Source organism: Arthrobacter sp. Y3221159 (genome assembly GCF_059089885.1).
Genome location: NZ_JBNHFC010000024.1, coordinates 1 through 47,206, shown reverse-complemented (window position 1 = coordinate 47,206; position 47,206 = coordinate 1). Strand labels below are relative to the sequence as shown.

Below are 47,206 nucleotides of genomic sequence, written 5' to 3'. Positions count from 1 at the left end.
GCTGATCCTCAGACAACGAACTAGACGCACGCATAAAACTGCTCCCCGGGAGTCGGAACTGAATTTCTCAGTCCAACTCCCGGGGAGCAGTTCACATCGGTCCGGACCCTCCTCACAGCAGTCCCCGTATCCCCGCAGTAAGTGCCGCTGGGACTATGCGAAGTTCTTGCGGTGCGCCTTGATGGCGGCTACGTAAGCCTTTGTGTCGTCGTACATGCCGTACTTGCTGACGGAGTACTGACCCTGGTAATACCCCGCGATGGCGGTGTCTTCGTCCTTGCTGGTTGCCAGGAGCTGCCGGATGATCGCCACGCCTGCAGTCGCATTATCGTACGGGTCCAGGAGGTTCAGCTTCCTCCCCACGAGGTCCGAGGCCCACTGGCCGGAGCTGGGGATCACCTGCATGGTGCCGATTGCGTTGGCGGGAGAGACGGCGCGCTGGTCGAAGCCCGACTCCTGGTGAGCGAAGGCGAGGGCCAGCGCAGGATCAACGCCCATGCGCCGTGCCGTGTCCGCCACGATGTTGCGCATTTCAGCGCGGGACGGCACCGGAGCCGCGTTCAGGAGCGCCTTGTTCTCGTTGGCCGAACTGACCACGGCGGCGGGATAGCTGAATCCGAGGAAGGAACTCGGTACCAGCGGTGCGGCTGCCGCCGCGGGCTGCGGGGCCGGAGCCTGGCCGGGGGCGCCGGGAATGACCAGCTTGTTGCCCGGGTAGATGACGGTGCTCATGCTCATCTTGTTTGCGGACAGGAGTTCGGAGAGCTTGACGTTGTGCCGTGACGCGATGGCATAGAGGCTGTCCCCGGCCTTGACGGTGTAGGAGCCAGTGGCCGGGGCGGGGGTGGCGGCTGAATTCGCCAATACCGCGGGTGCCGGCGCTGCGGCGGGGGCAGCCGGCGCGGGCTGTCCGCCGCCCACCTTGATCTTCTGTCCCGGATGGATGATCGAGCGCATGTTGAGGTTGTTCCAGCTGAATACTTCGGACAAGGGCACATTGTGCCGGGCGGCGATCGCTCCCAGCGTGTCACCGGGCTTTACGGTGTAGGTGGCACCCTCACCCGTTGCGGGTGCTGCCGGTGCGGGCGCAGCGGCGGGCGCGGCCGGTGCCGCCGGCTCTCCGGAAAGTTTGATCTTCTGCCCCGGGTAGATCAGGGTGTTCGCCTGGAGGTTGTTGAGCCGGAGGACATCCCCGGTGTTCAAGCCGTACCGCCCGGCAATGCTGCTGATGGTGTCGCCCCGCACAATGGTGTACTCCGCAGGGGCTGAAGGCTGTGCCGGCTTGAAAGCGGTGGGGATGGTCGTGGACACCGAAGCTGCAGGAATGTGGGCCGCCTTTGCCTGTGCCGCCTGCGCTTCCATGGCCGCAGCCAGGGTCGCAGGAAGGGCGCGCGCAGGCTTTTCCGCAGCAGCAGGCTCGGCCACAGCCAGGGATGACAATACGACCGCGGGAAGTGCCGCTGTGGTGGCGGCAATCATTGGCAGGCTCGGCTTGGGTGGCCGCTTGGGCGAGCGGGACATTGTCATGGAAAAAATCCTCTTCTCAACTGCGGGCGCGGACGGGGATGCCGCTGACATTCCTGATACTACTGTTACTCAAGTTATTACTGTTACTGGGGTTAACACTGTGAATGTCTCATGAATCCGGAGATAGCACAAGAATTCCGGGAATCCCGGCAAGAAAAGATTTTCGGAGTGTCCGCAGGTCAGGAGCCAGGTTGCGCTTTATCGACTAGGCGCCCGGGGGCCCACCGTGGCAACCTTGATCCGTGAGTAATGTAGAAGACCTCGTGGGCGAATGGTTGCCCCTCCCCGACGTAGCCCGTCTTTTGGATGTTTCCATCACCAAGGTGCACAGCCTTATTGACGAGCGGGCACTGGCCGCTTTAAGGGTGGGGGACCGCAATATCAGGTCTGTGCCCGCGGAATTCATCCAGGACGGGCAGGTTGTTGACAGCCTTAAAGGGACAATCGTGGTCCTCGCCGATGCCGGATATTCGGACGAGGACCTGATCATCTGGCTGTTCACTCACGACGAATCGCTGCGCGGCCGGCCTATCGACGCGCTGCGGGAGGGCCGCAAGACCGAGATCAGGCGCCGGGCCCAGACCCTCGCCTGGTGACAAACAGCCCTAGGAGGCGCGGCTGACGGTGGCCTCAGCTAGCCTCCGCAGGGCTGTTTTGGGCAGCTCCTCGAGCGGAAGAGCCTCCAGGGCCTCAAACGCCGCCGAGCCGAACTCGCTGATGAGAACCTCCGTGGCCTGCAGTGCACCGGATTCCTCAATGATCCTGCGGATTTCCTCCACGTCGTCATCCGACAGGTCCGGACTGCCCAGCCTGCCGTCGATGAATGCGGACTCCGCAGCTGTTGCCTGGTCGAGTGCGAGGGCCACCAGGACGGTTCTCTTGCCTTCGCGCAGGTCGTCCCCGGCAGGCTTTCCGGTAGTGAGCGGGTCACCAAAGACACCCAGGACGTCGTCCCGCAACTGGAAAGCTTCGCCCAGGGGCAACGCAAAAGCTGAATAGCCCCGCAGCAGCTCATTCGAAGCACCCGCCAAGGCACCGCCCAGGGCAAGGGGGTGCTCGGTGGAGTATTTGGCGCTCTTGAAGCGGATGATCGACTGGGCCCGGCTGACGGCGCCGGCGCGGTCCCGGACCGGGCCTGCCACTTCCTCAAGGATGTCCAGGTACTGGCCGGCCATGACCTCTGCCCGCATGAGGTTGAAGATCAGTCTCGCCCTGCTCCCCGAGGCCGCCCGCTCGCCGATGTCCGTGAAGGCTTCCTCGCTGAAGGACAGGCACAGGTCGCCGGCGAGGATGGCCGCCGCCTGGCCGAACCTTTCGCTGTCCAGCGCCCAGCCCTGGGCACCGTGAAGCTGGCTGAAGCGGCGGTGTACGCTCGGTCCTCCCCGCCGGGTGTCCGAGCGGTCGATGATGTCGTCATGGATAAGGGCGGCTGCCTGGAAGAGCTCCAGGGCGGCACCTGCAGTCACCACTTCCGCGGCCGCGGCTTCGCCGCCTGCTCCGCGCCAGCCCCAGTAGCACATCAGGGCCCTAAGGCGCTTGCCGCCCGTGACCAGGTTGGAAATGGAGCCCATGATCGGATCGATATCAGGGGAAATGGCAGACATGACAGACTGCCGCGACGTCAGGAACCCGGTGAGTTCACCGGCCACCGCCGCCACATAGTCTGCCTGTTCGTGCCGCAGTTGCTCCGCGGCGGTCACTTGGCTGACTCGGCTGCCACATTGGCGCCGATGGTGAAGGTGGACACGCCCGAGGCTTCCACTACCGCGACGTTCACCGTTTCGTTGTCGCCCCGGACAAAGTCCTTGGATGCCACTGCCCCCACAGCATCACCGGGGACCGCCTTGAATCCCTGCCCCTCCAGGGCCTTGGTGTAGAAGTCGAGCACGGCGGCGGGAGGCGCGCCCGCTGTTGCGACCAAGGCAGCGGTTGCGGGTGCCGACGCCTTGTCGAAGCTGCTGGACACCACCGTGGCACCCGGCATGAGGGGCAGCAGTTCCTGCGGGAAACCTGCCACCACGCCGCCGACGGTGGCGGAGGTGTTGGGCGAAGCGGACGGGCTGGGCGAAGCCGTCACCGTAGCCTGCGTGGCGGCCGGCCCGGACGTGGCGGAAGTGGATCCCGGTGCGGCTGACGGAGTGGGGCTGCAGGCTGCCAGCGCCAGGGCTGCACCGGCAGCGAGAGCAGCCAAGCCCACAGGCTTGAGGTTTCCAAAGACCGTCACAGGGATTTTCCTCCTGGAGTTGATGCCGGATGCAGCCTCCAGTTTAGTCAGTACCGGCGGATAGGATTGCAGTCGTGGGGCCAGACCATACCAATCAGCCAGCCGCTGCGCGCATTCCGGGCCGCAGGCGCAAGTGCATCATGCACGTGGATATGGACGCCTTTTTCGTCTCGGTGGAGCTCCGGACGCGTCCCGAACTGCGTGGAAGACCCGTAATCGTCGGCTTTCCGGCGGAGCGCTCGGTAGTCCTGTCCGCCTCCTACGAGGCCCGGGCCTTCGGCGTCAAGTCCGCCATGCCCATGGCTGTTGCAGCAAGAATCTGCCCGCAGGCGGTAATCATCGAACCGCGTCACAAGCTGTACTACGAGGTTTCCGCACAGCTGATGGCCATCTTCGGGTCCATTACCGAACTCGTTGAGCCGCTGAGCGTCGACGAAGCCTTCCTCGATGTCAGCGGAGCCCTCCGCCGGCTCGGTCCGCCGAGAGGGATCGGCGAACTGGTCCGCCGGCAGGTTGCCTCGGAGCTGGGCATCACGGCGTCGGTGGGCATAGCCGAGACCAAGTTTGTGGCCAAGATCGCCTCCACCCGGTGCAAGCCTGATGGCCTGCTCCTCATCGGGCCCGATGAAACGGTGCCCTACCTGCACAGCCTGCCGGTCGGTGCGCTGTGGGGAGTCGGCGCCAAAACGGCTGAGGTCCTTGCCAAGATGGGCATCCGGACGGTTGCGGACGTGGCGGCGACACCGGTATCCGCACTCCGAAAGACGCTGGGTGCCACAGGTGAACACGTCCACCAGCTCTCCTGGGGCATCGACCCCCGCCCGGTGACCCCGGTACGGCTGGAGAAGAGCATCGGGGCAGAAGAGACATTCGCCACGGATACCGCGGACCAGGCAGTCCTGCACCGGGAACTGCTTCGACTGTCGCACCGTACCGCCGCGCGGTTGCGCAGTTCGGGAATGGTGGCGCGGACCGTTGCCTTGAAACTGCGCTTTGCCGACTTTTCCACCATTACCCGCAGCCGGACAGTGTCCACGCCGGTGGACAGTGCCCAGCTCATCTACGCGGTGGTCCTTCAGCTGCTGGAGTCGGCGGGCAACCGGGGCATGGCGGTCCGCCTCGTGGGAGTAAGGGCTGAGCAGCTGGAAGATGCCTCCCGGACCTCGCTCCAGCTCAGCATTGACCGCCGGGATGACAACTGGCGCGCGGCGGAACAGGCGCTGGATGAAGTGGCCCGCAAATTCGGCAACAAGTCGGTGTTGCCGGCCCGGTTGATGGAACCCGGAACGGGCACTTAATCAGCGGTCAGCTCCCGTCTGCGGGCGGTCCGCAAAGCCGATTGCCGTCTTTCAGAACAGCCCTCAACAAACTATCCTTAGAGATACATAGTTTTTGAGTGACTGGACTTACTGCCGGACCCTCTTGGACATGCTCCCGCTCCCGCGGCTGTGTGCCTGGTTTTCGTTCTTGCCAATGCCGGCAAAGCGGGAACCACAAAGGAACAACAGTCGTTAACGGTGCAGAAGTAGTGGCTGGGAACCAGCCCGGACGTTGGCCTACAAAAGGAGGTCGTGATGCCGCTGTCGGAGCACGAACAGAAGCTGCTTGAGCAGCTGGAGAAGCAGCTTCACGAGGATGACCCGAAGTTCGCGAATTCCATGGGGTCCGACCCCGGACGCTCCTGGTCCACGCGGCATGTGGTGATTGGCGTCCTCTGCGCATTGGCTGGAGTCTTCCTGCTATTGGTGGGTGTCACGCTGCAGAGCATCCTCGTCGGCGTCCTGGGTTTTATCGTGATGGGCGGCGGCGTTTACTTTGCCACGATGCGAAGCTCGGCCGGGGCAAAAACAGGTACCAAGTCCGGCGGCGGAAAGTCCGGCAAGCAGAGGAGTTCTTTCATGAGCAGCCTCGAAGAGCGCTGGGATGAAAGGCGCAGGGGCGAGCAGTAACCGCCGGGGCCCTGGCCCCTCCACCTTCCACCCCTGCGAGGTGCGCAATTCCAAAAAGATCCCCGAAAGGGGATCTTTTTTGCTTTAAGCCCCCTCTTTTCAGGGCCGGGATGCAGCTGCCCCTCATGCCTGCTGGCCGTAAGGCAGCGGGCGAGGCAGGCGGTGATTCCAACAGCGCTTGCTGGATAAAGGCCCTCCACTTTCCACCACCAGCCCAAATCCGCGCCATTTCAGGGTTGAATTCCCATAACTCGCAGTGCCCGTGATGTGCTTTGCGTTGACTGTGGGGGAAAGTGGAGTAATGTGGAGGACATAAGAGGGTGGTTGCAACATTGGGGATGTGCAGTTCCTGACAGCGGACGGGCGGTGGGCCAGTGTTTCTGGGCACGCACTCGCCACGTCTGGATGAAAAGGGACGGATCATTCTCCCCGCGAAGTTCCGCGAGGAACTTGCCAGCGGGCTGGTGCTCACAAGGGGCCAGGAACGATGCATCTACGTCTTCAGTGAGAAGGAATTTGCACGGGTCCATGAGCAAATGCGGGAGGCGCCAATCTCCTCGAAGCAGGCCCGTGACTACATCCGCGTTTTTCTCTCTGGAGCCTCTGACGAGGTACCTGACAAGCAGGGGCGCGTAACTATTCCACCGGCGCTCCGGGAGTACGCAGGACTGGGCAGGGAGCTTGCCGTTATTGGGGCGGGTTCGCGGGCCGAGATCTGGGACGCCCAGGCTTGGAATGAATACCTCGCCGAGAAGGAAACTGCCTTCTCGGAAACTGATGATCCCATTCCGGGCATTCTCTGAATTTCCGGAATAAGCATCAGGAGTTTCTTGGACGAGATCTCCAGCCGCCCATCGGCTGGCCAACCTGACTCACTTCCCCGGAGCCAGGCGGGCGGGACGATAGGCGCGGATGGGGATCTGGCCCAAGAAGCAGGTACGGCGACCACGACGGCGAGAAAGGACGAGGCATGAACGAACAACCGAAGCCCACGTCCGAACGCCATGTGCCGGTCCTGCGGGACCGGTGCATCAATTTGTTGGCCCCGGGATTCGAGGCGGCAAGGCTCCGCGGCGAAACCCCCGTGGCAATAGATGCCACCCTCGGCATGGGCGGCCACTCCGAAGCCATGCTCCAGCGCTTCCCGGACCTTCACCTCATCGGCATCGACCGCGATGAGGAGGCCCTTGCCCTCGCGGGGGAGCGCCTGGCGCCCTTCGAAGCCCGCACGGACCTGGTCCACGCTGTCTATGACGAGATCCAGGATGTCCTTGAGGACCTGGGCGTGCCGGAGGTGCACGGGATCCTGATGGACCTTGGTGTTTCCTCGCTGCAGCTCGACGAGCGGGAGCGGGGCTTCGCATACTCCTTCGATGCTCCCCTCGACATGCGCATGGACACGAGCCGGGGCCAGACCGCCGCGGATGTGGTCAACAACTACAGCGAAGAAGAGCTGGTCAGGATCATCCGCAAATGGGGCGAGGAAAAGTTCGCCGGCCGGATAGCCAACCGGATTGTCGCTGCCCGAGCAGAGGCACCCTTTACCACCACAGGACAGCTGGTGGACCAGATCCGGGCAGTGGTACCTGCGGGCGCCGCCAAGTCGGGGGGACACCCGGCCAAGAGGACTTTCCAGGCACTGCGGATTGAGGTTAACGAAGAACTCGATGTGCTGGAGCGGGCCGTCCCGGCGGCGGTCGACTCTACCGCTTTGGGCGGGCGCCTCGTCGTGATGTCCTACCACTCCCTGGAGGACAAGATCGTGAAAAGCGTCTTCCAGTCCCGCTCCAAGTCGTCGGCGCCCCTCGGTTTCCCCGTGGAGCTGGAGGAGCATAAACCGGAACTCAAGACCCTTACCAAAGGCACCGAGGTACCTACCGCCGTCGAAATCGCCGAAAACCCGCGGGCAGCCTCAGCAAGGCTGCGTGCGGCTGAACGAATCAGAGCCAGGAGAGCTGCATGAGCACCGCTGCCGTCAAGAACTTTCCCGTCGTCTCCGGCAGTTCGGCAGCCAGCAGCAGCCTGCCTGCAGGATCACCGGGTGCCGGCCGGAAGAGCCGCACGCCGCTGTCCGTGGTCCGCAACATTCCCCGGAAGCGCCGCGCTCCCTTCGTGGTGCTGTGCTTTGCCCTGCTGGCTGTGGCGCTGATCGCTGTCCTGGTCCTGAACATCTCGGTCTCCACCGCGCAGTACCAGCTCGTGGAGCTGCGCGCCCGGCAGAGCACGCTGACCAAGCAGAACCAGGACCTTACCCAGCAGGTGCAGAACTTTGAGGCTCCGCAGAACCTGGCCGCCAAGGCCAAGGACTTGGGCATGGTGGCTTCCACCGTCAAGGGTCAGATCGATTTGTCCACCCTGTCGGTGACAGGCAAGGCGACACCGGCAGTTAAGGGAGGTTCCGAGGGAGCCGTCATCCCGGCCCCGGCCGTCGCCGGCCAGCTTTTGGTGGTACCGCCGGCAACCAAGGGGGAGCCGCTGGAAAGCCGCAAGCCTGTGGAAGCGGCACCGCCTGCAACCCAGACGCCCGCCGCTGACGCTCCCGCCAGCCAGGCGCAGGCACAGGCACAGGCACAGGCCCAGCCGCCTGCAGCACCGCCCGCCGCGGCGGTACCCCCTGTTGAGCTTCACGGCGGCACTGTACCTGTGCCGCAGCAGAAGGTCCCGGGGCAATAGCCAGGACATCCGGCAGGTAACAGGGACGAACAGCAAGGAATTCCACGGTGGCGCAGAGGACCGGCAAACCGGCAGACAAGGTACCCAACGCCACCCGGCGGCTGCGCCTGGGGCTCGGCGTCATGCTCACCCTCCTGCTGGTGGTGGGCGGCAAGCTGTTCCTGGTCCAGGGGCTGGACGTTGGCGGCATGGCAGCGGCCGCCCTCAACAAGCGGATGACCGAGACGGTCCTGCCGGCCGAACGGGGAAGCATCCTGGACTCGAACGGCACCGTCCTGGCCAACAGCGTCATCCGGTACAACGTGGTGGTGGACCAGCGGGTCAACACCAAGACCGAAACCTTTAAGCGGCTCGACGAAGCCAACGAAAAGCTGGTGGACGTTTCCCGGGACCAGGGGCTCACCGAGCTCGCTGCCGCACTGGGGATGGACAAGCACGCCATCCGTGAAGCCGTGACCGGGGAGCGGCCCTACTACATCGTGGCCAAGGACGTGAAGCCGGATGTAGAAGACCGCATCTCGAAACTCCAGATCCCGGGCATCGTCACGGAAGGCGTCAGTAAGCGGGTCTATCCCAACGGTTCCGTGGCCGGCGGCATTATCGGCTTCCTCAAGGACGGCAGCACCGGCCAGGCAGGCATCGAGCAGACCCAGGACGAACTGCTTCGGGGCAAGGACGGCAGACGGCTCTTCGAGATCGGTGCGGACGGACTGAGGATCCCGGTGGGCATGGACGAGCTGACGCCGCCGGAGGATGGCAAGGACGTCAAGCTCACCCTCAACTCAGATCTTCAGTACTTCGCCCAGCAGGCCATCCAAAGCCAGACGGACAAGCTCGGCGCCGAGTGGGGCACCATCATCGTGATGGATGCCAAGACGGGCGACCTGGTGGCCATGGCGGACACCAATGCCCCGGACCCCAATGATCCCGGCCGGGTGGCCGCCAAGGACCGCGGAGTCCGCGCTGTCACGGCCGCCTATGAACCCGGCTCCGTGCAGAAGATGATGACGGTTGCCGCCCTGATCGAGGAGGGAAAAGCCAGTCCGCTGGACACGTTCACCCTGGGTCCCTCCTATACCGTGGACGGCCAGACGTTCAGCGACTCCTTCGCCCACGGCACCGAGGAACGGACCCTCGCCGGCATCCTGGGCTATTCGATGAACACCGGCACGGTGATGGCCGGGCAACGGCTCAGCAAGCAACAGCGGTACGAATGGCTGCAGAAGTTCGGCATCGGCGAGGCCCCGGACATCGGGCTGCCCGCCGAAGCCTCCGGCATCCTGACTCCCTGGGAGCAATGGGACGGCCGGCAGGAATACACGGTCCTGTTCGGCCAGGGCGTCTCCCAGTCCACCCTGCAGACGGTGCGGGCCTTCCAGTCCATTGCCAACAACGGGGTCATGCTCCAGCCGCGCCTGATCGATTCCTATATTTCGCCCGACGGCGCGGAGGAGAAGGTGCCTGCAGCCCCTTCCCGGCGGATCGTCTCGGAGAACACGGCCCAGCAGGTCCAGGACATCCTGGAGAGCGCTGTCACCGAAGGCCAGATCAAGGATGCCGGCATCGACGGCTACCGCGTGGGGGCGAAGACGGGCACCTCGGAGTCACCGTGCGACGACGGCGCCGGCTACTGCGGTTACACCGCCTCCTTGGTGGGCATGGCACCCATGGATGATCCGCGGTTTATTGTTGAGGTGGTACTCCAGCGGCCCAAGGGCAGCATCTACGGGATTACCAACGGGCCGGTCTTCCGGTCGGTGATGAGCCAGGCGCTGCGGACCTACAACGTCCAGCCGTCCACCGGCGAGCCGGCCAGGCTGCCCCAGTTCGCCAAGTAGCATCCCGGCCTGAAGTCCGGACCAGCAGCCCGCTGATCCGGTCCCCTCTGCGCCGGCCACGGTCCACTAGCACCATCGGAGATTCCTTGTCTGAGTTCAACCTGCCCCAGGACAGCGCCGCTCCCGCCGCTCCTGCCACCAATGCCCGGTTCCGGCCCTCGGACGTGGAGGCGCTGCCGCTGGGCAGCATTGGTGACGCTGTGGGCGTCAGCGTTCCCGGACCTGCCGCCGACACATCAGTGACCGGCATCTCTATGGACTCCCGGGCAGTGGAACCCGGAGACCTTTATGTTGCACTTCCGGGCGCCGCCCGCCATGGCGCCGACTTCGCCGCCCAGGCGATTGAGGCCGGGGCGGTCGCAGTGCTGACGGACGGCGCCGGTGCACGGCTGTTGGCTTTGTCCTCCGATACGCCCGTACCCGTACTGGTCGTTGAGTCGCCGCGCAATGTAGTGGGGCCGCTGTCTGCCATGATCTACCGCAGCCAGTCAGGCGCGGACCGTTCCCTGCAACTGTTCGGTGTCACAGGCACCAACGGCAAGACCACCACCACGTACTTCATCACCTCCCTGCTGGCCGCGCTCAGCAAGCGTGCCGGGTTGATCGGCACCATCGAGATCCTTGCCGGCGGCGACCCCATCCCAAGCCTGCTCACCACACCGGAGTCAACTGACGTGCACGGGCTGCTGGCACTGATGCGCGAACGGGGACTGGCAGCCGCCGCCATGGAGGTTTCCTCCCATGCCATCTCCTACCAGCGGGTGGACGGGCTGATGTTCGACGTTGCCGGCTTTACCAACCTGACGCAGGACCACCTCGACCTGCACCGCACCATGGACGACTACTTCGCCACCAAGGCTGAGCTGTTCACGCCCGGCCGCGCACGCAAGGCAGTAGTGACGGTCGACGACGAGTGGGGCCGGCGCCTTGCCGGCGCCGCGGAGGTGCCGGTCACCACCCTGGGCACCGTGCCGGGGACTGCCGCGGACTGGATCGTCGCCTCGACGTCCCCGCGCGGCCTGGGCACGGAGTTCACGCTTCGTGGACCGGAAGGCATGGAACTTTGCCTCCACACCGGCCTTCCCGGAAGCTTCAACGTGGCCAACGCGGCCCTGGCGGCACTGATGGTGCTCCAGTCCGGCGTGGAACCGGCGGACCTGCAGGCGGCCCTGGATGCCGCGGATCCCTTCACGGTGGCGGTGCCCGGCCGCATGCAGCTCATCTCCGAGGAACCTGCTGCCGTCGTGGATTTCGCGCACAACACGGATGCGCTGGCGCGGGCCCTGGAGGCAGTCCGTTCACCCAAGCCGGATTCCAGGCTGATCGTGGTCTTCGGTGCCACCGGGCAGCGGGACCAGGGCAAACGCCCGGCAATGGGTGCCATCGCGGCCCGGCTGGCCGACACCGTCATCGTCACTGACGACGACCCCCACGATGAGGACGCCGCGGCCATCCGCCGGGACGTCCTGGCCGGGGCGGAGGAGGCCCAGGCCGGCGAGGGCCTGCCGTGCGAACTTCTGGAGGTTTTCCCCCGTGACAAGGCGATCCGCCGGGCAGTGGAGCTGGCGCGGCCACAGGACACCATCCTTGTCGCAGGACGCGGCCATGAGGTCTGGCAGGAAGTGAAGGGCGTCAACCTTGCCCTCGACGACCGGGTGGAACTGCGGAGCGCCTTGACAGCCAGGGGATTCAACGTTCTCCAAGCCGACCGGATAGAGTCCTAGACCGAGATGATTGCATTTACTGCGGCGGAGATCGCCGAAATCACCAGCGGGCGCCTGGACGCCGATCCCGGAATCACGCCCCTCACGGTGGTGACGGATTCACGCGAAGCCACGACAGGTTCGCTTTACGTCGCAAAGCCGGGCGAGTTCGCGGACGGCCACGACTTCCTCCCGGCCGCCTTTGAAGCCGGGGCCGTCCTGGCCCTTGCCGAGCGGCCCGTAGCCGGGCCGGACGGGTTGCCATACCCCTCCATCCTGGTGCCCGACGCCGTCCTGGCCATGGGTGCGCTGGCAGCCGAGGCTGTCCGCAGGATACGTGCGGCGCGGGCTGAAGCAGGCGGGAAACTCACAGTGGTGGGCATCACCGGCTCCGCCGGCAAGACCACCACCAAGGACCTGCTTGCCGGAATCTTCTCGGCCCACGGCGAGACCGTGGCACCGCAGGGGTCCTACAACGGCGAAGTCGGAGTACCGCTCACGGTGTTCCGTGCGGATACCGACACCCGCTACCTCGTCATCGAGATGGGTGCTACCGGCATCGGACACATCCGCTACCTCGCGGAAATGGTCAAGCCGGACATCGGGGTTGTCCTTGGCGTCGGGACAGCGCACGCCGGCGAATTCGGGGGAGTGGACAACATCGCCCTCGCGAAGGGTGAACTCGTGGAGGGACTCACCGCCGCCGGAACTGCCATCATCAACCTCGACGACGACAGGGTGGCTGCGATGCGCAGCCGCACCACGGCAGCGGTGCTGGGCTTCTCCGCGGAAGGACGCGAAGACGCCGCCGTCCAGGCGCTGAATGCCGACACCAACGCCGGCGGCAGTCCGGAGTTCGACCTCCTGCTGCCAGGCGGTGAAGGGCCGCACCACGTCTCCAGCCGCCTCATCGGCGCCCACCATACCGCGAACCTCCTCGCAGCGGCAGCAGCGGCCTTCGCCGCCGGCATCTCCGGCGCGGATATCGCATCCGGGCTGAGCAGTCAAACAGCTGCCAGCCGCTGGCGGATGGAACGGACCGAACGCGCCGACGGCGTAACCGTCATCAACGACGCCTACAACGCAAACCCCGAATCCATGAGGGCCGCCCTTCGTACCCTCGCCGACCTGGGGCGCGGACGGCGCACCTGGGCCGTCCTCGGCGCCATGCTGGAACTCGGCGATGACTCCATCCGGGAACACACCGCCGTGGGCACCCAGGTGGTGCGGCTTAACATCTCCCGGCTGGTAGTGGTGGGCCGCGAAGCGCGTGCGCTCTATGTCTCCGCCGTACAGGAAGGGTCCTGGGGGGACGAATGCATCTTCACGGAGACCGCCGACGAGGCCTACGAGCTCCTGAATGCGGAACTCCAACCCGGGGACCTGGTGCTGTTCAAGTCCTCCAACAGCGTGGGACTGCGCCATTTGGGCGATCGGATAGCATTACCCCCAACCCGCCAACCCGCCGATGAAAGGAGCACTCTGCTGTGATTGCACTTTTGATCGGCGCCGGGCTCGCCCTGCTGTGCGCCCTTGTGGGAACACCGCTCTTCATCCGGCTCCTGGTCCGCCGCGGCTATGGCCAGTTCATCCGCGACGACGGGCCCACCTCGCACCACACCAAGCGCGGGACACCCACCATGGGCGGGACGGTGGTCGTGGCAGCGGTCCTGCTGGCCTACGGACTCACCCACCTCATCATGTTCATGATGAACCCGGATTCCCCCGGGCCGTCCGCATCCGCCCTGATCCTGCTCTTCCTGATGGTGGGGATGGGGCTCGTCGGCTTCCTTGACGACTTCATCAAGATTTCACGGCAACGCAGCCTGGGCCTCAACGCCAAGGCAAAACTGATCCTGCAGGCAGCGGTGGGCATCGTCTTTGCCGTGCTGGCGCTCAATTTCCCGAACGAGGACGGGCTGGCGCCGGCTTCCACCAAGATCTCGTTGGTCCGGGACCTGCCCTGGCTGGATCTGGCTTTCGGCGGCACGGTCCTGGGCGCCATCCTCTTTGTCATCTGGTCCAACCTGATCGTGACGGCCGCCACTAACGGCGTAAACCTCACGGATGGCCTCGACGGACTGGCAGCCGGTGCTTCGGTCATGGTCTTCGGCGCCTATACCCTGATGGGCATCTGGCAAAGCAACCAGGCCTGCGGGTCCCCGAGGGAAGCCGGCGGCGGCTGCTACTCCGTGCGGGACCCCCTGGATCTTGCGCTGCTGGCGGCCATCATGAGTGCTGCCCTGGTGGGCTTCCTCTGGTGGAACACGTCACCGGCCAAGATCTTCATGGGCGACACCGGATCGCTTGCCATCGGCGGCGCCATCGCCGGCTTTGCCATCCTGTCCCGGACTGAACTGCTGCTCGGGATCATCGGCGGCCTCTTCGTCCTGATCACCCTGTCCGTGATCATCCAGGTGGGCTACTTCAAGGCCACCGGAGGAAAGCGCGTCTTCAAAATGGCGCCGCTGCAGCACCATTTCGAACTCAAGGGCTGGGCGGAAGTGACGGTGGTGGTCCGTTTCTGGATCCTGGGCGGACTCTTCGTGGCCGCCGGCCTTGGCATCTTCTACGCTGAATGGGTTGTACTGCTGTGACCGTTTCCCCCCGCCTGCAAAACCTCGTTACCTGGGACTCGGACTGGAGTGGCCTGCGCGTGGCCGTCACCGGTATCGGCGTTTCCGGCTTTGCCGCTGCCGACACCCTGATCGAACTGGGAGCCCGCGTGGTAGTGGTGGATGCCGCCACCACCGAGAAAGCGAAAGCACACGCCGAGACTCTCAAGATCGTCGGCGCAGCCGATGTGCTGCTGGGGGAGGACGCCGTCACCCGCATTCCCCGGATTGACGGGGAACTTCCGGAACTGATCGTCACCTCGCCGGGCTGGCGCCCGGACCAGGCACTCCTCGCTGCCGCAGCCCGCGCCCACATCCCCGTCTGGGGCGACGTGGAGCTCGCCTGGCGGGTACGGACCAGGGAAGGCCGGAAGACCGCCGACTGGCTCGCTATCACCGGCACCAACGGAAAGACCACCACGGTGGGCCTCACCGAATCGATGCTCCGCGCAGCAGGCCTAAAAGCCATCGCCGTGGGAAACGTGGGAACGCCCATCCTCGATGCCATCCGGGACCCCGTAGAGTACGACGTCTTCGCCGTTGAGCTGTCCAGCTTCCAGCTGCATTGGGCCGAATCGCTCTCCCCGGTGGCCAGCGTCTGCCTGAACGTTGCCGAAGACCATGTCGACTGGCACGGCTCGTACGACTCGTACCTCGCGGACAAAGCCAAGGTCTACGAGCAGACCCAAAAAGCTTGCCTTTACAACGCCGAGCAGTTCGAGACCGAGCGCATGGTGGAGAACGCCGACGTCGTGGAAGGATGCCGGGCCATCGGGTTCACAACTGTTACGCCCGCCATCAGCATGCTCGGCGTGGTTGAAGGGCTCCTGGTGGACCGGGCCTTCATCGAGGAGCGCAAGGACAGTGCGGCCGAACTTGCTTCGATGAAAGACCTCGGCGCCTTCGCGCCCCGCCACATGGTGGCCAACGCCCTCGCTGCCGCCGGGCTGGTCCGGGCCTACGGGGTGGATGCAGCCGCCGTGCGGCAGGGCATCCGGGACTACATCCCCGGCGACCACCGGATCCAGCCGGTGGCCCGCCACAACGGCGTGCTCTGGGTCAACGATTCCAAGGCCACGAACCCGCACGCGGCCTCCGCCTCCCTTGCCGCGTTTACCAACGTGGTCTGGATTGCGGGGGGCCTGTCGAAGGGCGTCTCCTATGACGACCTGGTGCGGGAGCACGCCTCCCGGCTGAAAGCCGTGGTGCTGATCGGCAAGGACACTTCGGTCCTTACTGCCGCCCTCCAGCGACACGCGCCGGATGTCCCGGTGATCAAGGCGGTAGCGGGTGACACTGAAGAAGTGCAGACTGCTGCAGCGGGTGCCGACGAAGCGGGTTCCCCCCTGTCCGGGGAACAGGTGATGTCGCTGGCCGTTGCGTCGGCCGCCCGGCAGGCCGCCTCCGGCGATACTGTGCTGATGGCTCCGGCAGCTGCTTCCATGGATCAGTTCTCTTCCTATGCTCACCGTGGTGACACTTTCATCGCAGCTGTCCGCGGGCTGGTGGAAGGGCAGGGACAGACCGGCGAGGAGTAAGAATGGCCAGCACGCCCACCCGGCCGCCAGCCAGACAGCAGGCCCGCACGCCCGGCCCCGGCTCCTCCGCAACGTCCCCCGGCCGGCAGTCAACCCTCCCCGCAAAGCTGCGGAACGCGTACCGCAGGTTCTGGTCCGCCCTTGAAGGCAACGGAACCTCGCGCAACGGCTCCACGTACTACCTCATCCTGGGCTCCACCCTGGCCTTGACGGCCATCGGGATCATGATGGTCCTTTCGGCCTCAAGCGTCGAATCCATCGCAGCGGGCAAGTCGCCTTACGGGGACGCCCTGAAGCAGGGCATGTTTGCCGCCATCGGTATCTTCACCATGTTCGTGCTGTCACGCATCAACGTGGTCTGGCTGAAGCGGCTCGCCTGGCCGGCGATCGGCATCGCGCTGGCACTGCTGGTCCTGGTCCAGGTGGTGGGTGCCGAAGTCAACGGCAACAAGAACTGGATCGACCTGGGTGGCATCACCTTCCAGCCATCCGAGGCGTCAAAGCTTGCCCTCGCCCTCTGGATGGCCACGGTGCTGGCCATCAAGGGCCGGCTGCTGAGCCGCTGGCAGCATGTTGCCATCCCCGCCGTCCCCATGGCCGCTGCGGTGATCGTTCTTGTCCTGGTGGGCAACGACCTCGGTACCGCCATGATCATCATGATGATTACCGCTGCGGCACTGTTCTTCGCCGGGGCGCCCGTCTACCTCTTCGGCATCGCCGGCCTCGTGGCAGCCGCCGGAACAGCCGTTATGGCTGTGACCAGCTCCAACCGGGTTTGCCGGATCACCTCCTGGTGGACCGGTGAATCCTGTGCCGACGGCGTCGACGCCAACTACCAGGCGACCAACGGCCTTTACGGACTGGCCTCCGGCGGCTGGTTCGGCGTGGGACTCGGCCAGAGCCGGCAAAAGTACAGCTGGATTCCCGAAGCCCACAACGACTTCATCTTCGCCATCATCGGCGAGGAACTCGGCCTGGTGGGCACCGTCGTCGTCCTGATCCTGTTTGCGATCCTTGGCGCCGCCATCTACCGGGTCGTAGTGGCCCAGGAGGACATGTTCCACCGGGTACTTGCCGGAACCATCATGGTGTGGCTGCTGGGCCAGGCGACCGTCAACATGGCCGTCGTCACCGGGCTGATGCCCGTCATCGGCGTGCCCTTGCCTTTCATCTCCTATGGCGGTTCGGCCCTGCTGATGTCCCTCTGCGCCGTCGGCGTAGTGCTGTCGCTGGCCCGGGAGCAAATGGCTCCCGCCATCCGCCCGAAGAAGATGCTGAAGTTCAAGGGCAGGAGCCGCGGGGCTGCTGCGAAGAAAAAGACTGCAAGAAAGCGTGCCTGATCCGAGATGACTCCGAAAACCCCCTCCATCGTCCTGGCGGGCGGCGGAACAGCCGGCCACATCAGCCCTCTCCTGGCCATCGCGGCAGCGGTGCGCAATGCCTCTCCGGATGCTGCCCTGCTCGCCGTCGGGACGCCCGCCGGAATGGAAACCCGGCTTGTCCCGGCGGCAGGGGTGGAACTGGCCACCATTGACCGCGTGCCGTTTCCCCGGAAGCCCTCCGTGGACCTGGTCCGGCTGCCGGCACGCCTGGCAGGGGCCGTCCGCCAGGCGGGCTCCATCCTGGACAAGGCGCAGGCGGATGTCCTGGTGGGCGTCGGCGGCTACGTCTGCACCCCGATGTACCTTGCTGCCCGGAAGCGGCGGATCCCCATCGTCATCCACGAGGCCAATGCCCGGCCCGGCCTGGCTAACAGGGTGGGGGCAATGCTGACAAAGCGCGTCGCGGTTGCCTTCGATGGAACGCCGCTCCCGCACGCCGTGCACGTCGGCATGCCCATGCGCACCGAAATTTCATCGCTCGACCGGCCGGCGGCACGGCAGTCTGCCAGGGAAGCTCTGGGACTTGAACCGGACAAGCCCACCCTGATCGTGACCGGAGGCTCCTCCGGCGCCCAGAGCATCAACCGGACCATCGGCGGCGCCGCCGGCCAGTTGGCAGCCGCGGGGATCCAGACCCTGCACATCACAGGGCGGGGCAAGTCGATCCTGGACGACGCCGGCGAGCCGCTCAGCGCGGAGGGCTACCGGCAGGTGGAATACGTCGACGGCATGGAGCTCGTCTACGCCGCCGCCGATGTGCTGCTGGCCCGGTCGGGTGCTGCGACGGTCTGCGAAGCAGCCGCGGTCGGAGTGCCTGCAGTCCTGGTGCCGCTGCCCATCGGCAACGGGGAACAGGCCCTGAACGCCGCGGGCCTCGTGGCGGCCGGCGGCGCACTGCTGGTTCCGGACCGGGATTTCAATGCCGGTTGGGTGGCGCGGGAGCTGATACCGCTGGTCACCGACAAGGACCGGCTTGCCACCATGGCAGCCAATTCCTACCGGCTCGGTATTCGAAACGCCGACCAGCGCATGGCTGGTCTCATCCTGGAAGCGGTAACGGCATGAACCCCCACAACGCCGGCCTTGAATCTCCGGGCAGCCTGGAATCCCTCGGCAAGGTCCACTTCATCGGCATCGGCGGCGTAGGGATGTCCGCGGTGGCACGGATCATGGTGGCCCGCGGCGTCCCCGTCAGTGGCTCGGACGCCAAGGACCTTCCGGTCATGGCGGAGCTGGCCGCCGCAGGTGCCCGCATCGCCGTCAGCTATGACGCAGCCAACCTCGGCGACGCGCAAACGGTAGTGGCCGGCTCGGCCATCCGCGCAGACAACCCGGAGCTCGTTGCCGCCAGGCAGGCGGGCCTGCCCGTGCTGCACCGCTCCGAGGCGCTTGCCGCCACCATGGGGGAGGACCTCGTGGTCACCGTGGCCGGAACGCACGGCAAGTCCACCACCACGTCCATGGTGACAGTCCTGCTGCAGGGTGCAGGGCTGGACCCCTCGTTCGCGATCGGCGCCAACGTGCCGGCCCTCGGCGTCAACGCCGCGCACGGCAACTCCGGAATCTTCGTCGCCGAAGCCGACGAGTCCGACGGCTCGTTCCTGAACTACCGCCCCCGAATCGCGGTGGTCACGAACGTGGAGCCCGACCACCTGGACCACTACGGCACGGCAGAGGCCGTCTACGAATCCTTCGACCGGTTCACAGCGCTGCTGCCCGCGGACGGCGTGCTGGTTGCCTGCGCCGACGACGCCGGGGCGCTGGCCCTTGCCGAGAGGACCAGGGCACGCGGCAACACCCGCGTGGTCCTGTACGGCACTGGTGCAGGCGCGGACCTGGTGCTTCACGACGACGGACCCGGCAAGGTGGCGGTGTCCGGAGCCGCAGGCCGCCACGAACTTTCGCTGCAGGTACCGGGGCGGCACAATGCGCTGAACGCCGCCGCCGCGTTCGCCGTTGCCCTCGAACTGGGCGTGGAACCGGCCACGGCCGCCGCTGCCCTGGCGAACTTCTCCGGCGCGGCCCGGCGCTTCGAACTGAAGGGGTCCGCCAGGGGCGTCCGGGTCTTCGACGACTATGCGCACCACCCCACCGAAGTCCGTGCCGCGCTGACGGCAGCGCGGTCGGTGGCAGGGGAGCACAAAGTCCATGTGCTCTTCCAGCCGCACTTGTTTTCACGGACGCGCGAATTCGCCCGGGAGTTCGCTGAGGCCCTCAACCTCGCCGATACCGCCCTGGTCCTGGACATCTACCCCGCACGCGAAGACCCGATTCCCGGCGTCTCCAGCCAGCTCATCGCCGACCACCTGGGCGCAGGCGGCCGGCTGGTCCTTGCGGCGGACGCCGTGACAGCGGTGGTGGACACGGCGAAGGAAGGCGACATCGTCCTGACGGCCGGCGCCGGCGACGTTACCGCGTACGGCCCGCTCATCCTCGAGGCCCTGAGTGCCTAGCTCCCGCCGGCCCACCTACCGGCCGGCTGGAAGGACGGGGAGCACTGCAACCGGCTCCGGCGGAAAAAGCACGCCGGCTTCCGGGCTGCCTGCTTTCGGCCGCGACGATGTGATCTCCGCGTCCCGCAGCCTTCCCGAAACTGCGCCGGACAAGCCTGCCGCAGCTAGGAAACCCCCGAAGGCCGCCAAGCCGGCCGGTGACAGCAAGCTGCGGTTCCCGGGACTCCGGAAGGACAAGCCCGCAGGGCCGTCCGGCGGTGCCGCCCCGAACGTCCTTGCATTTCCGGAACCGAAGGGAAAGCGGCGCAAGAGGAACCTGCTCATGGTGGTATCTGCCGTTGCGGCGCTGGTTGCCGGGCTGCTGGCAGGAGCTGTCTATTCGCCCGTGCTTGCCCTGGAGTCCATCTCGGTTTCCGGGACGCGGCTCCTGACCCCTGAGCAGGTGCAGGGCGCCCTGGAGCCACTGCGGGGCAAACCGCTGCCGCAAATTACTGACGAGGAAGTGGGACGGCTGCTTCAGCCGCTGGTCCAGGTGAAGTCCGTCTCGGCCGAGGCGCGGCCGCCGTCAGGACTCGCCGTGGCCGTGCGGGAGCGCGTGCCCGTGGCGCTGGTCAAGCAGGGGGAGCAGTACCAGCTGGTGGACGTGGAGGGCGTGCAGCTGGCAACTACTGCCGATGCCGCCTCGGTCTCCCTGCCGGTCATTGACGGCGGCGCCGGGACGATCGGCCAGGACCTGTTCCGCGCCACTGCCGCCGTCCTGGGTGCCTTGCCCGCCGATGTCCTGGCCAAGCTCAGCAATGCCTCCGCGCAGTCGGTGGATGCCGTGGAGCTCAAGCTCGTGGACGGTCAGACCATTATCTGGGGGAATGCATCGGAGAAGGAACTTAAGGCTAAAGTCCTGGAGGCGCTCCTCAAGGTTCCAGCAGACCCCAAGAACCCGGTCAAGGTGTACGACGTCAGCGTGCCGCGCCACCCGGTGACGCGGTGACCGGCATTCTTTCCGGTATTAATCCGACACGCGGACCCGGTTATTGAATGTGGCAACCAGAGGAAATACCGTCACAGACATGAGTTACTTGACATAACTATAACCTTCAAGTCGAAGGTTAAGGTTGCAGGCTTCAAGCTCTCCATCAGTTTTCGCAATAAACACGAACAAGGGACACGTAACGTGGCAGCTCCGCAGAATTACTTGGCCGTCATCAAAGTCGTCGGCATCGGCGGCGGTGGCGTGAACGCAGTCAACCGCATGATCGAGGTCGGCCTCCGGGGCGTTGAATTCATCGCCATCAACACGGACGCCCAGGCCCTGCTCATGAGCGATGCCGACGTCAAGCTGGATGTTGGCCGCGAGCTGACCCGTGGCCTGGGTGCGGGAGCCAACCCCGAGGTCGGCAAGCAGGCGGCCGAGGACCATGCTGACGAGATCGAGGAGGTACTCCGCGGTGCCGACATGGTCTTCGTCACCGCCGGCGAAGGCGGCGGCACGGGCACGGGTGGCGCGCCCGTCGTCGCACGCATCGCACGTTCCCTTGGTGCCCTGACCATCGGTGTTGTCACCCGTCCCTTCACCTTCGAAGGCCGCCGCCGGGCAGGATCCGCAGAGGCCGGCATCGACGCCCTCCGCGACGAAGTGGACACGCTGATCGTGATCCCGAACGACCGGCTGCTTTCCATCAGTGACCGCAACGTCTCGGTCCTGGACGCCTTCCGCTCGGCGGACCAGGTGCTGCTGTCCGGTGTCCAGGGCATCACCGACCTCATCACCACCCCCGGCCTGATCAACCTCGACTTCGCGGACGTCAAGTCCGTCATGCAGGGTGCCGGTTCCGCCCTGATGGGCATCGGCTCCGCCCGCGGCGAGGACCGTGCCGTCAAGGCTGCAGAACTCGCCATCGCGTCCCCGCTCCTCGAAGCTTCCATCGACGGCGCCCACGGCGTGCTGCTCTCCATCCAGGGCGGCTCGGACCTCGGCCTGTTCGAAATCAACGAGGCCGCCCGCCTGGTCCAGGAAGTGGCCCACCCTGAGGCAAACATTATCTTCGGCGCCGTCATCGACGATGCCCTGGGTGACGAGGCGCGTGTCACCGTCATCGCCGCCGGCTTCGACGACGTCAAGGCAACCTCGCCGTCCATGGACCAGTCCCAGCCGCAGGTGGCTCCGCAGCGCCCCGCCGCGCCATCCGCAGCTCCGGCGCCGGCCCAGGCTCCGTCGTCCGGCCACCACCAGGCCAGCGCCCAGCCGGTCCACGCCGGTGTTGGTGCCGCAGGCCTCAGCAGCTGGGGCCAGCAGCGTCCTTCCGCCGTCCCTGCAGACTCCGGGTTCGACGTCGACCTTCCTTCCGTGGTGGAGCCGGACCTCACCGGCAACCACCCGGATGACCTGGATGTCCCCGACTTCCTGAAGTAGGCCCCGGCTTGTTCCATTGGCGCGCCGACATCCTGCCCGGAGTGTCCGCCGCATTCACAAATACGGACGCCGGCAACCTCGCGCTGCATGTCGGCGACGATCCTGCCCGGGTGCAGCGACGGCGCGCCGAGCTTGAACGGACCATGGGCGTGGCGCCGGCCGGACTGCGGTTCATGAACCAGGTCCACGGCACGGCCGTGGCCGTCATGCAGCCGGACACCGCAACGCCCGAGGCTGACGCCATGGTCTCCCGCGGAGTGCCTCTTGCCGTGATGGTGGCAGACTGCATCCCCGTGCTCCTTGCGGCCGAATCCGCGTATGGTCCGGTCCTCGCTGCCGTCCACGCAGGGCGCCCGGGAATCGCCAACGGGGTCATCCCGGCTGCGGTGGAGAGCATGAAGTCCCTGGGCGCGGGCGCCATCCGGGCCTGGCTGGGTCCATCGATCTGCGGACGCTGCTACGAGGTTCCCGCCGTGCTCCAGGACGAGGTGGCGGCGGAAGTGCCAGCCACCCGCAGCACCACGTCCTGGGGCACACCCGGACTGGACCTGCCGGCCGGCGCGCGCAGCCAGCTGGAACGCGCAGGCGTGGAGGTGGCGTACACCGGAGCATGCACGTTGGAGACAGAGTCACTCTTCTCCTACCGGCGCAACAGGGAAACAGGCAGGTTCGCGGGTTTGGTGTGGTGCCATGACTGACGCGCCGGATGCAAGGGATTCCCGCACTGCCGAACTTGCCGGGAGGCTCGCCGTGGTCCGGCGGCGCATCGAAGCAGCCGCAGCAGCCGCAGGCCGCGGGGACCGCCTGCCCACGCTGATCGTGGTCACCAAGTTCCACCCGGCCAGGGACATTCGCCGGCTGGCTGGGCTGGGCGTGACGGACGTCGGCGAAAACAGGGACCAGGAGGCCGCTGCCAAGGCCGCGGAACTGGCGGACTGCGGGCTGACGTGGCACTTCGTAGGCCAGCTCCAGACCAAGAAAGCAAAGTCGGTAGTCCGCTACGCCGCCGCGGTGCACTCCGTGGACCGGCCACAGCTGGTGGAGGCCCTGGCGAAGGCTGCTTCCGCAGGACAGGCAAGCGCAGGCAGGGCGCCACTGGAATGCTTCATCCAGGTCAGCCTCGAGGACGACGCCGGGGCACACCGCGGCGGTGCCGCCCCCGCCGACGTGCCCCGGCTGGCGGAACAGATCGCGGCGGCCGACGGCCTGCGCCTCGCAGGCGTGATGGCGGTGGCCCCGCTCGGTGCCGCGCCCGAGCCGGCCTTCGAGAAGCTCGCCGGCGTCTCGGCGCACCTGGTGGCGGACCATCCGGCGGCCACGGGCATCTCGGCCGGCATGAGCCAGGACCTGGAGGCAGCGGTCAAGTTCGGGGCGACACACCTGCGGATCGGTTCCGATATTCTCGGATCGCGTCCCGCAGTGGGGTAGCGTCGGTCCTGTTGGAAGTGATGGGCGGGGGACCCCAATGCTGTCAAGTCATTGGACGACCCGCGTACGGGACACGAATAGGAGTCGACCATGGCCGGCGCTCTGCGCAAGACAATGATCTATCTTGGGCTCGCCGACGGCGATGAGCATTACGAGTCCGAGCAACAGACCGCACGTAAGGATGAGGACGAAACGATGGAAGCTGACCGCGAGGAGCGCCGTGCACCCGCACCCGTCCGCGAGGTCAGCCGCGAAGCGTCCTACACCCCTGAAGAGGAATACCGCGCCCCAGTGACCCCCATCAAGCGAGCGGCTTCGAGCCGCGAAGAGACCGGCGGCCTGCGCCAGATCACCACCATCCACCCGCGCTCCTACAATGACGCCAAACTCATCGGCGAGAGCTTCCGGGACGGCATTCCGGTGATCATGAACGTCACCGATATGGGCGAAGCGGACGCGAAGCGCCTGGTGGACTTCTCTGCAGGACTCGTATTCGGGCTGCGGGGGAGCATCGAACGGGTGACCAACAAGGTATTCCTGCTGTCGCCGTCGTATGTCGAAGTCATCGGCGACGACAAGAAGGCAAGCGACAACACAGCCAGCTTCTTCAACCAGAGCTGACCACCAGGCAGGATCCGGATGCCAGGCAGGGACACCTGTCTGGCATCTGTGCTGAAATAGACGGGAAGCATCGGCAACAGACTGCCGTACCCACAATGGACATGGAGATATGAATTAAGTCATGGGAATTGTTTTCGGACTTGTCTATCTCGCGCTCCTGCTGTTTTTTGTGGCCCTCATCATCCGGTTGGTGTACGACTGGGTCCAGATGTTTGCCCGGGAGTGGCGGCCGCGCGGGGCCGCCCTGGTGGCCGCTCACGCCGTGTACACCATCACCGATCCGCCCCTGAAGGTCCTGCGCCGGCTGATTCCTCCCCTCCGCCTGGGCGGCATCTCGCTGGACCTGGGTTTCCTGATCCTCTTCATTGCCGTGAGCATTGCCATGGGAATCACCCGGGGACTCGCCTGATTTACCGAATAGACCAGCAGCGCAGCCTGGACCCGCGGGAACAGTTACTGTGAAGCGTAGAAACTCGCGTTTGACACTGCAGTGTTGAATTAGAGTAAGCAGACCAAATTTAGGTACCGTAGTTTCGACGGCCGGAAGGCCTACTGACTAACCAGACCAGTGAGGTGACCAGATGGCTTTGACGCCAGAAGACGTTGTCAATAAGCGCTTTCAGCCGACCAAGTTCCGTGAGGGCTACGACCAGGATGAAGTTGACGACTTCCTGGACGAGATTGTCGTGGAGCTCCGCCGCCTGAACCAGGAGAACGACGAGCTCCGCAAGAAGCTCGCCGAAGCCGGTTCCAGCGTTCCTGCCAGCGCCGCCGCCGCACCCGTAGTGGAGAAGGTCCCCGCGCCCGTCAAGTCCGACAAGGACGAAGCACGCGAAAAGGCCGAGGCTGAAGCCAAGGCCGCCGAAGCTGCCAAAAAGAAGGAGGCGCAGGCTCCCGCTCCGGTTGCTGCCGCACCCGCTCCTGCCAGCCAGGCCGCCGTCGCCACGCCGGCCGCCGAATCCGCCGCAGGCCTGCTGGCCATGGCGCAGCAGATGCACGACCGCCACGTTGCTGACGGCCAGGCGCAGAAGGACAAGATCATCGCCGAGGCGCAGATCGAAGCCAGCAGCCTCGTCAACGACGCTCAGGAAAAGTCCCGCAAGATCCTTGGCGCCCTCGAGCAGCAGCGGTCCGTCCTGGAACGCAAGGTGGAGCAGCTCCGCGGCTTCGAGCGGGATTACCGCTCACGCCTGAAGGCCTACATCGAAGGCCAGCTCCGCGACCTCGATGCCCGCGGGTCAGTGGCCACGCCGGAAGTAAGCGAAGCCAACTAGTCCGTCAAGCACGTATTCTGAAAGCCGGTGGCTGAGGATTCCTCGGCCGCCGGCTTTCGGCATTGACACCTGTTTTACGAATGAAAGCACCATGACTGACGAACTCGCTGCAGACGCTGCACGCCCTGTCCCGCCCTCACCGCGCCCCCGCCGGGCCGTGCTGCTCTCCCTCTTCGCCGGGTTCGCAGTCTTTGCCTATGTCCTGGACCAGCTGACCAAGCTGTGGGTTACCTCCACCATGGTGGAAGGGGAACGGATCCCGGTCTTCCCCCCGCTGCTGCACTGGTACTTCATCCGCAACTCGGGCGCCGCGTTCTCCATCGGCGAAAACGTCACCTGGGTGTTCTCCATCATCATGGCCGTTGTCGCCATCGCCATCGTCCTCCAGATCCGGAAGCTGGGCTCGAAATGGTGGGCCCTTGCCCTGGGCCTGCTCCTAGGCGGAGCGCTGGGCAACCTTACCGACCGGCTGTTCCGGGAGCCGTCCTTCGGCATGGGGCACGTGGTCGACTTCATCCAGCTTCCCAACTTCGCCATCTTCAACATCGCCGATTCCGCCGTTGTATCCGCCGTCGCCATCATCTGCATCCTGACCCTGCGCGGGGTCGCACTGGACGGCACCCGGCTTGCCCCGGAGCGCAAGGAAAAGTCCGGCGATGCCTGAGCGGTATGTCGTTGCCGAGGAATTCGCCGGCTCCCGGGCCGACGCCGGGCTGGCCGGAATCCTGGGCGTCTCCCGCTCCATGGCGGCGACCCTGATAGCGGAGGGCCACGTGGTGAGCCGGGGCAAGGCCCTGGGCAAATCGGCAAAACTGGCTGCGGGGGACGTCCTGGACGTCAGCATGCCGGAACGGCGGGACCCGCTCGAAGTCGTGGAGGAAGTTGTGGAAGGCCTGAAGATCCTGCTGGACGACGACGATTTCGTCGTCGTCGATAAACCCGTGGGCGTTGCCGCGCACCCGTCGCCGGGCTGGGTGGGACCCACTGTAGTGGGCGGCCTCGCAGGCGCCGGATACCGTATCTCCACCTCCGGCTCGCCTGAAAGGGCCGGCATCGTGCACCGGCTCGACGTCGGAACATCCGGCGTCATGGTGGTGGCAAAGACCGAACGGGCCTACACGGCCTTGAAGCGCGCCTTCAAGGAGCGGACCGTGGACAAGGTGTACCACGCCGTGGTGCAGGGCCTGCCCGACCCCCTGACCGGCACCATCGATGCACCCATCGGCCGGCACCCCGGCCACGACTGGCGGTTCGCCGTGATCGAGGACGGCCGGGAGTCCGTCACGCACTATGAGGTGATCGAGGCGTTCGGCAAGGCCAGCCTGGTGGAAGTCCACCTTGAGACGGGCCGGACCCACCAGATCCGCGTGCACTTTTCCGCGCTCCGGCACCCCTGCGCCGGGGACCTGACGTACGGCGCCGATCCCCGCCTCGCCGCCACCCTGGGCCTGACCCGCCAGTGGCTGCACGCACGCGAACTTGCGTTCGACCACCCGGCCACGGGGGAGCGGATCCGGGTCACCAGCGACTACCCGCAAGACCTGGTGTATGCCCTTGAGGTCCTGGGGTCCGGGCGGGCCTGACACGGGCGGCCGGGGGCCAACGCTTAGAATAGTGCGGTGACTTCCAGCAATGATTCGTTTGTCCACCTGCACACCCACACCGAATATTCCATGCTGGATGGAGCAGCCCGCCTGGGAGAGCTGTTCGATGAAACCGAACGCCTGGGCATGCCCGCGCTGGCCACCACGGACCACGGGTACCTGTTCGGCGCCTTCGACTTCTGGCAGAAGGCCCAGGCCAAGGGCATCAAACCGATCATCGGCGTCGAAGCCTATGTGACTCCCGGCACCGCGCGCACGGACAAGGAGCGTGTCCGCTGGGGGGACGAGTCGCAGCGCAAGGACGACGTCTCCGGCGGTGGCTCCTACACCCACATGACCCTGCTGAGCTACAACAACGTGGGCATGCGGAACCTCTTCCGGGCCTCGTCCATCGCCTCGCTTGACTCTGTCTTCGGCAAATGGCCGCGCCTGGACCGCGAGCTCCTCAACACCTACTCCGAGGGTCTCATCGCCACTACCGGCTGCCCGTCCGGGGAAGTGCAGACCAGGCTCCGGCTGGGCCAATACCGCGAAGCGCTGGAGGCGGCCGCCGAGTTCCGGGACATCTTCGGCGCGGAAAACTACTTCTGCGAACTGATGGACCACGGCCTGGACATCGAACGCCGCGTCACCGGCGACCTGCTTCGGCTTGCCAAGGAACTCAACCTGCCCCTGGTGGCCACCAACGACCTCCACTACACCCATGAACACGACGCCAAGGCCCACGAGGCGCTGCTGGCCATCCAGTCGGGTTCCACCCTGCTGGAGCCCACCTACGACAACGGGGGTTCGCGCTTCGCCTTCTCCGGCAGCGGCTACTACCTGAAGTCCCCGCGGGAGATGCGGGAACTCTTCCGCGACCACCCCGAAGCCTGCGACAACACCCTCCTGATCGCCGAACGCTGCGAGGTGTCCTTCAACACGGACGCCAACTACATGCCCCGGTTCCCCTGCCCGCCCGGCGAGGATGAGACCTCCTGGCTGGTCAAGGAAGTGGACAAGGGCCTGCAGTACCGCTACCCGAAAGGCGTGCCGGACGAGGTCCGCAAGCAGGCCGACTACGAGCTCGGCGTCATCACCTCAATGGGCTTCCCGGGCTACTTCCTGGTGGTGGCCGACTTCATCAACTGGGCCAAGAACAACGGCATCCGGGTGGGGCCGGGCCGTGGTTCCGGCGCCGGCTCCATGGTGGCCTACGCGATGCGCATCACCGACCTCGACCCCCTGCGGCACGGCCTGATCTTCGAACGCTTCCTCAACCCGGACCGTGTCTCCATGCCCGACTTCGACGTCGACTTCGATGACCGTCGGCGGCCCGAGGTCATCGACTACGTCACGCGCAAATACGGCGACGAGCGCGTGGCGATGATCGTCACCTACGGCACCATCAAGACCAAGCAGGCGCTCAAGGATTCCTCCCGCGTGCTCGGCTACCCCTTCAGCATGGGCGAACAGCTCACCAAGGCCCTGCCGCCCGCCGTCATGGCCAAGGACATTCCGCTCGCCGACATCCAGAACCCGGAAGCGAAGCGCTACAGCGAGGCAGCCGATTTCCGCCAGCTGATCGCCACCGATCCCGAAGCCGCGAAGGTGTTCGAAACCGCGCTCGGCATCGAAGGGCTGAAGCGCCAGTGGGGCGTCCACGCCGCCGGCGTGATCATGTCCTCGGATCCGATCATCGACGTCATCCCGATCATGCGCCGGTTCCAGGACGGGCAGGTGATCACCCAGTTCGACTACCCCACGTCCGAGGGACTGGGCCTGATCAAGATGGACTTCCTGGGCCTGCGGAACCTGACGATCATTTCCGACGCCCTCGAGAACATCAAGATGAACCGCGGCATCGACCTGGACCTCGAAAACCTCGAGCTGGACGACGCCGCCTCCTACGAGCTGCTGGCCCGCGGCGACACCCTGGGCGTGTTCCAGCTCGACGGCGGCCCCATGCGGTCCCTGCTCAAGCTCATGAAGCCTGACAACTTCGAAGACATCTCCGCCGTGCTGGCGCTCTACCGGCCCGGCCCCATGGGCGCCAACGCCCACACGGACTACGCGCTGCGCAAGAACGGGATCCAGGAAGTCATCCCCATCCACCCGGAACTCGAAGAACCCCTCTCGGAGATCCTCGGCGGAACGTATGGCCTGATCGTGTACCAGGAGCAGGTTATGGCCGTGGCCCAGAAGCTTGCCGGCTACTCGCTGGGACAGGCAGACATTCTCCGCCGCGCCATGGGCAAGAAGAAAAAGTCCGAACTGGACAAACAGTTCGCCGGCTTCTCCAAAGGCATGCAGGACAACGGCTACTCCATGGACGCCGTCAAGACCCTGTGGGACATCCTGCTGCCCTTCTCCGACTACGCCTTCAACAAGGCCCACTCGGCCGCTTACGGCGTGATCTCCTACTGGACTGCATACCTCAAGGCGCACTATGCGCCGGAGTACATGGCCGCCCTGCTCACCTCCGTGGGTGATGACAAGGACAAGTCCGCCATCTACCTCAACGAATGCCGACGCATGGGCATCACCGTGCTTCCGCCGGACGTCAACGAATCCGCCCTGAACTTCACCCCGGTGGGCAACGACATCCGCTTCGGCATGGGTGCCATCCGGAACGTCGGCGTCAACGCGGTGGAGGCCATGGTGGCGGCCCGCGAAAGCGAGGGTGCCTACACGTCCTTCAAGGACTACCTGATGAAGGTCCCGGCGGTGGTCTGCAACAAGCGCACCATCGAATCGCTGATCAAGTCAGGCGCCTTCGATTCACTGGGGCACACCCGACGCGCCCTGGCCATGGTCCATGAAGAGGCCATCGATTCGGTCATTACCCTGAAGCGGAACGAGGCGATCGGCCAGTTCGACCTCTTTGCCGGGATCGGGGAAACCGAGTCGGAGTCGTCCCTCAGCATCGACATCCCGGATCTGCCGGAGTGGGAGAAGAAGGACAAGCTGTCCTTCGAACGGGACATGCTTGGCCTGTACGTCTCCGACCACCCGCTGCAGGGCCTCGAAGGCCTCCTCAGCCAGCACGCGGAGATGAGCATCACGTCGGTGCTGGGGGAAGACGGGCCGCAGGACGGCGCCATCATCACCATCGCCGGAATGATCACGTCCCTGAGCCGCCGGATTGCCAAGGCCAGCGGCAACGCCTACGCCCGGGCGGAGGTTGAGGACCTGGGCGGTTCCATGGAAGTGATGTTCTTCGGCCAGGTCTATGGTCCCATCGCGTCGGTGCTGGCCGAGGACCTGATCGTGGTGGTCAAGGGCCGCCTGCAGAAGCGGGACGACGGCGCGGTGACGCTGAACTGCATGGAGCTTTCCGTCCCGGACCTGAGCGAGGGCATGAACGGTCCCCTGGTGATCACCATGCCCACGCACAAGGCCACGGAGGCCGTAGTCACTGAGCTGGGCGACGTGCTGCGCACCCACCGGGGCAACTCCGAGGTCCGCCTGCACCTGCAGGGCGATACCCGCACGGAGGTCATGGCCCTGCCCGTGCACCTCCGGGTGAACCCCAGCCCGTCCCTGTTCGGCGACCTCAAAGTGCTGCTCGGTCCGGCCTGCCTGGACGCCTGACAAAGCCGCGGACGACGACGGGCTGCACGTTCCGCCGTCGTCCGCGGTTCGCGGCGGGAAGCGTCAGATCTCGTAGTCCAGGGGCATGGGCTGCCCGTAGGCGCCGCCGTGGTACAGCAGGGGCGACCCTTCGCCGCCCACCTGGCCGTCAATCACCTGGACCACCACCACTGCGTTGTTCTCGAAGGAGAGCCGCATCTGTACCTCGCCGACGAGCCAGCCGGCAACGTCCTTCAGGATGGGCACGCCGTGCGGCCCGATCTCCCAGTGGTTGCCTTCGAAGCGGTTGCCCGGGCGGGCAAAGCGAGCGGCCAGTTCCTGGTTCTCCAGCCCCAGCATGTGGACGCCCAGGTACTGCGTGTTGGCCACGGCCGGCCAGGACCTGGAGCTGCGGGCCATGTTGAATGTGAACCGCGGCGGTTTGGCTGACAGCGACGCCACCGACGTTGCAGTGAACCCGTAGGGCTCGTCCTGGTAGTTCACCGTGATGATGGCAACCCCCGCGGCATGGCGCCGGAACATCTCCCGGAACGTCTGCTCGAAGGGCGCGCTGTTGTCGGCCACCGGAAACTCCTGACAGTGGATGGGTGCTTCCCTCCAAGCGTATTGTCAGCAGGCTCCACGGGGGAATCGCCTGGCGGTGCGGGTCTGCGCGTTGCGCCGCCGGAACGTTTGTTAAGGTTTGTTGCATGGTCAAACCTTTCCGCCGTGCTTCCTCGCGGCTGCCGTGGGCCCTGCTGGCGGTTCCGGCGGCGGCGGGTGTCCCGGCAGGCATCCTTTGGTGGGTGCTCGCGCCCGGCGGCCTGAACCTGATCACCAGGGATCCCGGCCTCGCAGCGGGGACCAACCCGGCAGTCTGGCTGCCGCGCGACCTGACCCTTGCCGCCATCCTGGTTGTTGCCGGCTGCATGCTGGGCGTCTTCCTGGCGGACAAAAAACGCGCCAACCCGCAGGCGGCACTGCTGCTGGGGCTCGGCGGCGCCATTGCGGGCAGCGTCCTGGCATGGCAGGCAGGCGTGCTGTCCGCCAGCCTTTGGGGACCGGCGGTGGATGCATCCGCCAACGCGAGCATCGCCTTCTCGCTCCGGGCTCTGCCGGTGCTGCTGCTGTGGCCGGCGGCTGCGGCGATCTCCGTCTTCGTGCTGGAACTGCAGGATTTGCTGGGAAAGAAGCCAGGCAGCGGCGCCGACGCGGCCGGTCCCGCCCCGGGCCGTACCGCACCATGACGGCAGCCACAGCAGCGGGCCGTTGGCAGGGGCACCCGCTCCGGCCCGTAAAATGGTGCGGTGACCATTTCTTCGGAGTTTCCCGCCCCCGCGACTGCCGCCGTGAACTTTCGCACCATTGATGTGCGGGGACAAAGCCTCACCCTCGCTGGCCTGCGCGCAGCGGTGCCGCGGGCCAAGGGCCAGACTGTTGCCGACGCCGAAGAAAAAGTCCTGGACATCATTGCTGCCGTCCGGCGCGGCGGCTTCGCGGCCCTCGGCGAGTTGGCGCTCCGCTTCGATGGCGTGACCCAGGAGCACCCCCTGGTTCCGCAAGACGTCCTCGCGGGCGCACTGGAACAGCTGGACCCGGCGGTGCGTGCGGCCCTTGAGGAATCCATCAGCCGGGCACGCAGGTTCGCGGACGGGCAGCGCCCGCGCAACGTTGACGTGGAACTGGGGGACGGCGCCGTGGTCAGCCAGAACTGGGTGCCGGTGGCGCGGGTGGGGCTGTATGTGCCTGGCGGCCTCGCCGTGTACCCGTCCTCGGTGATCATGAACGTGGTTCCGGCTCTTGCCGCCGGGGTGGAGTCCATTGCCCTCGCTTCACCCCCGCAGAAGGAATTCGGCGGCCTGCCCCACCCCACCATCCTTGCTGCGGCAGCGCTGCTCGGCATCACCGAGGTGTACGCGATCGGCGGGGCGCAGGCCATCGCCGCCTTCGCCTACGGCGTGGCGGAAACGCCTGCCGGTCCTGCCCTCGAGCCCGTGGATGTGGTGACGGGTCCGGGCAACATCTTCGTGGCCACCGCCAAGCGCCTGGTCAAGGGCGTGGTCGGTATCGACTCCGAGGCCGGCACCACGGAGATCGCCATCCTGGCTGATGCCTCGGCCCAGCCCGCGCTCGTCGCCGCGGACCTGATCAGCCAGGCCGAACACGACCCCCAGGCAGCCTCAGTGCTCATCACCGATTCGGAGGACCTTGCCTCCGCAGTCCGGGCTGAACTCGACCGGCAGGCTGCCGCCACCAAGCACTCGGACCGGGTGCGCGAGGCGCTCTCGGGGCCGCAGTCAGGCGTCGTCCTGGTGGACGGCCTCGACCAGGGTATTGCCGCCTGCGACGCCTACGCCGCGGAACACCTGGAGATCATGACCCGCGACGCGTCTGCTGTCGCCGCCCGGATCCGGAACGCCGGCGCCATCTTCGTGGGGGACTACAGCCCGGTCAGCCTGGGAGACTACTGCGCGGGCTCCAACCACGTGCTTCCCACCAGCGGCACGGCCGCCTTCTCGTCCGGGCTCAACGTGACCACGTTCCTGCGCGCCATCCAGGTGGTCAACTACAGCCGTGAGGCGCTCAAGGAAGTCAGCGGCCACATCGTGAATCTCTCCCGCGCGGAGGATCTTCCGGCTCACGGCGACGCCGTCACCGCGCGGTTTCCGGAGGACTAGCACTACATCTGGTAATTACAGGCTTGTTATTACGCTACATATGCCCGTAAACTGGAAGGCGCTACAGCGCGGATCTTCCGCGCGCTCATTTGGGATATCCCGGCAGCGGGACAATGCGAGGGAGGGACACCATGTACTGTCCGTTCTGCCGCAACCCTGACTCCCGCGTGGTGGACAGCCGCATGGCGGATGACGGCTCGGCCATCCGGCGGCGCCGGCAGTGCCCCGAGTGCGGCCGCCGGTTCACCACGGTGGAAACCACCAGCCTCTCCGTCATCAAGCGCTCCGGCGTGGGCGAGCCCTTCAGCCGCAGCAAGGTGATCAACGGCGTGCGCAAGGCCTGCCAGGGCCGGCCCGTCAGTGAGGATGACCTCGCGCTGCTTGCCCAGGAAGTGGAGGAGCAGATCCGCGCGTCCGGCGCCGCGGAAATCGACGCACACGAGGTCGGCCTGATTATCCTGGGGCCGCTGCAGAAGCTGGACAAGGTGGCCTACCTCCGGTTCGCCAGCGTCTACCAGGCCTTCGAATCCCTCGAGGATTTCGAAACGGCCATCTCCCTGCTGCGCCACGAGGCGGAGCAGGATGCCAAGGGCGCGCCGGCGAAAAACGCCAAGGGCACGGAGAAAAGCCCCCTCTAATCTCCGGTGGCCGCAGCGGAGGGGAAGCCGCAGCCGCCACCGGCACATAAGACAGGACGCCCCCTTCCGGTACCGGAAGGGGGCGTCCTGTCTTTAAGCGTCGTCCGTTCCCGGACTACTTTGCCAGCTTGTGCTTCAGTGCGATCTCGATGGCGGCGCCCACGATGCCTGCCTCGTTCCGCAGGACTGCGGGAACAATGGGGGTGCGCAGTTTCAGCTTGGGCAGGTACTCGTCCGCGCGCTTGGAGATGCCGCCGCCAACGATGAACAGTTCGGGGGAGAACAGGAACTCCACGTGGGAGAAGTAGCGCTGCAGCAGCACGCTGTACTCGTCCCAGGTCAGGCCGTCCCGTTCACGTGCCACCGCGGATGCTTTCGTTTCGGCGTCGAAGCCGTCGATTTCCAGGTGGCCCAGTTCGGCATTGGGGACGAGCTTGCCGTCGAAGATGAAGGCTGAGCCGATGCCCGTACCGAGGGTGATCACCAGGACGGTACCGCCGACGCCCGCGCCGGCACCGTAACGGGCCTCTGCGAGGCCTGCCGCGTCGGCGTCGTTAATGACCTCGACGGGCCGGTTGAGCCGTGCGGTGAGCATGGCGTCGATGTCTGTCTCCAGCCAGCTCTTGTCGACGTTGGCCGCTGAGTGCACCACCCCGTGCTGGATGATGCCCGGGAAGGTGACGCCGACCGGGGAACCGGCGGCGGGCGCCTCGGGGCGGGCCGAAAGTTCAGCCACCACCAGGGCCACGGCTTCCGTCACGGACTCGGGAGTGGCGGGCTGGGGGGTGGGAACCCGGAACCGATCACCTACCAGCTTGCCCTTCTTGAGGTCGACAATGCCGCCCTTGATTCCCGTGCCTCCGATGTCGATGCCGATCAGCGGGGCGTTCTTGTGCGACTTCTCGTCCTTCTTGGCCAAAGTGGGTTTCCGTTCGTGGCAGGTGCGGGCAGGAAAAGGGCGGCCGGTGGCCGGCCCCGGAAAGGATATCCGGCCAGGGGCCGGTGGTTCAGTTCATCAGGGGTGTGAGCACGCCAGGCATGCGTGCGGCACTCAGGGCAGGGTGAGGATCTCGGCACCGGATTCGGTCACCAGCAGCGTGTGCTCGAACTGGGCGGTGCGCTTGCGATCCTTGGTGACCACGGTCCAGTCGTCCGCCCACATGTCCCACTCCACGGTGCCCAGCGTGAGCATCGGCTCGATGGTGAACACCATGCCGGCCTCGATGACGGTGCTGTAGCCCGGGGCTGCGTCGTAATGCGGGATGATCAGTCCGGTGTGGAATGCTTCCCCTACGCCGTGGCCGGTGAAATCGCGGACCACCCCATAGCCGAACCGCTTGGCGTAGGACTGGATGGCCCTGCCGATGACGTTGATCTCACGGCCGGGGGCTACGGCCTTGATGGCCCGGTTCAGCGACTCCTGTGTGCGTTCCACCAGCAGGCGGGATTCCTCGTCCACATCGCCCACCAGGAAGGTGTAGTTGGTGTCGCCGTGGACGCCGTTGATGTAGGCCGTGATGTCGATGTTGAGGATATCGCCGTCCTGGACCACTGTGCTGTCCGGAATGCCGTGGCAGATGACCTCATTCAGCGAGGAGCACAGCGACTTCGGAAATCCCCGGTAGCCGAGGGTGGAGGGGTAGGCATTGTGGTCCAGGAGGAACTCGTGGCCCACCTTGTCCAGCTGGTCCGTGGTCACGCCGGGCTGGATGTGTTTTCCCACTTCAACGATGGCCTGCGCGGCGATTTTTCCGGCGATGCGGATCTTCTCGATCGTTTCGGCTGACTTCACCTCGGACCCCGTGAATTTGGCGGGGGCGGGCCTGCCGACATACTCCGGGCGGGGGATGGACGCCGGGACGGAACGCTGCGGGCCTACGGTACCGGGGGTGAGGGTGCCGATGGGTGCAGTGGAGGCAAGGGAAGGCATAGATTGATCATATAAGGCACCACAGAACGCCTAACAACCGGGAGCCGTGCAGGGCGCGCGTATGCATTTGTGTTACGCGGGTCACGCCGCAGCTTCCCTGCCTGCCGGAACGGGAGCAACGATGACTGAGTACTGGTACAACATCAGGACCCACGAGGTGGAAGAGGACCGACTCTCAGACTGGAGCCAGCTGATCGGGCCCTACCAGACACGCGAAGATGCCGAGCACGCCCTTGAGAAGGTCCGGGCCCGCAACGAGGCGTGGGAAAAAGACGACGACGACTGACGGCAAGCGGTATTGCCTGGCCCGCGGCGCGTCCTGCGGGAGCAGTCGCTGTCAGAAAGAGTGCTCCGGGCCAGGGAACTGCCCGGACCGCACGTCGTCGCCATAGGCCGTAGCGGCATCGAGGAGCGTACTGCGCAGGTCGGCGTACTGCTTGACGAACTTGGCCATCCGGCCGCCCCGCAGGCCGGCCATGTCCTGCCAGACGAGGACCTGGCCGGTGGTTTCCTTGCCTGCGCCGATGCCCACGGTGGGGACGCTGACCGCTGCATCCACGGCAGCCGCCGTCTGGGCCGGCACCATCTCCATGAGCACGCAGAATGCGCCGGCATCGGCAAGGGCCACCGCGTCGTCGATCAGGCGCTGGGCGTCGTCGCCCCGGCCCTGTACCCGGTACCCGCCCAGGGCGTGCTCGCTCTGCGGAGTGAAGCCGATGTGGGCCATGACGGGGATGCCTGCCTGCACCATGGCCCGGACGGTGGAGGCGTAGTACTGGCCGCCCTCGATCTTGACGGCGTGCGCCAGGCCTTCCTTCAGGAACCGGACCCCGGCGGCCACGGCCTGCTCCGCGGAAACCTCGTAGCTGCCGAACGGCAGGTCTGCCACCACCAGTGCCCGCTTGGCGGACCTGGCGACGGCGCGGCACAGCGGAAGCAGTTCGTCCACCGTGACGGGAAGGCTGGTCTCGTTGCCGAACACGTTGTTGGACGCCGAGTCGCCCACCAGGAGGACCTCGATGCCGGCGGCGTCGAAGATTTCGGCCGTGTACTGCTCGTAAGCGGTCAGCATGGCGAATTTGGTGCCGTCGCGCTTGGCCTGCTGCAGGTGGTGGATGCGTACCTTGCCCGGCTTGGCTGCCGGGCCGGGTGCCGGTGCCTGCGCAGGCGCGTTGCCGTAGGGTGCGGGGACTTCGGCGGACGCGCTGGAGTTCGAGCTGTTGCTTGAGGCCATGGCATGAGCGTAGTGCGGTACCTGCCGTCCTAGCTACATGGCCTGGGCCGCGTGCGGGGTGATAAGGGTCATATGCGCTGGGCGCCCACATATGTTGCCCGGACTACGCAGAGCCCGACGGCGGCCCTCTCCGGGATGCCGCGGGTGTTAACGCTGTGTTACGCGCGGCGCAGACGCCAGCATTGGCGCCGAATGCTTAGTACAGTGTTTGTGAACTGCTGCCGGCTTCCCCCAATCACCGCGGACCCCGGAGCATGGACGTTGACCGGAGAAGAGGCCATCATGGACCGCCAGCAAGAGTTTGTCCTGCGCACAATCGAAGAGCGCGACGTACGTTTCGTGCGCCTGTGGTTCACCGACGTCGTAGGTTCGCTCAAGTCTGTTGCCCTGGCGCCGGCCGAGGTCGAAGGCGCCTTCGAGGAAGGGCTGGGCTTCGACGGCTCGGCCATCGAGGGCCTTGCCCGTGTCTTCGAATCGGACATGCTGGCACAGCCTGACCCGTCAACGTTCCAGATCCTGCCCTGGCGCGGCGAGACGGAGCAGACATCGCGCATGTTCTGCGACATCCTTACCCCTGACGGCGAACCCTCCGCGGCTGATCCGCGCAACGTCCTGAAGCGGACGCTCGCCAAGGCCGCCGACATGGGCTTCACCTGCTACACCCACCCGGAAATCGAGTTCTACCTGCTCAAGTCGCAGGAGCTCGGCCCGGACGGAGCGCCGGTGCCGGTTGACGAGGGCGGCTACTTCGACCACGTCCCGGGCGGCGTTGCCCAGGACTTCCGCCGCACCGCGGTGACCATGCTGGAATCAGTCGGCATCTCCGTGGAGTTCAGCCACCACGAAGGCGGACCCGGACAGAACGAGATCGACCTCCGCTACGCGGATGCGCTGCAGACCGCGGACAACATCATGACCTTCCGCACGGTCATCAAGGAAGTGGCCCTGCAGCAGGGCACCTACGCTACCTTCATGCCGAAGCCGTTCACGACCCACCCGGGCTCCGGCATGCATACGCACTTCTCCCTGTTCGAAGGGGACACCAACGCGTTCTACGAGGCCGGCGCGGAATTCCAGCTGTCCAAGACCGCCCGCCAGTTCATCGCCGGCATCCTCAAGCACGCTCCGGAATTCACCGCCGTGACCAACCAGTTCGTGAACTCCTACAAGCGCCTCTGGGGCGGCGGCGAGGCTCCCAGCTACCTGAGCTGGGGCCACAATAACCGCTCGGCCCTGGTCCGCGTTCCGCTGTACAAGCCGGGCAAGGGCCAGTCCGCCCGGATCGAGTACCGCGGCATCGACTCGGCCGCGAACCCTTACCTGGCATACGCGGTGCTGCTCGGTGCCGGGTTGAAGGGCATTGAGGAAGGCTACGACCTTCCGGCGGCCGCCGAAGACGACGTCTGGTCGCTGAGCTCGGCAGAACGCCGCGCCATGGGTCACGACCCCCTGCCGGCCAGCCTGCACGACGCTATCCGCTCGATGGAGGATTCCGAGCTGATGCCGCAGATCCTGGGCGAGCAGGTGTTCGAGCACTTCCTGCGCAACAAGCGCGCGGAGTGGCAGGACTACCGGCTGCAGGTCACGCCCTACGAACTGCAGCGCAACCTCGGCATCCTCTAGGCGGCGGGCGTGAGCCTGGCACGCCGCCTGATCGCGGCTGGTTTCAGCGACCTGGACAAAGGCGAACGGTTCCTGGCCGCCCGGGAACTCGAAGGCCTGGACCAGGACACGCTGTTCGCCGGACTGCAAATGGCGGCCAGCCCGGACACCGCCCTGCAGTCCCTGGTCCGGCTGATCGAAAAGCATCCGGACCTCCGGGAACTGGCTGGTGCCGAGCCAGACACCAGCGAGCCGCTGTACCGGGTGCTGGGCGCATCCGAGGCGCTGGGCGAGTTCCTCATCCGGCATCCCGAGCATCTCGAAGCCTTCAATGTCCGGGCCAGTCCCGAACCGTTGCCGGGAGACCCGGAGAAGCTGCGCGCAACCCTGCTGCAGTCCGTAGGGGCAGACCCGCGGGCAGTGCGGCCAGTTGCCGCAGCAACCGGGCCGGATGCCTACGCAGCCCTGCGCACCGCCTACCGCAGGGGAGTGGTGGACCTTGCCGTCAAGGACCTGTGCGCGGCAGACCCCCTCGACTTCCTGCCCTCGGTGGGAGGGGAACTTGCAGACCTTGCCGGTGCCGCCATCGAGGCCGCACTGGCAGTTTCCCGGGCCGAGGCCGCCGAACAGTACGGCGCCCCTGATGTGGCGGAGGTCGGGCTGGCCGTGATCGGCATGGGCAAATGCGGGGCGCGCGAGCTGAACTACATCTCCGACGTCGATGTCATTTACGTGGTGGATAGCGGAGGGCTGGAGGACGCCCGGGCCAACACCATCGGCACGGCGCTGGCCAGCGGCATCTCCCGGGCCATCTCCTCGGTGGCGCGGGAACCCGGCCTTTGGGAGGTGGACGCCAACCTGCGGCCCGAGGGCAAGTCGGGACCCCTGGTGCGCACGCTGGCCTCTCATGAGACCTACTACGCGCGCTGGGCGGAGAGCTGGGAGTTCCAAGCGCTACTGAAGGCCCGGACCATCGCCGGGGATGCCGAACTGGGGCGGCGGTACGAGGACGCCGTGGAGCCGCTGATCTGGAGTTCGGCGGGCAGGGACGGCTTCGTGGAATCTGTCCAGGCCATGCGGCGCCGGGTCACCGAGCACATTCCGGCGGCGGAGGAACAGCGGCAGATCAAATTGGGCCGCGGCGGACTGCGGGACGTCGAGTTCACCGTCCAGCTGCTGCAGCTTGTCCACGGCAAGGCGGATGAGACCCTGCGACGCCGGGACACCACCTCCGCGATTGCGGCCCTGTCCGCGGGTGGCTACATCGGCAGGTCCGACGCCGCCGCCTTCGACAACGCCTACCGGTACCTGAGGCTGCTGGAGCACCGGATCCAGCTGTTCCAGCTGCGCCGGACCCACCTCATGCCCGTTGCCGAGCCAGCGCTTCGGGCGCTGGCCAAAGCCGTCCTGGGCCCGTTCTCGAATGAGCGGCCGCATCCCGACGCGCTGCTGGCCGCCTGGCAGAAGACCAAGCGCTCCGTGCGGGAACTGCATGAGCGGATCTTCTACCGGCCCCTGCTGAATACCGCCGCCAGGCTCAGCAGCGAAGATGCCAGGCTCACCCCGGAAGCTGCCCAGGGCCGGCTTGCTGCCCTCGGCTATCGGGACCCGCAGGGCGCCATGCGGCATATCGAGGCTTTGACGGCTGGAGTCAGCCGGCGGGCGGCACTGCAGAAGCAGCTGCTTCCAATCCTCCTCGACTGGCTCGCGGAAGGAGTGGACCCCGACGCCGGCCTGCTCGCCTTCCGGCGGGTCAGCGAGGCCCTGGGCACCACGCACTGGTACCTCGGCATGCTTCGGGACTCCAATGCCGCTGCCGAGCGCCTCTGCCACATGCTCTCGAACTCACGGCTGATCGCGGACCTGCTGGAAGTTTCGCCTGAGTCGGTTGCCTGGCTCGGCCAGGACAAGGACCTGGTGCCGGTGCCGTTCGAGGCGCAATGGCAGGAAATCACCTCCAAAATGTCGCGGCACTCCGATCCCGAAAGTGCCATGCGCCTCATCAGGCTCATCCGGCGGCGGGAGATCCTGCGGATCGCCGTCGCCGATTCCGCCGGGCTGCTGGATCAGGACCAGGTGGGCACCGCGCTGGCCGACACTGACAGGGCGGCAGTCCTGGGCGCCCTCCGCGTGGCCGAGGGCATCGTCTCCGCCGGCGGGCCCTTGAAGACGGCCGTGCTGGTCGTGGCGATGGGCCGCCAGGGCGGCCGCGAGATCGGGTACGGTTCGGACGCCGACGTGATGTACGTGCACCGGGCGCTCCCGGGCTACGCGGAGGCGGAGGCACAGGAACAGGCTGCCCGCATCGTCACCAAAGTCTCAAGCCTGCTGACCCAGCCCGTGAAGCCGGCCATCATGGCTGAGCGGGTGCTCCAGATGGACGCCGACCTCCGCCCGGAGGGGAAGAGCGGGGCCATGGTGCGGTCCCTGGACTCGTTCGCCGAGTACTACCGCCGCTGGTCGCTCATCTGGGAGGCCCAGGCACTCCTGCGGGCACGTCCCATGGCGGGCGACGACGACCTGGCAGCGGACTTCTTGGCGCTGATCGACCCCATCCGTTACCCCGACGAGGTGTCCGACCAGGACGTCCGGGAGATCCGCAGGATCAAGGCACGGGTGGAATCCGAACGCCTTCCCCGCGGGGCCGATCCCGCCCGCCACCTCAAACTCGGCCGCGGCGGCCTCAGCGACGTCGAATGGCTGGTCCAGCTGCTGCAGCTGCAGCACGCGGGCAAGCACCCCGAGCTGCGCACCACCTCCACGGTGGAAGCGCTGGAAGCCGCTGCCCGGCTGGAACTCCTCGGCCGTGAGGACGCGGACCTCCTGGCTCAGGCATGGCGGCTGGCCAGCCGGATCAGGTCCGCAAATGTCATCTGGAGCGGCAAGGCATCCGACCTCCTGCCGTCGTCGCGCCGCGACCTTGAGGCCGTGGCGCGGTGGTGCGGCTACGAACCGGGCCATGCGGCCGCGCTGGAAGAGGACTACCTGCGCGTCAGCCGGCGCGCCCGGGCCGTGTTCGAACGCGTGTTCTACGGGCAATAGCCGTTTTCCGGCTGCTGTCCCTTTGTCCGGGCCCGGTGCTACCTTTGGCCCATGGCAACCCAACTCTTCCTGAACCTGCCCGTCAAAGACCTCCAGCGCTCCGTCGATTTCTTCTCCGCCCTTGGCTTTTCCTTCAACCCGGACTACACGGACGAGAATGCCACGTGCATGATCGTCAACGACAATGCCTGCGTGATGCTACTGGTGGAGGACTACTTCCGGACCTTTACCTCCAAGGACGTCGCCGGCACTGCGGGGGCGGCGGAAGCCATCATGTCCTACAGCGTGGACAGCCGGGAGGCCGTTGATCAGGCGGTAAGTGCCGCCCTTGCTGCTGGCGGCACGTTGTCGGAGGATCCCCGGGACCTGGGCTTTATGTACAACCACAGCTTCCAGGATCCCGACGGGCACCTTTGGGAGGTCTTTTGGATGGATCCTGCCGGAATGGCCGACCCTGCTGCCGGCAGCACCTCCGGCACCGTCCAGTCCTGAACGGCGAAGGCGTCTGGCTCATCCCGCTGCGGGACCTCGATGCCGACGCCCAGGCCATCCAGCTCAACGAGGTAGCGCAGCTGGAGCTCAGCCCGGGCCAGGAACGCTTCGTGGGAGATCCCCTGCGGATGGCCCTGGCCGCCCTGGCCGAGGAATCGCGGCGCCCCTACGTCATTGAGTCGGACGGGCGGGCTGCGGGAGTACTCACTTTGCAGCGTGGGGCGGCACGCCTGGCTGGCTGGCCGGACGATGACAGCGCATGGCTCCTGCGGGGCTTCCTGGTGGACCGGCGGCTGCAGGGTCGCGGGATCGGCCGCCACGCAGCCGTTGCTGCCGTGGGGGCTGCCGCCCGGCTGACTGCGCGGCACCGCACCGGGGAGTCCGGCGTCGTGCTGTCCGTCAACGAAGCCAACCCCGCCGGACTTGCCGCCTACCGGTTTGCCGGATTCACTGACCACGGCCGCTACAACGGCGGCCCGTCCGGCCCGCAACGCACCATGTTCCGACGCTTCACGGATGCGGGAATGAGGTAACGGCGGCAGGGCGGCATTGCACTCCATGACGGATTGGCCGAGTATGTGGATTGGCGGTGTTCTTCAACCTTGTTGGGGGGAAGGCTGGATCAGTCTTCGTCTCGGGGGGCATTCGTCAGGGGGTCCGGCTCCCGGTCTCAGCACGTCAGGGGCCGGGCTCCCACCTTCGGGCAGCGCACCCGGCGTCATCGCGCAGGCGCCAACCTTTTTGGGCGCGGCTTATGCTTGGCCCATGTCTACCGATGAAGAGAAGGACCCTCCCGTGCCCGCTGATGTTGAAGGCAAGATCCCACGCAAGGTCCACGACCCGGACGCAGATGATCATGAGGTGCCGACCGACGCGGAACGCAACGGCACCTAGTCCGGCCGGGATAAGCCAAGAACCTTCCTGAACAGCGAAAGGCCCCGCGACTTGGGGGAATCGCGGGACCTCTCGGGCTACTCCAACATTGGGGGATTGCGAAGTAACCGAACACAAAGTTACTGGGCAGTAGCGTAGTCTCGCAAATCGAGGTTCAGCCGGGGTGCGAACGGATACACGAAAGGCGGCTACACGTTTCGGAAAACATGTAGCCGCCTGAACTCGTTCTGGAATGTGCGGACGGTCTGCGGACTATCGCCGCGCCACCCGCATGATCCGGCTAGACGCCGTAGTAGAGCTCGAACTCGTAGGGGTTCGGGCGCAGGGACAGCGGGCGGATCTCGTTCTCGTACTTGTACTCGATCCAGGTGTCGATCAGGTCCTGGGTGAACACGCCACCGGCCTGCAGGAATTCGTTGTCCTCGCGGAGGGCCTCGAGGGCCTCCTCGAGCGTGCCCGGTGCCTTGGGGATGTCCTTGGCTTCCTCGGCGGGGAGCTCGTAGAGGTCCTTGTCGATCGGCGCGGGCGGTTCGATGCGGTTGCGGATGCCGTCAATGCCGGCCATCAGCTGGGCAGCGAAGGCCAGGTACGGGTTGGAAGAGGGGTCCGGTGCGCGGAATTCGATGCGCTTGGCCTTCGGGTTGCTGCCCGTAATGGGGATGCGGATACCGGCGGAGCGGTTGCCCTGCGAGTAGACCATGTTGACCGGAGCCTCGAAGCCCTTGACCAGGCGGCGGTAGGAGTTCACCGTCGGGTTGGTGAAGGCCAGGACGGCGGAGGCGTGCTTCAGCAGGCCGCCGATGTACCAGCGGGCGGTGTCGGACAGGCCGGCGTAGCCCTTCTCGTCGTAGAACAGGGGCTGGCCACCGTTCCACAGCGACTGGTGGCAGTGCATGCCGGAGCCGTTGTCACCGAAGACGGGCTTCGGCATGAAGGTCACGGACTTGCCCCAGGCATCTGCGGTGTTCTTGATGACGTACTTGAACTTCTGCAGGTCATCGGCAGCGTGGGTCAGGGTGGTGAACTTGTAGTTGATCTCAGCCTGGCCGGCGGAGCCGACCTCGTGGTGGCTGCGCTCGACCTCGAGGCCTGCTTCGTCCAGGGCCACGCACATGGCGTCGCGCAGGTCAGCCTGCTTGTCGGTGGGGGAGACCGGGAAGTAACCGCCCTTGACGGGGGTCTTGTAGCCGAGGTTGCCGCCCTCTTCCTCGCGGCCGGTGTTCCAGTGTGCTTCCTCGGAGTCGATCTTGTAGAAGCTGCCCTGCGGGGAGGACTGGTACTGGACGTTGTCGAACACGAAGAACTCGGCTTCGGGAGCGAAGAATGCGGTGTCGGCGATGCCGGTGGACGCGAGGTAGGCCTCAGCCTTCTCTGCAACGCCGCGGGGGTCGCGGTGGTAGGGGTCACCGGTGCGGGGGTTGACGATGGAGAAGTTCAGCGCGAGCGTCTTTTCCATGCGGAAGGTGTCCAGGAACGCGGTGGTCACGTCCGGGATCAGCTGCATGTCGGACTCCGCGATGCCCTGGAAGCCGCGGATGGAGGAGCCGTCAAAGAGTTGGCCGTTGATGAAGAAGTCGGCGTCAACGCTCTTGGCGGGGACGTTGAAGTGCTGCTGCACGCCCGGAAGATCGGTGAAGCGGATATCGACGAACTTAATATCTTCGTCCCTGATGAACTGGAGGACTTCGTCCGCAGTCTTAAACATCTATGCTCCTAACGCATATGTAATATCTGGCGTGCAAGCCATCTGATCCAGCGCAATCCGAAAGCAGGGAGAACCTGCAGTTATCCCTGCTGCGTTGTCCGTGCTGTGTGCTTGTCCCTGCCGGGGAATTGCTTGAAACTGCTAACAGCCTATGGACGCGGCATTTCCCGTCCATGTCCACATTGTTTCGGGCAAGTTACAGAATGCCCCGTTAGGGCAACGCTATCGGCAGTACGCATCATGTTCCAACGCTATCCGGCATCCGGGCAGTGCGCGGGAAAGAGGCCGGTAAACTTGGACAGTGGTAGATCGCAAAGACATTGGTTCCTGGCTCAGTGGACCGGACACCTCCGGCATCTCGAAGTACCCGGGGGAGCGGCTGGGACTTCCCGAATCCGGGCCCGGGTCCATCGCACGGGCCGGCCGGCGCATCCTGGCGATCATGATCGACTGGGGCATCGCGCTCCTGATCAGCAACTTCGCCTTTGATGGAAACTCCTGGGCCACCCTGGCGGTGTTCGCCGTCGAGCAAACCCTCCTGGTGGGCACCCTCGGATACAGCATCGGGCACCGCGCCATGGGCATTGCCGTGGTGAAGCCGGGCGGCGGAGTCCCGGGCCCGCTGGCTGCCCTTGTGCGGGCCGTACTGCTTTGCCTGGTGATCCCCGCCGTCATCTTCGATCCCGACCAGCGCGGACTGCACGACAAAGCCATGAACACCCTGCTCATCCGCCGGTAAGGGCCTCCGCGCACGGCCGGCCCTGACGCGCCCCTAGAGGCGTGCGGATTCCCTCGTCGCCGCGGGGCTTGTCTCCGCAGGCACACCCCTGAGGTACCCCCGCTTACCTGCCCACCGCTCGAACAGGATGGTGGCGAACGGAAAGACTGCGGAAACACCCGCAAAAAGAGCCACCCTGAACGGCCAGCGCTGCAGCCTCCACAGGGCAAGCGCCGCAGCACCGTAGCCCACGAACAGTGCACCGTGGATCGGCCCGGCTACCTGGACACCAATCTCGGTGGTGCCTGCAATCCACTTGAAATACATGCCGATCAGCAGGGCAGCCCAGCTGATGGCTTCGGCGACGGCGAGGATCCGGAATGCGCGGATGACCAGGTTCTTTAGTGGCATGGGAACGTCCTGTCCTTGATGGGGCAGTGGAAAGAGGTTGGCAGCTGCAAGAAAAAATGCCCCGGCGGCCGGTCGGAACCGGTAACCGGGGCGTTCCCAGGCCTAGCGTCCGCGGTTGGGACGCGCCTTGTAGGGGTCGATGCCCTTCGGGATGGGGAGCCTGTTGCCCAGCGACGCGATGCGCTTGGAAACAGCATTGACTTCGACCTTGGTCAGTTCCTTCTTCAGCTTGCCCATCTTCTTGGCAACCTGGCTGAGCGGCACCTGGCCCTCGCCGCGGCCGCTCTCGATCACGTGCACGGTAACGTTGGGCAGGATCCGCGCCAGGCGCTTCCGCTCGGCATCCAGCAGCGGCTTCACGCGGTGGCTGGGGCCTTCGCTGACCAGTACGACGCCGGGGCGGCCGATGGCGCGGAACACGGCATCCTGGGTGCGCGGGTTAACAGCAACGGGCTGTTCTTCCGTAATCCAGCCGCGGCGGAGGGTTCCGAGCGCGGCACCGGAGGCGCCAGGCTGGTTCTCGATCTGGGCGAAGGCGGCGCGCTCCGCACGGCGCGAGAGGATCAGGGTTGCGCCCAGCAAACCAAGCGGGATGCCGATGATCAGGCCCGTAATCCAGTTTTCCAGCCAGAAACCCACCAGGAAGCTCACGGCCACGACACCCAGGAACACCAGCAGCATAAGCCACGGCACCATGGGATCGTGCCGGCGGGTCATGGTGAAGACTTCGCGGATCTGCTTGAGCCTGCTGGGCTTCTTGGCTTTGGCTTCTTTCGGCTTGCGCGAGAAGAGGCCGCGCTTCACTGCGCTGGAGCCCGCCGGAGTGGAGTTGCTGGAATCAGGGGATTTCGCCATAGTGCCTCAATTCTACGTGACTTAAGCCCGGGGGCCGGACGCCGAATCATCGGCGTCCGGCCCCTGCGGCACGCACTGGACTATGAAGTTGCTGCTTCCTAGGAGTGGGCTGCCAGTACGCTGGCGGCTTCCTGGCGGGTGGTGCCGGAGTCCTGGATGCCGTCGGCGATGTGGGCGAGTTCGGCGGGGATGTCGCGGCCTTTTTTGCGCATGGCG

44 protein-coding genes and 1 pseudogene are annotated in these 47,206 nt (G+C 65.9%); 34 read left to right on the top strand and 11 right to left on the bottom strand.

Features of this window, described 5'->3' with window-relative positions; genetic code table 11:
• Positions 1 to 153: 153 nt before the first annotated feature.
• A complete protein-coding gene (locus AC5RT3_RS18905) occupies positions 154 to 1,527 on the bottom strand; it encodes a lytic transglycosylase (protein WP_494053489.1) in 1,374 nt (457 codons plus the stop codon).
• A 242-nt stretch (positions 1,528 to 1,769) separates the two neighbouring features.
• Here AC5RT3_RS18905 and AC5RT3_RS18900 point away from each other — a divergent pair, with 242 nt between their 5' ends.
• Positions 1,770 to 2,123 carry an Rv2175c family DNA-binding protein gene (locus AC5RT3_RS18900; protein WP_494011964.1) on the top strand — a complete coding sequence of 118 codons (354 nt, stop codon included), beginning with the start codon at positions 1,770 to 1,772 and terminating at the stop codon, positions 2,121 to 2,123.
• A gap of 9 nt (positions 2,124 to 2,132) precedes the next feature.
• On the opposite strand, the gene AC5RT3_RS18895 is transcribed toward AC5RT3_RS18900, so the two are convergent.
• Together AC5RT3_RS18895 and AC5RT3_RS18890 are read right to left on the bottom strand one after the other, a co-directional pair.
• Entirely contained in the window at positions 2,133 to 3,227 is a 1,095-nt protein-coding gene (locus AC5RT3_RS18895; protein ID WP_494011963.1) for a polyprenyl synthetase family protein, read from the bottom strand.
• Positions 3,224 to 3,751, bottom strand: coding sequence for a hypothetical protein (locus AC5RT3_RS18890; protein ID WP_494053488.1), 528 nt, complete (start codon positions 3,749 to 3,751; stop codon positions 3,224 to 3,226). Before AC5RT3_RS18890 ends, AC5RT3_RS18895 begins: the two co-directional genes overlap by 4 nt.
• 140 nt (positions 3,752 to 3,891) lie before the next feature.
• Between AC5RT3_RS18890 and dinB the strand changes: the two genes are divergently transcribed.
• The 23 genes from dinB (at position 3,892) to dnaE (ending at position 30,812) form a co-directional block, all read left to right on the top strand.
• A complete protein-coding gene (dinB, locus tag AC5RT3_RS18885; RefSeq protein WP_494053499.1) occupies positions 3,892 to 5,049 on the top strand; it encodes a DNA polymerase IV in 1,158 nt (385 codons plus the stop codon).
• A gap of 276 nt (positions 5,050 to 5,325) precedes the next feature.
• The gene (locus AC5RT3_RS18880; protein WP_494011960.1) at positions 5,326 to 5,700 is read left to right on the top strand and encodes an SCO2097 family morphological protein; all 375 of its coding nucleotides are present in this window, start codon (positions 5,326 to 5,328) and stop codon (positions 5,698 to 5,700) included.
• 374 nt (positions 5,701 to 6,074) lie between these two features.
• Positions 6,075 to 6,503 carry a division/cell wall cluster transcriptional repressor MraZ gene (gene mraZ / locus AC5RT3_RS18875; RefSeq protein WP_009358613.1) on the top strand — a complete coding sequence of 143 codons (429 nt, stop codon included), beginning with the start codon at positions 6,075 to 6,077 and terminating at the stop codon, positions 6,501 to 6,503.
• Positions 6,504 to 6,670: 167 nt separating this feature from the next.
• Positions 6,671 to 7,663, top strand: coding sequence for a 16S rRNA (cytosine(1402)-N(4))-methyltransferase RsmH (gene rsmH, locus AC5RT3_RS18870; RefSeq protein ID WP_494053487.1), 993 nt, complete (start codon positions 6,671 to 6,673; stop codon positions 7,661 to 7,663).
• A complete protein-coding gene (gene ftsL, locus AC5RT3_RS18865; protein ID WP_494053486.1) occupies positions 7,660 to 8,373 on the top strand; it encodes a cell division protein FtsL in 714 nt (237 codons plus the stop codon). Before rsmH ends, ftsL begins: the two co-directional genes overlap by 4 nt.
• 47 nt (positions 8,374 to 8,420) lie before the next feature.
• Positions 8,421 to 10,211: a peptidoglycan D,D-transpeptidase FtsI family protein gene (locus AC5RT3_RS18860; RefSeq protein ID WP_494053485.1), complete on the top strand. Its 1,791-nt coding sequence runs from the start codon at positions 8,421 to 8,423 to the stop codon at positions 10,209 to 10,211.
• An 86-nt stretch (positions 10,212 to 10,297) separates the two neighbouring features.
• Entirely contained in the window at positions 10,298 to 11,935 is a 1,638-nt protein-coding gene (locus AC5RT3_RS18855; RefSeq protein ID WP_494053484.1) for a UDP-N-acetylmuramoyl-L-alanyl-D-glutamate--2,6-diaminopimelate ligase, read from the top strand.
• A 6-nt stretch (positions 11,936 to 11,941) separates the two neighbouring features.
• Positions 11,942 to 13,405, top strand: a complete 1,464-nt coding sequence (locus AC5RT3_RS18850) for a UDP-N-acetylmuramoyl-tripeptide--D-alanyl-D-alanine ligase (RefSeq protein ID WP_494053483.1) — start codon at positions 11,942 to 11,944, stop codon at positions 13,403 to 13,405.
• Positions 13,402 to 14,511, top strand: a complete 1,110-nt coding sequence (mraY, locus tag AC5RT3_RS18845; protein WP_494124919.1) for a phospho-N-acetylmuramoyl-pentapeptide-transferase — start codon at positions 13,402 to 13,404, stop codon at positions 14,509 to 14,511. The genes AC5RT3_RS18850 and mraY overlap by 4 nt, the downstream gene beginning before the upstream one ends.
• The gene (gene murD, locus AC5RT3_RS18840; protein WP_494053482.1) at positions 14,493 to 16,067 is read left to right on the top strand and encodes a UDP-N-acetylmuramoyl-L-alanine--D-glutamate ligase; all 1,575 of its coding nucleotides are present in this window, start codon (positions 14,493 to 14,495) and stop codon (positions 16,065 to 16,067) included. The genes mraY and murD overlap by 19 nt, the downstream gene beginning before the upstream one ends.
• Positions 16,068 to 16,069: 2 nt before the next feature.
• Positions 16,070 to 17,407, top strand: a complete 1,338-nt coding sequence (gene ftsW, locus AC5RT3_RS18835; RefSeq protein WP_494053481.1) for a putative lipid II flippase FtsW — start codon at positions 16,070 to 16,072, stop codon at positions 17,405 to 17,407.
• Positions 17,408 to 17,413: 6 nt separating this feature from the next.
• Positions 17,414 to 18,514, top strand: a complete 1,101-nt coding sequence (gene murG / locus AC5RT3_RS18830; protein WP_494053480.1) for an undecaprenyldiphospho-muramoylpentapeptide beta-N-acetylglucosaminyltransferase — start codon at positions 17,414 to 17,416, stop codon at positions 18,512 to 18,514.
• Positions 18,511 to 19,902 (top strand): UDP-N-acetylmuramate--L-alanine ligase, encoded by a 1,392-nt coding sequence (gene murC / locus AC5RT3_RS18825; protein ID WP_494124918.1) that lies wholly within the window; start codon positions 18,511 to 18,513, stop codon positions 19,900 to 19,902. The genes murG and murC overlap by 4 nt, the downstream gene beginning before the upstream one ends.
• The gene (locus AC5RT3_RS18820; RefSeq protein ID WP_494124917.1) at positions 19,895 to 20,890 is read left to right on the top strand and encodes a cell division protein FtsQ/DivIB; all 996 of its coding nucleotides are present in this window, start codon (positions 19,895 to 19,897) and stop codon (positions 20,888 to 20,890) included. The genes murC and AC5RT3_RS18820 overlap by 8 nt, the downstream gene beginning before the upstream one ends.
• Before the next feature lie 183 nt (positions 20,891 to 21,073).
• A complete protein-coding gene (gene ftsZ, locus AC5RT3_RS18815; protein WP_494053477.1) occupies positions 21,074 to 22,312 on the top strand; it encodes a cell division protein FtsZ in 1,239 nt (412 codons plus the stop codon).
• A gap of 8 nt (positions 22,313 to 22,320) precedes the next feature.
• Positions 22,321 to 23,010 carry a purine nucleoside phosphorylase YfiH/LACC1 family protein gene (locus AC5RT3_RS18810; RefSeq protein WP_494124916.1) on the top strand — a complete coding sequence of 230 codons (690 nt, stop codon included), beginning with the start codon at positions 22,321 to 22,323 and terminating at the stop codon, positions 23,008 to 23,010.
• On the top strand, positions 23,003 to 23,740 hold the full coding sequence (locus AC5RT3_RS18805) for a YggS family pyridoxal phosphate-dependent enzyme (protein ID WP_494124915.1): 738 nt from the start codon (positions 23,003 to 23,005) through the stop codon (positions 23,738 to 23,740). Before AC5RT3_RS18810 ends, AC5RT3_RS18805 begins: the two co-directional genes overlap by 8 nt.
• Before the next feature lie 90 nt (positions 23,741 to 23,830).
• The gene (locus AC5RT3_RS18800) at positions 23,831 to 24,361 is read left to right on the top strand and encodes a cell division protein SepF (protein WP_494053474.1); all 531 of its coding nucleotides are present in this window, start codon (positions 23,831 to 23,833) and stop codon (positions 24,359 to 24,361) included.
• Positions 24,362 to 24,482: 121 nt separating this feature from the next.
• Positions 24,483 to 24,770 carry a YggT family protein gene (locus AC5RT3_RS18795; RefSeq protein ID WP_009359117.1) on the top strand — a complete coding sequence of 96 codons (288 nt, stop codon included), beginning with the start codon at positions 24,483 to 24,485 and terminating at the stop codon, positions 24,768 to 24,770.
• A gap of 172 nt (positions 24,771 to 24,942) precedes the next feature.
• Positions 24,943 to 25,635, top strand: coding sequence for a DivIVA domain-containing protein (locus AC5RT3_RS18790; protein WP_494053473.1), 693 nt, complete (start codon positions 24,943 to 24,945; stop codon positions 25,633 to 25,635).
• Between the two features lie 91 nt (positions 25,636 to 25,726).
• The gene (gene lspA / locus AC5RT3_RS18785) at positions 25,727 to 26,299 is read left to right on the top strand and encodes a signal peptidase II (protein WP_494053472.1); all 573 of its coding nucleotides are present in this window, start codon (positions 25,727 to 25,729) and stop codon (positions 26,297 to 26,299) included.
• Positions 26,292 to 27,218 (top strand): RluA family pseudouridine synthase, encoded by a 927-nt coding sequence (locus AC5RT3_RS18780; protein ID WP_494053471.1) that lies wholly within the window; start codon positions 26,292 to 26,294, stop codon positions 27,216 to 27,218. The genes lspA and AC5RT3_RS18780 overlap by 8 nt, the downstream gene beginning before the upstream one ends.
• Positions 27,219 to 27,254: 36 nt before the next feature.
• Positions 27,255 to 30,812, top strand: coding sequence for a DNA polymerase III subunit alpha (gene dnaE, locus AC5RT3_RS18775; protein ID WP_494011941.1), 3,558 nt, complete (start codon positions 27,255 to 27,257; stop codon positions 30,810 to 30,812).
• A gap of 63 nt (positions 30,813 to 30,875) precedes the next feature.
• Here dnaE and AC5RT3_RS18770 read toward each other — a convergent pair whose 3' ends face one another.
• A complete protein-coding gene (locus AC5RT3_RS18770) occupies positions 30,876 to 31,376 on the bottom strand; it encodes a flavin reductase family protein (protein ID WP_494053469.1) in 501 nt (166 codons plus the stop codon).
• 125 nt (positions 31,377 to 31,501) lie between these two features.
• Between AC5RT3_RS18770 and AC5RT3_RS18765 the strand changes: the two genes are divergently transcribed.
• From AC5RT3_RS18765 to nrdR, 3 genes are all read left to right on the top strand, one after another.
• The gene (locus AC5RT3_RS18765; RefSeq protein WP_494124914.1) at positions 31,502 to 32,038 is read left to right on the top strand and encodes a hypothetical protein; all 537 of its coding nucleotides are present in this window, start codon (positions 31,502 to 31,504) and stop codon (positions 32,036 to 32,038) included.
• 60 nt (positions 32,039 to 32,098) lie between these two features.
• Positions 32,099 to 33,469, top strand: coding sequence for a histidinol dehydrogenase (gene hisD / locus AC5RT3_RS18760; protein WP_494053467.1), 1,371 nt, complete (start codon positions 32,099 to 32,101; stop codon positions 33,467 to 33,469).
• A 131-nt stretch (positions 33,470 to 33,600) separates the two neighbouring features.
• Positions 33,601 to 34,107: a transcriptional regulator NrdR gene (gene nrdR / locus AC5RT3_RS18755; protein WP_494011937.1), complete on the top strand. Its 507-nt coding sequence runs from the start codon at positions 33,601 to 33,603 to the stop codon at positions 34,105 to 34,107.
• 115 nt (positions 34,108 to 34,222) lie between these two features.
• Here nrdR and ppgK read toward each other — a convergent pair whose 3' ends face one another.
• Together ppgK and map are read right to left on the bottom strand one after the other, a co-directional pair.
• A complete protein-coding gene (gene ppgK / locus AC5RT3_RS18750; RefSeq protein ID WP_494011936.1) occupies positions 34,223 to 35,026 on the bottom strand; it encodes a polyphosphate--glucose phosphotransferase in 804 nt (267 codons plus the stop codon).
• Positions 35,027 to 35,158: 132 nt separating this feature from the next.
• The gene (gene map, locus AC5RT3_RS18745; protein WP_494124913.1) at positions 35,159 to 36,037 is read right to left on the bottom strand and encodes a type I methionyl aminopeptidase; all 879 of its coding nucleotides are present in this window, start codon (positions 36,035 to 36,037) and stop codon (positions 35,159 to 35,161) included.
• 121 nt (positions 36,038 to 36,158) lie between these two features.
• Between map and AC5RT3_RS18740 the strand changes: the two genes are divergently transcribed.
• The gene (locus AC5RT3_RS18740) at positions 36,159 to 36,323 is read left to right on the top strand and encodes an SPOR domain-containing protein (RefSeq protein WP_494011934.1); all 165 of its coding nucleotides are present in this window, start codon (positions 36,159 to 36,161) and stop codon (positions 36,321 to 36,323) included.
• 51 nt (positions 36,324 to 36,374) lie between these two features.
• Here the strand turns inward: AC5RT3_RS18740 and panB are convergent, their stop codons facing one another.
• Positions 36,375 to 37,271, bottom strand: coding sequence for a 3-methyl-2-oxobutanoate hydroxymethyltransferase (panB, locus tag AC5RT3_RS18735; protein WP_494053466.1), 897 nt, complete (start codon positions 37,269 to 37,271; stop codon positions 36,375 to 36,377).
• Positions 37,272 to 37,553: 282 nt separating this feature from the next.
• Here panB and glnA (AC5RT3_RS18730) point away from each other — a divergent pair, with 282 nt between their 5' ends.
• The 5 genes from glnA (AC5RT3_RS18730) to AC5RT3_RS18710 all read left to right on the top strand — a co-directional run bounded on the left by glnA (AC5RT3_RS18730) (position 37,554) and on the right by AC5RT3_RS18710 (position 43,301).
• A complete protein-coding gene (glnA, locus tag AC5RT3_RS18730) occupies positions 37,554 to 38,894 on the top strand; it encodes a type I glutamate--ammonia ligase (RefSeq protein WP_494011932.1) in 1,341 nt (446 codons plus the stop codon).
• A 9-nt stretch (positions 38,895 to 38,903) separates the two neighbouring features.
• A complete protein-coding gene (locus AC5RT3_RS18725; protein ID WP_494053465.1) occupies positions 38,904 to 41,915 on the top strand; it encodes a bifunctional [glutamine synthetase] adenylyltransferase/[glutamine synthetase]-adenylyl-L-tyrosine phosphorylase in 3,012 nt (1,003 codons plus the stop codon).
• Between the two features lie 51 nt (positions 41,916 to 41,966).
• A complete protein-coding gene (locus tag AC5RT3_RS18720; RefSeq protein WP_494011930.1) occupies positions 41,967 to 42,407 on the top strand; it encodes a VOC family protein in 441 nt (146 codons plus the stop codon).
• The gene (locus tag AC5RT3_RS18715; protein WP_494053498.1) at positions 42,404 to 42,940 is read left to right on the top strand and encodes a GNAT family N-acetyltransferase; all 537 of its coding nucleotides are present in this window, start codon (positions 42,404 to 42,406) and stop codon (positions 42,938 to 42,940) included. The genes AC5RT3_RS18720 and AC5RT3_RS18715 overlap by 4 nt, the downstream gene beginning before the upstream one ends.
• Positions 42,941 to 43,172: 232 nt before the next feature.
• On the top strand, positions 43,173 to 43,301 hold the full coding sequence (locus tag AC5RT3_RS18710; RefSeq protein WP_494011929.1) for a hypothetical protein: 129 nt from the start codon (positions 43,173 to 43,175) through the stop codon (positions 43,299 to 43,301).
• 280 nt (positions 43,302 to 43,581) lie between these two features.
• On the opposite strand, the gene glnA (AC5RT3_RS18705) is transcribed toward AC5RT3_RS18710, so the two are convergent.
• Positions 43,582 to 45,006: a type I glutamate--ammonia ligase gene (gene glnA / locus AC5RT3_RS18705; RefSeq protein ID WP_494011928.1), complete on the bottom strand. Its 1,425-nt coding sequence runs from the start codon at positions 45,004 to 45,006 to the stop codon at positions 43,582 to 43,584.
• Between the two features lie 301 nt (positions 45,007 to 45,307).
• Here glnA (AC5RT3_RS18705) and AC5RT3_RS18700 point away from each other — a divergent pair, with 301 nt between their 5' ends.
• On the top strand, positions 45,308 to 45,745 hold the full coding sequence (locus AC5RT3_RS18700) for an RDD family protein (RefSeq protein WP_494011927.1): 438 nt from the start codon (positions 45,308 to 45,310) through the stop codon (positions 45,743 to 45,745).
• Between the two features lie 33 nt (positions 45,746 to 45,778).
• On the opposite strand, the gene AC5RT3_RS18695 is transcribed toward AC5RT3_RS18700, so the two are convergent.
• From AC5RT3_RS18695 to AC5RT3_RS18685, 3 genes and pseudogenes are all read right to left on the bottom strand, one after another.
• Positions 45,779 to 46,135 (bottom strand): DUF3817 domain-containing protein, encoded by a 357-nt coding sequence (locus AC5RT3_RS18695; protein WP_494011926.1) that lies wholly within the window; start codon positions 46,133 to 46,135, stop codon positions 45,779 to 45,781.
• 102 nt (positions 46,136 to 46,237) lie between these two features.
• On the bottom strand, positions 46,238 to 46,990 hold the full coding sequence (locus AC5RT3_RS18690; RefSeq protein ID WP_494011925.1) for a DUF4191 domain-containing protein: 753 nt from the start codon (positions 46,988 to 46,990) through the stop codon (positions 46,238 to 46,240).
• A 98-nt stretch (positions 46,991 to 47,088) separates the two neighbouring features.
• Positions 47,089 to 47,206 (bottom strand): annotated as a pseudogene (locus AC5RT3_RS18685) (lipoyl synthase); the annotation flags it as partial.

Bases quoted from the DNA above. Each gene is read 5' to 3' on its own strand.
- AC5RT3_RS18905 (WP_494053489.1), bottom strand. From the start codon at position 1,527: ATGACAATGTCCCGCTCGCCCAAGCGGCCACCCAAGCCGAGCCTGCCA.
- dinB (WP_494053499.1), top strand. From the start codon at position 3,892: ATGCACGTGGATATGGACGCCTTTTTCGTCTCGGTGGAGCTCCGGACG.
- AC5RT3_RS18880 (WP_494011960.1), top strand. From the start codon at position 5,326: ATGCCGCTGTCGGAGCACGAACAGAAGCTGCTTGAGCAGCTGGAGAAG.
- rsmH (WP_494053487.1), top strand. From the start codon at position 6,671: ATGAACGAACAACCGAAGCCCACGTCCGAACGCCATGTGCCGGTCCTG.
- ftsL (WP_494053486.1), top strand. From the start codon at position 7,660: ATGAGCACCGCTGCCGTCAAGAACTTTCCCGTCGTCTCCGGCAGTTCG.
- AC5RT3_RS18850 (WP_494053483.1), top strand. From the start codon at position 11,942: ATGATTGCATTTACTGCGGCGGAGATCGCCGAAATCACCAGCGGGCGC.
- murD (WP_494053482.1), top strand. From the start codon at position 14,493: ATGGGTTGTACTGCTGTGACCGTTTCCCCCCGCCTGCAAAACCTCGTT.
- ftsW (WP_494053481.1), top strand. From the start codon at position 16,070: ATGGCCAGCACGCCCACCCGGCCGCCAGCCAGACAGCAGGCCCGCACG.
- murG (WP_494053480.1), top strand. From the start codon at position 17,414: ATGACTCCGAAAACCCCCTCCATCGTCCTGGCGGGCGGCGGAACAGCC.
- murC (WP_494124918.1), top strand. From the start codon at position 18,511: ATGAACCCCCACAACGCCGGCCTTGAATCTCCGGGCAGCCTGGAATCC.
- AC5RT3_RS18805 (WP_494124915.1), top strand. From the start codon at position 23,003: ATGACTGACGCGCCGGATGCAAGGGATTCCCGCACTGCCGAACTTGCC.
- AC5RT3_RS18800 (WP_494053474.1), top strand. From the start codon at position 23,831: ATGGCCGGCGCTCTGCGCAAGACAATGATCTATCTTGGGCTCGCCGAC.
- AC5RT3_RS18795 (WP_009359117.1), top strand. From the start codon at position 24,483: ATGGGAATTGTTTTCGGACTTGTCTATCTCGCGCTCCTGCTGTTTTTT.
- AC5RT3_RS18790 (WP_494053473.1), top strand. From the start codon at position 24,943: ATGGCTTTGACGCCAGAAGACGTTGTCAATAAGCGCTTTCAGCCGACC.
- lspA (WP_494053472.1), top strand. From the start codon at position 25,727: ATGACTGACGAACTCGCTGCAGACGCTGCACGCCCTGTCCCGCCCTCA.
- AC5RT3_RS18780 (WP_494053471.1), top strand. From the start codon at position 26,292: ATGCCTGAGCGGTATGTCGTTGCCGAGGAATTCGCCGGCTCCCGGGCC.
- AC5RT3_RS18765 (WP_494124914.1), top strand. From the start codon at position 31,502: ATGGTCAAACCTTTCCGCCGTGCTTCCTCGCGGCTGCCGTGGGCCCTG.
- nrdR (WP_494011937.1), top strand. From the start codon at position 33,601: ATGTACTGTCCGTTCTGCCGCAACCCTGACTCCCGCGTGGTGGACAGC.
- map (WP_494124913.1), bottom strand. From the start codon at position 36,037: ATGCCTTCCCTTGCCTCCACTGCACCCATCGGCACCCTCACCCCCGGT.
- AC5RT3_RS18740 (WP_494011934.1), top strand. From the start codon at position 36,159: ATGACTGAGTACTGGTACAACATCAGGACCCACGAGGTGGAAGAGGAC.
- panB (WP_494053466.1), bottom strand. From the start codon at position 37,271: ATGGCCTCAAGCAACAGCTCGAACTCCAGCGCGTCCGCCGAAGTCCCC.
- glnA (WP_494011932.1), top strand. From the start codon at position 37,554: ATGGACCGCCAGCAAGAGTTTGTCCTGCGCACAATCGAAGAGCGCGAC.
- AC5RT3_RS18720 (WP_494011930.1), top strand. From the start codon at position 41,967: ATGGCAACCCAACTCTTCCTGAACCTGCCCGTCAAAGACCTCCAGCGC.
- AC5RT3_RS18710 (WP_494011929.1), top strand. From the start codon at position 43,173: ATGTCTACCGATGAAGAGAAGGACCCTCCCGTGCCCGCTGATGTTGAA.
- glnA (WP_494011928.1), bottom strand. From the start codon at position 45,006: ATGTTTAAGACTGCGGACGAAGTCCTCCAGTTCATCAGGGACGAAGAT.
- AC5RT3_RS18695 (WP_494011926.1), bottom strand. From the start codon at position 46,135: ATGCCACTAAAGAACCTGGTCATCCGCGCATTCCGGATCCTCGCCGTC.
- AC5RT3_RS18690 (WP_494011925.1), bottom strand. From the start codon at position 46,990: ATGGCGAAATCCCCTGATTCCAGCAACTCCACTCCGGCGGGCTCCAGC.